This window comes from Paraburkholderia bryophila (genome assembly GCF_003269035.1).
GTDB classification, from domain to species: Bacteria; Pseudomonadota; Gammaproteobacteria; order Burkholderiales; family Burkholderiaceae; genus Paraburkholderia; species Paraburkholderia bryophila.
Map to the genome: position 1 here is coordinate 576,717 of NZ_QLTK01000001.1, position 57,671 is coordinate 634,387.

A 57,671-nucleotide genomic window follows, 5' to 3' on the forward strand; every position below is an offset into this window, starting at 1 on the left:
GACCGAGCATTTCCGGCGCCTCGGCGGGACGATCGTCCCACGTCTGCTCGCCGCGCATACTTTCGTCGACCGCGCGGCGGATCAGTTCGACCGCCTTGTCGACGTCGAACGGCTTGGCGAGATATTCGAACGCCCCGCCCTGAAACGCGGCAACCGCGCTGTCCAGATCCGAGAACGCGGTCATGATGATGACGGGCAAACCCGGCACCTTGTCGCGTACGGTCTGCAGCAATTCGAGACCGGAACCGCCCGGCATCCTGATGTCGGACACCAGCACCTGCGGACTGTCGTGATCGAGCGCCGCGGAGGCCTCGCGCACGTTCGCGAAGCTGCGGGTCGCGAAGTTTTCGCGGGCGAGCGCTTTTTCGAGCACCCAGCGAATCGATTGATCGTCGTCTACTATCCAGATCGGCTTCATATAGGTCGGTCAGAAGTCTTAAGAGCGCCCCCAAACCTGTCGCTTCGCGCCAGGCCCCCCGAGAGGGTGTGAGAAAACTTGGGGCGGCCCGGCGTTTTCTCACTAGGCGTTAGTTTTAGCAGTCGAGCGGCAGCAAAATCTGAAACTCGGTGTGGCCCGGCCGGCTATCCACCTCGATCAAACCGTCGTGCTGTTGCACGAAGGTCTGCGCGAGCGTCAAACCGAGACCGCTACCGTCCTCGCGCCCCGACACGAGCGGATAAAAAATACGGTCGCGGATGTCCTCGGGAATGCCTGGGCCGTTGTCAGTGATATGCAAGTCCAGTGCCAGCTTACATAAGCGTTTCGACACGGTGATCTTGCGGGCAATGCGGGTGCGCAATTCGATCCGCGCATCGCCTTGCGAAATCCGTTCGCGCAGCGCTTCGGCCGCATTGCGCACGATGTTCAGCAGCGCCTGGATCAGTTGTTCCTTGTCGCCGCGCAAGTCGGGCACGCTCACGTCGTAATCGCGTTCGATCGTCAGGCCGCGCGGAAACTCCGCGAGAATCACCTGGCGCACGCGCTCGCAGACTTCGTGAATATTCACGTCGCCGACGATATGCGGGTGACGGTGCGGCTCCAGCAATCGGTCGACCAGCGTCTGCAGCCGGTCCGACTCCTTGATGATGACCTGCGTGTACTCGCGCAACTCGTCGCGCTGACGCTCGCCGAGTTCGAACTCGAGCAGTTGCGCCGCGCCGCGAATGCCGCCGAGCGGGTTCTTGATTTCGTGCGCGAGATTGCGGATCAGTTGCTTGTTGACCGCCGTGAGATCGTTGATGCGCTCTTCACGATCGGTACGCAGATGCCGCTCGTTCTCGAACAGTTCGAGCAGCACATAGTCTTGCGCGCTCTCCAGAAAGCCGACGATCGCGTGCACATGCAGCGACTCGTGGCCCGGGCGTTCGAGCACGGCGTCCAGATGGGTCGCGTGAAAACGGTTGGCGGCGATCGCGGAAATGGTCGCGACCAGCTCGTCCCCGTTGGAGAAAATCTCCCCCCACGCCATCTGCGTCAGTTGCTTGCGCGAGAGTTCGAGCATCGACTCCGCGGACGGATTCGCAAACGCCACGCGCAGCGTGCGCTTTTCGAGCACCAGCACGACCGTGGGCAACGCCTCGAAGCCCGGCAACAAACCGGAGCCGACGAGTTGGACGTCGTCCGACAGCGACTGCTCGTGCCCTTTCCTTGCCTTGATCAGATTCTTGAGAACCATCTTGCAGTCTTGCCGATAGGAGATGGTGATAAAACGGGGTGTCAGTTCAATCTGTTGCTTGTTTTGCTTCTGCTACGCGTTGTTGCTTCTGCTACCTGTTGCTGCTCTAACCATGACGCTACGTGCCGGAGCCGCCCATTGCGACGAAGCCGCAAACGTTGTGCGCGCTCTAACAAAAAAGGGACGGCGCCGCCGTCCCTTCGTGACCGATCGCGAGCGTCGGGTCAAGCGCTTCGCCGGGTGACGGGCGAAGCGCCATGACCGCTTACAGCGAGTAGTACATTTCGAATTCGATCGGGTGCACCGACTGACGATAGCGTTGCAGCTCGCCCGTCTTCAGTTCGATGTACGCGTCGAGCATCGAGTCCGTGAACACGCCACCGCGCGTCAGGAATTCGCGGTCCGCGTCCAGCGCGTCGAGAGCCTGATCGAGGCCGGCACACACGGTCGGGATCTTTGCATCCTCTTCCGGCGGCAGGTCGTACAGGTTCTTGTCGGCGGCTTCGCCCGGGTGAATCTTGTTCTGCACGCCGTCCAGACCCGCCATCATCAGCGCGGAGAAGCACAGGTACGGATTCGCCATCGGATCCGGGAAACGCGTTTCGATGCGGCGGCCCTTCGGGTTCGACACGTGCGGAATGCGGATCGATGCCGAACGGTTGCGTGCCGAGTAAGCCAGCTTGACCGGTGCTTCGAAGTGCGGTACGAGGCGCTTGTACGAGTTCGTCGACGGGTTCGTGATCGCGTTCAGCGCGCGAGCATGCTTGATGATGCCGCCGATGTAGAACAGCGCGAATTCCGACAGACCTGCGTAACCGTTGCCCGCGAACAGGTTCGTGCCGTCTTTCCAGATCGACTGGTGAACGTGCATGCCCGAACCGTTATCGCCGACCACCGGCTTCGGCATGAACGTCGCCGTCTTGCCGTACGTGTGCGCGACGTTGTGGATGATGTACTTCATTTGCTGCAGCCAGTCGGCGCGTTGCACCAGCGTCGAGAACTTCGTGCCGATTTCGTTCTGGCCCTGGCCCGCGACTTCGTGGTGATGCACTTCGACCGGAATGCCGATCTGTTCGAGCAGCAGACACATTTCCGAACGGATGTCCTGGAACGTGTCGACCGGCGCGACCGGGAAATAGCCGCCCTTGGTGCCCGGACGGTGGCCGGTGTTGCCGCCTTCGAAGTCCATCGACGACGACCACGGTGCTTCTTCCGAACCGATCTTGACGAACGTGCCCGACTGGTCCGTGCCCCACTTGACCGAGTCGAAAATGAAGAATTCGGGTTCCGGACCGAAGAAGGCCGTGTCGCCCAGGCCCGTGCTCTTCAGGTACGCTTCGGCGCGCTTGGCAAGCGAACGCGGGTCGCGCTCGTAGCCCTTGCCGTCAGCCGGTTCGACCACGTCGCAGGTCAGCACGAGAGTCGATTCTTCGTAGAACGGGTCGATGAAGGCCGTGTTCGCGTCCGGGATCAGCAACATGTCCGATGCTTCGATGCCCTTCCAGCCGGCAATCGACGAACCGTCAAACGCATGGCCGCTTTCGAACTTGTCTTCATCGAATGCCGACACCGGCACCGAAACGTGTTGCTCTTTGCCGCGCGTGTCGGTGAAACGGAAGTCGACAAACTTGACGTCTTCGTCTTTGACGAGTTGAACGACGTCGGCCACGGATTTACTCATAACCTATCTCCTGATTAACGAATTCGGCGGATTCAGCCGCCGCCCAATCTAGCTGACCCGCCCCGGCACGTCCACCCCTTCAGCGGTGAGGAGGACCATAAAGAACGGCTGGAACAAATCGATCGGCACCAATAAAGCAGCTTCTGTGCCACCCATGCGCCAAGCCGGCGCAAAACCACACTGCACGCGCGTTTGCGGGGAACTGCCGCACCGCGCGATGAACCACGATGAAATCTTCAGGCCAAATCACGCACCAAATACGTGCATTCAGCGAACGACACCTGCCGACATTATTTATTTTGGTGCATGCATGTCATTTTGCACCATGAATGAGCGCGGCCGAAGCTTGTGCGCCAGCACCCACGCCGCCGGCCTCGCTGCATTCGCGCGCCCTTCGCGCCTTCCGCCTCGCGCTAGAATGGGCATTTGGTCCGAAGGAGACTTACGCTCATGGCCACGCTCGAACAGCTCTACGCTTTGGCGGACAAGCGCCGTACCGACAACCAGTTGCCCTACGCCGGCGCGGTGTTGCCCGCCGAGGCGTTCGAACTGTTGCAGCTCGATCCGCGCACGCGTCTCGTCGACGTACGCACCCGCGCCGAACTCGACTGGGTCGGCCGGCCGGTGATCGGCGACGGGCAATACGCGCACGTGGAATGGACCCGCTATCCGGGCGCGGTACCGAATCAGGAATTCCTTCAGCAGTTGAGCCAGCTGGCGACGTCCGATACGCCGGTGCTGTTTCTGTGCCGCAGCGCCGCGCGCTCGAAGCTGGCCGCGATCGCCGCCACCCAGGCCGGCTACACGAAGGCGTATGACCTGCTGGAAGGCTTCGAAGGCGACAAGGACGGCCAGGGGCATCGGAAGACGGTGTCGGGCTGGTGCTTTCGGGGCTTGCCGTGGCTCGGCGCGTGACGGCGGTGCGCAGCGCGGTCTGAGTCCGAGTGTGCCGCGCGCCGTGGCGAAGAGAACGGAGGTTATCGTCGGCGTCGAATGTGACAGGCGAATGATCTGCCGGTGCCACGGTCGCAGAGCCCTTTGCGAGCGCCATTGAAAACGGGCGCCTTAGCGCCCGAATCAGGTCAAACTTCAAACTTAAAACTTCAAACCCGCCCTTATCACTCGCGCGCTTTGGCGGCCGCCGCCACCTCGGGCTCGACGATGTCGCCGCCCAGCAGATGCACCCCTTCGCGTAGTTTGACGAACGCCGCCGCCACCGCTTCCGGCTCGCCCTTCACGCCGAGATCGATATGATGCCGCGCGTACACTCCGCCGCGCTCGGCGTCGCCGACACTCGGCAGACTGAACACCCGCACGCCCGGAAAATCGTGTTCGATCTGTTCCATCAACGGCGTCAGACGCGACTCCGGCAACTCGAACACCAGTAACGATTTCTCCGCATGCGGCATGGCGTGATGCAGATCCGCGTATTGCGTGTCGAGCACCCACTCGATCATCGGCCAGGCCATCACCGGAAAGCCCGGCACGAAGTAGTGCTGGTTGATCGAAAAACCGGGAATCTTGTTGTAGCCGTTCGGAATGATCGACGCGCCCTGCGGATACGTGCCCATATTCAACCGATGCCGGTTCTCAGGCGAATCCAGATCGAGCGGCGTCGCCGCGTTCGCCGGATACATGTCGCGAATGCGCTCCTGAATCAGCGTGGCGGCTTCCGGATGCAACGCGAGCGGCACACCGAGCGCGGCAGCTGCGCACTGCCGCGTGTGATCGTCCGGCGTGGCGCCGATGCCGCCCGTCGAGAACACGATATCGCCCGACGCGAAGGTTCGTCGCAGCGTCGCGGTAATGCGCTCGGGATCGTCGCCGATGTACTCCGCCCAGCCGAGCGACAATCCGCGCGCGCCCAGCAATTCGATGACTTTCGGCAGATGCTTGTCGACCCGTCTGCCCGACAGGATTTCATCGCCGATGATGATGACGCCAAATGCCATTGCCGCCTCTTTTGCCTGGTCAGTAATTCATCAATAAGGAACCGGCGCCGCGTGCCGCACGCCGCCGTGCTCTTCCGCGCGCATACGCTGCAACGCGCGCAAACAGTAGTAGCCGAACCATAGCGCCGAAAATACGAGGATGAACGCGTAAATCCAGATCGTCAGCGCGGTGACCACCGGAAACAGCACGATCAGCCACACCGACGACGCCCACAACAGCGTGGGCAACGAACCGAGCAGACCGCTGGCAATGCCGATCAGCAGCAGCGGCAAGCGGAAGCGCCGCACCAGCGCGCGCCGCTCCTCGCGGGTGGCATGCAGCGCGAGCGCGTCGTAACTCATCACACGATAGGTCAGCCAGCCCCACAGCAGCGGCGGAATCAGCGCGAAGAACGGCGGCACCAGCCACAGCGGCAGCGTGACGATCAGCAGCACCAGACACACCAGCGTGGTCCACAACGCCTGGCCGAGGCTACCGTACCACGTTCCGCCGCGACGCATTTCGAGGCTTGCAAACTGGCGCGCCGCCAGGAAGCGGATGACTGACGGCATCGATAGCGTGGCGATCAGCAACAGCACGGTGACGACGATCAGCGGAATCGCCATCGCGATCACCAGAAACGGCGCGACCGCCGTATGCAGCGCCGAAAAGCCGAGCCAGTCGAACAGCCGGTACAGCGTTAGCGTGAACGACCAGCTGTCGAGCCAGCCACGCGTGGCGCCGATCAGCGTCTGCCACGAGAACCACAGAATCACGCCCCAGCCGACCGTCGCCGCGAAAAATGGCATGAAGGTCAGCCAGAGCATGCGCGGGTGGAGCGCGCTTGCCAGCGCGCGCCCGAACGAGCGCAATAGATCATTCATGCGAGCCAGTGCCGGTGAACATAACGATGGAATGAGGAAAGCCGCGCGCCGCGCCCAAAGCTTTTGCCTTCGGGACGCGCGAAAACCTGAACAGGATAAACCACGTGACACGCCGACGGGGAACCGTCGGCGCAATGAAGGAGAGGCTCAAACGGGCGTGGCGTCGCTGTCCGCGCCGCGTTCGCCGCCGCGTTTCGACGCGAGGCGCCGGGCAATCCGCGCGAACGCGAGGCCGTGCTGCGCCCAGAAACCGTCGCCGTAGCGGCGGCCCTGCAGTTGATCGCTGATGCCCGTCGGCTCCATCACGCGGCTCCAGGAGACGCTGCGAAACAGCATGTCCCACCACGGAAACAGCACGCCGAAGTTGCAACCGTACTTCAGCCCTTCGTGGCCGTATCCGATTGCATGATGGCGGCGATGAAAAGTCGGGCTGACCAGCAAGCGCTCGCCGAGCCAGCCGAAGTACAGGCGGATGTTCGCGTGCTGCACGCTCTGCGCGAGATTGGTGATCGCCACCAGCACGACGAATTGCGACGGCGGCACGCCGATCACCAGTGCGATCACCGCGAAGAACGAGGCCTGCAGCAGATCGTCGAGCAGATGATTGCGGTCGTCGGACCAGAGCGACATCTGCTGCTGGCTGTGATGCACGGCGTGCAATTCCCACCACACGCCGATGCGATGCTGCCAGCGGTGGTACCAGTAACCGGCGAAATCGAGCACCAGCAGATACATCACGAACGTGACGAGCGGTTGCGTGGTGACGCCGGGCCACAGATTGTCGAACTCGAGATTCGCGATGTCGTGCAGGCGCAGCCACGCCTGTACGTTGTCGAACAAAGGCTGCAGCGCGAAGAAGAAAAACAGATTGAGAATGCCGAGCTTGGCGATCCACGTGTAGATCACGTCGACGCGCACCGCACGGCGGTCGGTCCACCGCTCGACCGGACGCAGCGCCTCCAGCGGGCGCAGCACCGCGTACATGGCCAACACTTCCAGCACGCCGACGATCACCCAGTAGAGGCTGTCGTAGGTGTCTTCGTCGTAATCCATCAGGTCGAAGCGGAACAGCAGAGGCTGCACCACGTCGACGTACAGCAACGTCTGCACGGCGGAGACGAAGCTGTCGAGGGAGGCGAAAATCAGATGGAACATGGTGCTGGCCTGTTACTTCCTGCGTCGTTGCGCGCCTCGCCGGGGAGCGCCGGGTACGAAAAACGCGTCAAGCGCCGTTCGGTGCCGTGACCGGTGCGCGATTGTAGAAATAGATACCGTGCGGCGAACGGCCCACGGCGATCGTCTGGATCAGCTTGCGGGTTGTCAGGTCGATGATACCGACGTGCTTCGCGAAGCGGAACGTCACCCACAGATAGCGTTTGTCGGCGGATAGTTCCATGTCGTCCGGTCCCGGCATCAGGCCGGTGATGTCGCCGACGTTGGTGAGCGTGTCTTCGTCGATGATGCTGATCGTGCTCGCCACCCGGTTCGACACCGCGACGTGTTTGCCGTCGGCGAGCGAGCGGAAGTTGTGCGCGCCCTTGCCAGTCTGGATGGTCTTGACGATCTTCTGGTTGCGCCAGTCGACCACCGCGACGTAATCCGAACCGGTCATGCCGATCAGCAGATACTTCTCGCCCGGCGTCATCCACAGGCCGGCCGGCACCTTGCCGACTTTCATTTTCCATTTGACGGTTTGGGTGGCCAGATCGATCGCGGCCAGCTCACCCGACACCTGCAGCGTGACGAACACCGTCTTGCTGTCGTTCGTGAACGCCATGTGGCTCGGCATGACCGCGAGCGGCAGGCGCGAGGCCAGCGTCATCTGGTTCTTCTGGCCGTCGTAGTGATAGATGTCGAGCCGGTCCAGACGCAGGCCGGTGGTGACCAGCCACTTGCGGTCAGGCGAAAAGCCGATCTGGTAAGGATCTTCGATGTTCTCCACCCAGCGCTGCACCTGGCCCGTTTTCGGGTCGACGAACATCAGATTGTTGGACACCGAATTCGCGACGATCAACGACGAATTGTCCGGCGTGGACATCAGATGGTGCGGTTCCTTGCCGGTCGGCACCGTGCCGACGACCTGGTGCGTGGCTTCGTCGATCAGGCTGAGCGTAGCCTCGCCGGAGTTGAGCACGATCACGTTGTTCGCGCGCGCCGCGGGAGAGAAAAAACCGGTTGCCGCGACCACTGCCGCGCACGCCAGGACCGTGCCGGTCAAGCCGGAGAAGGAAAAATTGCGCATGAAAACTCACTTCGGGAGAACGTTCGTCATTGTAGAACGTTTACTGTGCTGCAAGGTTGAGATGGGTCGGGCGTTGGATGGGTTGGCGGTACGGTGTGGTGTTTTCGCAGCGAGCGGCAACAAAAATAAAAACTGCTGCGCGTCGTAAATTTTAAACGTAGTACGGAGCCCTCCCGTTCAATTCTTAATTCTCACATCGAAAATCAAAATTACTCTAATTTTATCTGTACGATTTCGCGACTTATTACCCCGCACTCGCTTTATTTAATCCACAATTTAGCTCGCACCTCGAAAATAAGAAGTTCTAAAACTACGATATTTCGAACCGATTTTAATTTTCGGATTTATCCCATCACCGCGCCGCTCGAACCTTGGCCAAAATAGCGCTAGCCACGCATTGCACGCCTTCGCCGGCAGCATGCTCGGCACGTGCTCGCTCAACATAATCTGAGCCGCTGCGTGATTTTTTCCCGTATGAACTCTTACCACCCATCAAATCCTATAAACGGAGCGAGTACAGCCGAAGCGTCGATTTAATTTACAAACCCATTTTCGGAGAGCCATAAAATATGAGAAGAATGATTGAATCAGTGCGGAGTGACGCGATCGGCAAAGCAGACGGTCCGAAGCACAGCACACGCGTTAAAACCGGCTTCGTTAATCAGCGCAAACTCGCCCCAGCCCGGTTGACGCTTTGCGCCGCCGCGCTGCTCGGCGGCATGACAACCGTTCACGCCACCCCGCCCCCCACCCTCGCGGAACATTACTTCGACGTCGGCACGCTGCCCACCGGCACCGACGACGCCTCGGCGACCGGCCAGAACGCCTTGGCCGTCGGCCCGGGCGCGATGGCAAGCGCGGAGGCAGCGCTCGCGCTCGGCGAGCGCGCCACGTCGAAAGGCCGGCGCGCCGTCGCCATAGGCTACGAGGCCAGCGCGTCGGGTCTGTTCAGCGTGGCGTTCGGCAGTAACGCGAATGCCACCCGCGACCTGACGCTGTCGCTAGGCGCTTATTGGGTCGCCAGTGCGGAGGAGGCCACGGCCACCGGCTACGCCGCACGCGCCACCGGGCAGGCGGCAACGGCCGTCGGCGGCAACACCGAGGCCAACGGCTACGGCAGTGCGGCCTTCGGCGCTTATGCACTCGCCGCCGCAACCGGTGACGTCGCGTTGGGTTACGGCGCAAGCGCGAGCGCCGGCTACAGCGTCGCGATGGGCCCGTGGGCCCGGGCTTACGGCTCGCAAAGTCTCGCCTTGGGCGGCAGCGCGGTCGCCGACGGCGACTCCGCCATGGCGGTGGGCAGCCGTGCGCTTGCGGACAGTCCGGGCGCGATCGCAGTCGGCAGCGTCGCCACGTCGACGGCAACGAACGCGACCGCGATCGGCGCGGGCGCGGGCGCCACGGCCGACCAGTCGTCGGCGTTCGGCGCCGGAGCGTTCGTCTCGGAGGTGAACAGCGTGGCGCTCGGCGCCGGGGCATTCGTCTCGGAGGTCAACAGTGTGGCGCTCGGCGCCGGCTCCGTCGCGGCTCCGCTGACCGGAACGGTCTACCTGCCGGCCGGCTCGGACGCCTCGCTGATCCAGGGCATCCATCCGATCGGCCAGGTCTCGATCGGCTCCACCGGCAACGAGCGCCGCCTCACCCATGTCGCCGCCGGCGCGAACGACACCGACGCGGTCAACGTCAGTCAGTTGAGAGCGCTGGAGGCCAGGGTCGACGGTAGTTCGGCAACACTCAACGGCGCGGTGAATTACGACCGGAACGCGGACGGCACCCTCAACCGCAACGCCGTCACGATGGGTGGCGACACCGCCGCCGGCGGTACGCTGATCCATAACGTCGCGAATGGCGTAGAGGTGGGTGACGCGATCAACCTCGGCCAGTTGAATTCGGCGATCAACAGCGTCGTCAGCAATGTACTGGCGGGCGATGCCATCGCGAACCCACTCTTCAGCGCCAACGGCGACCCCGACACCGAAGGCGCGGCGGCGTCGGCAACGCACTCGGTCGCGGCCGGCGCGAACGCCCAGGCTTTCGGCGTGAGCGCGGTGGCCATCGGCGCAAGCGCGAGCGCAGGCGGCAACGGCGCCGTCGCAATCGGCTCGGGCGCGAGCGCGACCGGCAGCAACGCCGCGTCGTTCGGTTCCGGTTCGAGCGCCAGCGGCAACAACGCCGCCACACTCGGTTCCGGTTCCACCGCGAGCGGCGCGAACGCCATTGCGATCGGGGTGAACTCAAGCGCGAGTGGCAATAACGCAACCGCGCTCGGCATGTCGTCGAGTGCCGGCGCCGACAATGCCGTGGCATTGGGCCAGGGTTCGGTCGCGGATCGAGCCAACACCGTGTCGGTTGGCGCGGCGGGCCAGGAACGGCAGATTGCCAATGTCGCCGCCGGCGTGCAAGGCACGGACGCGGTCAACGTCAATCAGTTGCAACGGGTCACGAGCGGCGCGCTCGCTCAGGCGAACGACTACACCGATAACCAGATCCGCTCGGCCCGCCGCGACGCTTATGGCGGTACGGCGGCCGCGCTCGCCGTAGCGGGCTTGCCGCAAGCGGTGCTGCCGGGGCGCGGCATGATGGCGCTGGCCGGCGGCACCTACGGCGGACAATCGGCGCTGGCGATCGGCGTGTCGCAACTCTCGGCCACCGGCACGTGGGTCTACAAGGTCCAGGGCACGACCGACTCGCGTGGCCAGTTCGGCGCATCGTTAGGCGCCGGCCTGCATTGGTGAACGCCACTCACCGCTGCATCGACTCCCACACCTTGTGAAGCCGCTTCACCGAGACCGGCATCGGCGTACGCAACTCCTGGGCGAACAGCGAAATCCGCAGTTCCTCCAGCAACCAGCGAAACTCCGACAAACGCGTGTCCAAGACTCCACCGCGTTGCGCGACCGCGCGCTGGTAGTTCTGCCAGAGCGGCTGAAACTCGGCGAACTGGCGTGCGTCGCGTGTGGGGTCCGCTCGCAGCTTGTCGATACGCAACACCATGCCCTTCAGATAGCGCGGAAAATGCGCCAGTTGCGAGTACGGCGTGTCGACCACGAAGCGCTTGCCGATCAGCGCATCGAGCTGATTCTGCAGATCCGCGTGGGCGGCGGTGAACGTGCGGGCCTGCACCAGCTTCTTCGTCACCGTCGCGTATTCGGTGAGAATCAGCCCCACCAGACGCGCGATCTCCTGCGCCAGCAAGGTCAGCCGGCTACGGCCTTCGTCGCGGCGCGCGTGGAACGAAAGATCGTCGGTGGGCAGCGGATCTTGCAAACACGCGCGATCCAGCGCGGTATCGATCAATTGATCGCGCAACTCTTCCTGCGTGCCGCGCGGCATGAACTGCATCGCCATTTCGCGCAAGCCCGGCAGGTTCTTTTCGAGGTATTTGATCGGCTCCTTCAACTGCAGGCCGAACAGCCGCCGCAAACCCGCCCGATGAATCCGCGCGGCTTCTTCCGGCGAATCGAACACTTCGACGTCGCAATGCGTGCCGCGATCCACCAGCGCCGGATAGCCGAACAAGGTCTGCCCGCCGCGACGAATTTCGAGCAACTCGGGAAGCTTGCCGAAATTCCACGTGGTCAGCTTTTCGTACAGCGCGGTGCCAGCCGTGGCGCTTTGCGGCGCGCCAGCACTCGCACCCGGCCCAGCCTTGCCGCCGCGTTGCGCCACCGCACCTGCGCTAGCTGCCGCAACGGATTGCCCACCTTGCCCACCTCGTCCACCCGACTGCACAGCCGCCGCGACACTGCCGCCGCCGGCGTCCGCCAGCGCCGCACCCGCCGCGCTCGACGCGATCTTCTGAAAATGCTGCTGCGCCTGGCTGCCCAACTCCGAACGCAATTGCGCCATGTTGCGGCCCATCGCGAGCTGACGGCCGTGTTCGTCGACGACCTTGAAGTTCATGAACAGATGCGCCGGCAAGGTCTCGAGCTTGAAGTCGGCCTGCTTCATCGCGATCTGCTTCTGCTCGCGAACATCGGCGATCAGCGACTCGAGCAAGCCGCCCGCGCCGTAACGCGGCCCACCATGCCGCTCGACGAAACCCGCCGCGTACTCGGGCAATGGCACGCAGTGACGTCGCAATTTCTGCGGCAGGGACTTCAGCAACAGCTGCGCCTTCTCTTTCAGCATGCCCGGCACGAGCCACTCGCAGCGTCGCGCGTCGACCTGATTCAGCGCATACAGCGGCACGGCGAGCGTCACGCCGTCGCGCGGCGAACCCGGCTCGAAGTGATACGTCAACGCCATCTCGACGCCCGACATCGTCATCCGCTTCGGGAACAGATCGGTGGTGACGCCGGCTGCCTCGTGACGCATCAGATCGTCGCGCGACAGATACAGCAGGCGCAGTTTGTCTTCGGTCTGGCCGGCCGCTTTCAGCTCGTCGCGATACCAGCGCTCGAACGCCGCGCCGGTGTGAATGCCCTGCGGCACCGCCTGATCGTAGAAGCCGAAGATCAGCTCGTCGTCGACCAGTACGTCCTGCCGCCGCGACTTGTGTTCGAGTTGCTCGATATCGGCGAGCAGTTTGCGGTTGTGCGCGAAGAACCCGAGCTTCGTATCGAACTCGCCTTCCACCAGCGCGCCGCGAATGAACAGCTCACGCGCGCGCGCCGGGTCCTGTTTGCCGAAACTCACCCGGCGGCGGTGATAGATCGGCAGGCCGTACAGCATGGCCCGCTCGAACGCCGACACCTGCGCCGCGCGCTTTTCCCAATGCGGCTCGGACAGCGATTTCTTCAACAGATGCGCGCCGATCCGCTCGATCCACTCCGGCTCGATCTTCGCGATACAGCGCGCGTACAGCCGGCTCGTCTCGACCAGTTCGGCGGCCATCGCCCACTTGCCGGCTTTCTTCACGAGCGCCGAGCCCGGCCACAAATAAAACTTGATGCCGCGCGCGCCGAGGTAATACGGTTCGTCGTCGGCTTTCAGGCCGATGTTGCCGAGCAGGCCGGTCAACAACGCGAGATGGATCTGCTCGAAGGTGGCTTCCGCTTCGTTCAGACGCCAGCCGTGTTCACGCACCACGGTGAGCAATTGCGAGTGCACGTCGCGCCATTCGCGCAGACGCATTTGCGACAGGAAGTTCTTGCGGCATTCCTCGTGCAACTGCTTGTTCGACTTCTTGTGCGTGATGGCTTCTTCGAACCAGTTCCAGATTTTGAGCCACTGAAGGAATTCGGAGTGGTCGTCGGCGAACCGGCGATGCGCCTGGTCGGCCTGCTCCTGCGCTTCGATTGGCCGGTCGCGCGGATCCTGCACGGACAACGCGCTGGCGATGATCAACACCTCCTTCAGCGCCTGCTGATCGCGCGCGGCCAGAATCATCCGGCCCACGCGCGGATCGAGCGGCAGGCGTGCGAGCTCGCGGCCGAGCGGCGTGAGCTGGTTGTCGTCGTCGACGGCGCCGAGTTCATTGAGCAGCTGATAACCGTCGGCGACCGCGCGGCCCGGCGGCGGTTCGATGAACGGAAACGTTTCGATCGCGGTCAGGTGCAGCGATTTCATTCGCAGAATCACCGACGCCAGCGACGACCGCAGAATCTCCGGATCGGTGAAACGCACGCGCCCCTGAAAATCGCTTTCCTCGTAGAGACGAACGCAGATGCCGTCGGCAACCCGGCCGCAGCGCCCGGCCCGCTGATTCGCGGCGGCTTGCGAGATCGATTCCACCTGCAACTGCTCGACCTTGTTGCGGTACGAATAGCGTTTCACGCGCGCGAGGCCGGTGTCGACCACGTAGCGAATGCCCGGCACCGTCAGCGAGGTCTCGGCAACGTTGGTTGCCAGCACGATACGCCGCGTGTTCGAAATACGAAACACGCGTTCCTGTTCGGCGGCGGAGAGCCGCGCGAACAGCGGCAGAATTTCCGTGTGCGGCGGGTGATGTTTGCGCAGCGCCTCGGCGGCGTCGCGAATCTCGCGCTCGCCGGGCAGGAACACCAACACGTCGCCGGGGCCTTCGCGGCACAGTTCGTCGACGGCGTCGACAATCGCGTCCATCAGGTCGCGGTCGCTTTCGCGCTGGGTTTTAGGGCGCTCAGGACGCTCAGAACGCCCGCGCCCGCCGGCCGGCGAACCCGCCGCGCTCTTCGTGCCCTCCGCGGCCTTCACCGCCGGACTGTCTTCGACGACCGGCCGGTAACGCACTTCGACCGGATACAGACGGCCGCTCACTTCGATCACTGGCGCGGGTTTTTCGTCGCTGCCGAAATGGCGCGCGAAGCGATCGGCGTCGATGGTCGCCGAGGTCACGATCAGCTTCAGATCGGGACGCTTGACGAGAATTTCCTTCAGATAGCCGAGCAGAAAATCGATGTTCAGGCTGCGCTCGTGCGCTTCGTCGATGATCAGGGTGTCGTAGGCTTTGAGCAGCGGATCGGTCTGCGTTTCGGCAAGCAGAATGCCGTCGGTCATCAGTTTGACCGACGCGCCCGGCGACAGATTGTCGGTGAAACGCACCTTGTAGCCGACCACTTCGCCGAACGGCGTGCCGAGTTCCTCGGCGATCCGGCGGCCGGTGGCGGACGCAGCGATCCGGCGCGGCTGCGTATGGCCGATCAGACCGGCGCCGCCCGCGCCGAGGCCGCGCCCCAGCGCGAGGCAGATTTTCGGCAACTGGGTGGTTTTACCGGAGCCGGTTTCACCGCAAACGATCACGACCTGGTTTTCCGCGATCGCTTTGGCGATCTCGTCGCGGCGGCCGGAGACCGGCAGCGCTTCGGGGAAGGTGATCGGCGGAATCGGATTCGGTTCGACGACGCGCGGCGCGCGGGGAACACGCGGCGGATTTTTTTTCTGCGCGTGCGTCTGCGCGCCCGGTTCCGGACGACGCGTTTCGCGCGCCTTTTGTGGCGTGTTTCGGTTGGCGTCCTGCGCAGGACCGCGTCCGGCGTCGCCGGTGTTCAACTGATCGCCGGCCGGCGCCGGATTCTCGTTCGCCGCAGCGGGACTTTTGGGTACATTCGACATGGGGGCGCATTATAATCCCCGGCATGAATTCCCAAACCGACCTCGTCCCCGCGCCCGCGAGCGTTCCGGCCCCCGCCGGAACAACGGAAAACCTCGCCCAGCATGCGCAATTCGTCGACTGGATGCGCTCAGTCGCCCCTTACATCCACGCCTTCCGTAACAAGACCTTCGTCGTCGGTTTCGGCGGCGAGGTGGTGCATCAGGGGCTCCTGAATGCGCTCGTGTCCGATATCGCGCTGTTGCAGGCCATGGGCATCCAGATCGTTCTGGTGCATGGCTCGCGACCGCAGGTCGAAGAGCAGATGAGTCTGCACGGCGTGGAGTCCGAGTTTTCGCACGGCATGCGCATTACCGACGCCCGCGCACTCGAGTCCGCCAAAGAAGCGGCCGGCGAAGTGCGTCTGGATATCGAGGCGGCGATCAGCCAGGGCTTGCCGAACACGCCCATGGCGCACGCACACATCAGCGTGGTGTCGGGCAACTTCGTGACGGCGCGCCCGGTCGGCATTCTGGATGGCGTCGACTTCGCCCACACCGGCGTGGTGCGCAAGATCGACGCGGACTCGATCCGCCATTCGCTCGCGAGCCGCAAGCTGGTGCTGTTGTCGCCGCTCGGCTTCTCGCCCACCGGCGAAGCGTTCAATCTATCCATGGAAGACGTGGCCTCGGCGGCGGCCATCGCGCTGCGCGCCGACAAGATCGTGTTCCTGACCGAAACGCCGGGCCTGATGGAAGACGGCGAAGAAGGCCCCGAACTGCTGCGCGAACTGTCGCTCGACGACGCCTACAAGCTGCACGAAAGCGGCGAAGTCACCGGCGACGCGGGCTTCTACCTGAAACACTCCATTCGCGCCTGCCGCGGCGGCGTGGCGCGGGCGCACATCATCCCCTACGCGCTCGACGGCAGCCTGCTGCTCGAACTGTTCCTGCACGACGGCGTCGGCACGATGATCTCGTATGAGAACCTCGAAAGCCTGCGTGAAGCCACCCCGGACGACGTCGGCGGTATTCTCGCGCTGATCGATCCGCTCGAATCGGACGGCACGCTGGTGCGGCGCGGCCGCCATCAGATCGAACGCGACATCGACCATTTCTCGGTCATCGAGCACGATGGCGTGCTGTTCGGCTGCGCGGCACTGTATCCATACACGCAGGAGCGCATCGGCGAAATGGCCTGCCTGACGGTCGCCCCCGAAGCGCAAGGCACCGGCGACGGCGAACGGCTGTTGAAGCGTATCGAGCAACGCGCACGGGCGCGCGGCCTCACACGTATTTTCGTGCTCACCACGCGCACCGAACACTGGTTCCTCAAGCGCGGCTTCGTCAAGGCAACGGTCGACGACCTGCCTGAAGATCGTCGCCGGCTCTATAACTGGCAGCGCAAATCGCTCGTGCTGATGAAACAGCTCTGAGCAGCGCCGCGATCGAGCGACTGCCCGTCCCCACATCGATAACAGGATTCAAGGAGAAGCACAGCATGACTCGTATGGTTCAATGCGCGAAGCTCGGCAAGGAAGCCGAAGGCCTCGATTTCCCGCCGCTGCCCGGCGAACTCGGCAAGCGGATCTACGAAAGCATTTCGAAGGAAGCCTGGCAGGCGTGGTTGAAGCAGCAAACCATGCTGATCAACGAAAACCGTCTGAACATGGCGGACCCGCGCGCGCGCCAATATCTGATGAAGCAGACCGAAAAGTTCTTCTTCGGCGAAGGCGCGGATACCGCGCAAGGGTATGTGCCGCCAACGGCCGAGTAAGCCCGCAATAAGCCCCCAATAAGCCCGCAAAAATCCGCGCCGCGTGCGCGGATTTTTTTCGCCCGGAATTCTCCAGACGGTCCATTTCTGGGCCACTTTTAAGCCTCCTTTACATACCGTTTCAATTCGCTCAATCCCCCGCCCGGCAAGGGATTGAACCGATCCGCCAAGGCTCGCGCGGAGCCTTGGGTTTGCACGATCCTCTGTCATCGTGCTAACATGTGCATCGTTCCAACAGCATTTCACCTTCATTCGCGTTCTTTTCAATATAGTCTTGCGTGCGTTTTTCGCCTGTACGCAGACCTGAATCGAACAGTTTTTATACAAGAAGGCTCGTCGGTCGCTTCCCCGCCTCATGTCACTCAGTGAGCGGTGAATTCACACCGGCCTTTTTCGTTTCAAGCCTTCCAGCGGCGCGTGGGCCAGCTTCCAGCCACCCCATCGTCCTCGTGCACCTGCCCCCCTTCCACGGCCACGCAGGTGCAACAGCAAGCACAATCTAGACGAGTGTTTTTTCGCGAGATGTCTCGCGAGGCACGGGCGTTGTCGTTTTAGCGCCCATTTCGCTCCTTCGCCGGTTCCGGCGACGGGCGCGGCCTTCGCTTTGGCTCGCGAAACGGCACTTCCCCAGCACCCGTGGCGGAACGTTCATGCGCATCATGAGTTTCGTCGCAGTCATTGGAGTTTTTACCTTGACCGCTTCCAGCAACGGCTTCTGGCGACACCACAAACAAGAACAACGCCTTTCTCTGGACGACATCACCGTCGTCGACAAATCTCTCCTCAAGCGGGCCGTCGGCGCCATGGCGCTCGGCAACGCAATGGAATGGTTCGATTTCGGCGTGTACAGTTACATCGCCGTCACGCTAGGTAAGGTGTTCTTTCCGTCGGCGAGTCCGGCTGCGCAGTTGATCGCCACGTTCGGCACGTTCGCCGCGGCGTTCCTCGTGCGGCCCATCGGCGGGATGGTGTTCGGGCCGCTGGGCGACCGGATCGGCCGGCAACGCGTGCTGGCCATGACCATGATCATGATGGCGGTCGGCACTTTCGCGATCGGCCTGATTCCGAGCTACGGGTCCATCGGCATTTTCGCGCCGGTGCTCCTGCTGGTCGCGCGTCTGGTGCAAGGCTTCTCGACCGGCGGCGAATACGGCGGCGCGGCCACCTTCATCGCCGAATTCTCGACGGATAAGCGCCGCGGCTTCATGGGCAGCTTCCTCGAGTTCGGCACGCTGATCGGTTACGTGCTCGGCGCGGGCACGGTCGCCGTGCTGACCGCGACGCTCTCGCACGACGCGCTGCTCTCGTGGGGCTGGCGTGTGCCGTTCCTGATCGCGGGTCCGCTGGGTCTGGTGGGTCTGTATATCCGGATGAAGCTCGAAGAGACGCCCGCGTTCAAAAAGCAGGCCGAGCAACGCGAAGCGGAAGACAAGGCGCTGCCGAAGCAGTCGTTCGGCCAGTTGCTCGCGCAACAGTGGAAGCCGCTACTGCTGTGCGTCGGCCTCGTGCTGATTTTCAACGTCACCGATTACATGGCGCTGTCGTATCTGCCGAGCTATCTGTCGGCCACGCTGCACTTCGACGAAACGCACGGCCTGTTCCTCGTGCTGCTCGTGATGGTGCTGATGATGCCGATGACACTCGCCGCCGGTCGCCTGTCGGATGCGATCGGCCGCAAGCCGGTCATGCTGTTCGGTTGCGTGGGTCTGTTCGCGCTGTCGATCCCCGCACTGCTGCTGATCCGCATGGGCACAGTGCTGCCGGTGTTCGGCGGGCTGATGATTCTGGGCGTGCTGCTGTCGTGCTTTACCGGCGTGATGCCGTCGGCGCTGCCGGCGCTGTTTCCGACCAAAATCCGTTATGGCGCGCTGGCGATCGGCTTCAATATCTCGGTGTCGCTGTTCGGTGGCACGACGCCGCTCGTGACCGCGTGGCTGGTCAACAGTACCGGCAATCTGATGATGCCCGCGTACTACCTGATGGGCGCCTCGCTGATCGGTATCGTCTCGGTACTCGCACTGCGTGAAACGGCGCGTAAGCCGCTGCTGGGCTCGGGACCGTGCGTGGCGACGCGTGCGGAAGCGCATGCGGTGCTGCGCGGCGAGCGTGAAGCGGCGGAGATGGACGAAGGGTATGCAACGGCGGCAACGGCGCGCGCCTGATAGATAGAATGATCGATTGATCGATTTAAAATCGTACGAAACGGGTCGACAGACATGTCGGCCCGTTTTTTTTATGTCAGCAGCAAATCAAAGGTTGCGCTGGCGTGTGCGCCGTCCACCAGCACTATGCCGGCGGAAATCGGCAGCCTGAAGCGCCGTGGGCCCGCACTGCCCGGATTGACGAACAGCACGCCGTCACGCTCGCTGATCGACGGTTTGTGCGAATGGCCGGTCACCACCACGCCGATGCCCTGGCTGCGTGGGTCGGCGGGGACGTCGGCGATATCGTGAACGACGAGGATCGTCACCTGATGGACGGTTAGCGTTGCGTGCGTCGGCAACGAGGCGGCCCAGTCGCCCGTGTCGTTGTTGCCGCGCACGGCGGTGACGGGTGCGATCTGAACCAGCGCGTCGAGCACGGCCGGATTGCAGATATCGCCCGCGTGGATGATCGCCTCGCAACCCGCGAGATAGTGCAGCGCCTCCGGACGCACGAGGTTATGCGTGTCGGCGATCAACCCGATACGAGCAACCGCGGGTGCTGCGAGGTTGAGTGTGGCTGAAGACATTGTCAATTCCTGAGCACCCCTCGCCGCCCTACGCTTCCAGCACGTGTTCGATGCGCCGGTCCGGCACCAGCCACCATGCGGCGGCAAGCGCATAGAGCGTCACGGAAAGCCACGGCACGATAAACGCCAGCACGATCCCCGCGAGATAGATGACCACCGAGACCTTGCCCTTGAAGTCGTTGCCGATCGCCCTGGCAAGCGTCGAGTCCCGTCCATGCTCGCGGATCAGCACGAGCGTCAGAATGAAATACGCGATCGCCGACATGATCAGCACGATGCCGTACATCGCGGTCGGCCACGACGCCAGATGATTTTCGCCGACCCAATGCGTGACGGCCGGCAGCAGCGACAGCCAGAACAGCAGATGAAGATTCGCCCACAGCACCGCGCCATTGACCTTCTGCACGGTATGGAACAGGTGATGATGATTGTTCCAGTAGATGCCGACGTAGATGAAGCTCAGCACGTACGCGCAAAACACGGGCACCATGGGGCGCAGCGCGGCGAGATCGAAGCCGTCCGGCACCTTCAATTCAAGCACCATGATCGTGATGATGATGGCGATTACGCCATCGCTGAAGGCTTCGACGCGTCCTTTGCCCATCGCTCGGGTTCCTGAGAATGAATGCGGTTGGGCGCACAACCCGCCGGTACGTGTGCCCCGTCACCGGCGGCTCGCGCCGAGGGCGATTATCGACGATGGGGGAAGGCTTTGTCGAATGCCGCGCGGGCTTGCGGTCGGGGTGCGCCTGCGCCCTTCACGCCATTTTTTGCAGCCCATCCAGCAAGGTCGGCACCAGTTCGCTCACCGTGGGATGCACATGCATCGCAAACTGCAAAGTCGGATACGCCGCCCCGGCCGTCATGATGTCGATAAAGGTGTGAATCGCCTCGTCCCCTTCGATTCCATGAATAGCCGCACCGAGAAGCCGCTTGCTCTGCGCATCGACCAGTACCTTCATGAAGCCATCCGTCTCGCCGCGTTCGCGCGCGCGGCCCACTCGCGACATCGGCATCGTGGCGATCAGCGCCGCGCGCCCGTCCTTGCGTACCTCGGCCTCCGACATGCCCACCCGTGCCAGCGGCGGATCGACGAACACCGCATACGCCATGATGCGGGTGTCGACGCTGCGCGAATCGCCATCGATCAGATTGGCCGCGACGATCTGAAAATCGTCGTACGACGTATGGGTGAATGCGCCCCGTCCGTTGACGTCGCCGATCGCCCAGACGCCCGGCACGTTGGTGCGCAGTTGTCCGTCGACGGGAATCGTGCCGTGTTTGTCCACGGCAATGCCTGCGGCAGCGAGGCCCAGGTCGTCGGTATTCGGCTCGCGCCCGGTCGCGAACAACAAATGCGAGGCCTCCAGCGCGGGCACGTTCTGCTCGAAGCCGATACACACGTCGTTCTCGCGATGCGGATGCGGCTCTACCCGCGAAGGCTGCACGCCGAAGCGGAACTCCACGCCTTCGCGCGCGAGCACCTTGCGCACGGACTCGGCGAAGTCGGCATCCTCGCGCGTCAGCACGCGTTCGCCCCGCACGAGCACCGTCACGCGGCTGCCGAAGCGCCGGAAAATCTGCGCGAATTCGAGCGCGATATAGCTACCGCCGACAATCACCAGATGCTCCGGCAATTCCGTCAGTTCAAGCAGATTGGAGTTGGTGTAGTAGCGAATCCGCTCGAGCCCTTCGAGCGGCGGCACGACGGCCCGGGTGCCGGTGTTGATGAAGATTTGGTCGGCGCTGAGTGTGTCGATCACCGCGCCGTCCGGCCCGCTGATGGACAGCGTATGGGCGCCGGTAAAACGCGCGTGGCCCTTGAACACGGCGACGTTGTCCGTGCCGCGCAGCCATTTCTCGACCCCGTCGCGCGACTGGCCGATGATCCGGTCCTTGCGCGCCTTGACGGCCGCCAGATCGACGCTGACCGTCCCGCTCAGCTGCACGCCCAGTTCCGCGGCATGACGCGCCACATGCGCCGCGCGGGCACTGGCCACATAGGATTTGGTCGGCGTACAGCCGACGTTCACGCAGGTCCCGCCAAAGGCGCCCCGCTCGATCACCGCCGTTTTGCGACCGCTTTCACCGAGCCGTACGGCCAGCGGCGAGCCGCCTTGTCCCGTACCGATCACGACCGCGTCGAAGTGCTGTGGCATGGCAACGCTCCTGGGGCTTGAATGCAGGTCGTAGCATCTTACGCTCCGCGCCTCGGGTTGCCTGTGCTGGGTGCTCTTATGGCTCTTATGGCTCTTATGCTTTTACGCGCTCAAAGCTCGCCGTGCGCCGCCGCGCAAATCAGCCGGCGCGAGCGTTGCAACGCGGCCTGCGCACCGCGCGCCGCCACCACCCAGCCGACCTGGCCAAGGTTGAAATCCTGCGACACCATCACCTGCATGAGCGCGACCATCGGCAGAACCACCGACGGCCGGTAAAGCTGATCCCTGATCACTGCTGGCATGACAACTCCCATCGCCCGGCGCCGCTTCGACGCCACGCACCATTTACGTTTCGATGGGTGAATTCTAGGGAGACCGCGCCTGCGGATAAATACCAGGAAAGCGAAGTCAGTTGTTTGCCAGACAGAACAATCGGATTCAGCGCGGCTTCAGTGCCGCTTGAGTGCCGCTTCAGCGCGTCTGAAGCGCACCCCGCACCGCGCCTTCGATCAGGCCCAGTTGCGCATCGCCCAACCCACGGGCATACGCGCTCGCGCCGACGGGCCGGCTGTACAGATAGCCCTGCTGCTTGTCGCAATTGATCGAGCGCAGAAACGCCGCCTGTTCGACGGTCTCGACGCCTTCCGCGGTCACGTTCATACCGAGCGAATGCGCCATGGCCACCACCGCCTGCGTGATTGCGATCGAATCGCGATGATCCGGCAAACCGGCGACGAACGAACGGTCGATTTTCAGGTTATGCAGCGGAAACCGCTTCAGATACGACAGCGACGAGTAGCCGGTGCCGAAATCGTCGACGGAAATCCGCACGCCCATGCCGTTCAGCGCACTCAATATCGGCAGCACGGAGTCGCTGTCGTGCATCAGCAGCCGTTCGGTGATTTCCAGCTCCAGCGCCGCCGGATCGAGCCCCGAACGCGCGAGACAGCGTTCGATCCGCTCCAGCAGGCCGTCGTTGAACTGCCGCGGCGACAGGTTCACCGCGACGATCAACCCGGGCGCCAGCGTCCGCCGCCACTGCGCCGCCTGTTCGCACGCGCGCGCCAGCACCCACTCGCCGATCTCGGCGATCAGTCCCGAATCTTCCGCGACCGGAATGAATTCGACCGGCGAAACATTGCCCAGCTCGCCGTTGTACCAGCGCAGCAACGCTTCCGCGCCGATGGTGCGACCGTCCTGACTGTCGACGATCGGCTGGTACACGAGGCTCAGCTCGTTGCCGGCGAGCGCGCGCCGCAACGCCTGTTCGATCACGAAGCGGCGTTGCAGATGCTGATTGAGTTCGGCGGTAAAGAACTGGAAGTTATTCCGGCCGCGCTGCTTCGCGTGATACATCGCCGAGTCGGCATTGCGCATGAGTGTCGCCACATCCTGGCCGTCTTCGGGAAACAGGCTGATGCCGATCGACGCCCCCAGGTAGTACTCGGTGTCCGCCACCGCGAACGGCAGCGCGATCATGTCGAGAATGCGCCGCGCGAGCCCGATCAGATGCGCGGAGTTGTCGTACGCGCTGACCACGATCACGAACTCGTCGCCGCCAACGCGCGCGAGCGTGTCGTCGCGGCCGATACACGCCGACAGACGCCCTGCGACGCTGCACAGCAAGGCGTCGCCGGCTTCGTGACCGGCGGTGTCGTTGACCTTCTTGAAGCTGTCCAGGTCGACGAACAGCACGGCGACGCTCGCCAGTTCCGGCATGCCGGGTGCCGAGCCCGGCTTGAACAGGTCGCGCATCCGCTCGGTCAGATAGGCGCGGTTATAGAGACCGGTCAGCGAATCGCGGGTGGCGAGAAACTTGAGCTGCCGCTGCGCCTCGCGCACCGGTCCGATGTCGGTAAATGAAATCAGCACCGAGGCGGCCACGGCGTCGCCCGGCTTGAAAATCGGTACCACGTTTTCCGTGAGCCAGACGACGCTGCCGTCGATCAGTTCCAGACCGATCGTCACGCCCAGCATCGCCTTGCCGCTCGCCAGCACCCGTACGGTCGGGCGCTCGGCCTCCGTCACGACCGTGCCGTCCTCGTGATAGGCCCGCTTCATGACGGTCTGGATGCTGCGCCCGACGAGTTGCGATGTGGTGTGCAGCATGCGTTGCGCGCTCGGATTGCAGGCCAGCACCACGCCCTCGCGCGACTGCACGACGATCCCTTCCATCAGATGATCGACCACCAGGCGGTGATGCTCTTCGCTTTGTTCGAGACGCTGCACCATGGCGTCCTGATGAACGGCCAGACCGACACTGCGGCTGATATCGCGCAGTATGGTTTCTTCCTCGGCGCTCGGCCGGCGCGACGTGCGGTGATACACCGCGAACGCGCCGAGCACGACGCCGGCGTCGTTGTCGAACGGCACCGACCAGCAGGCGCGCAGGCCGAGCGGCAACGCCAGGTGCCGGTAGTCCGCCCACAGCGGATCGGTTTCGATATTGTCCACGGCGACCAGCCGCCGCTCGTACATCGCGGTGCCGCAGGAGCCCACGTGCGGGCCGATCTCGGCGCCGTCGAGCGCGGCGCTGTAGTGCGCCGGCAGCGAAGGGGCGCCGCCCACCCTGATATGAACGCCGTCGGGGTCCAGCAGCAGGATCGAGCACGACGCGCCGCCGCCGAGCAGCACTTCCGCGCGACGGCAGACTTCGTCGAGCAACTCGGGCAGTGGCGTATTGCGGGTGATCAGCCGCAATACGCTGCGCTCCGACGCCAGCATCCGCTCGGCCAGTTGCAGCCGATGGTGCGTGCTCTCAGGCTCGTTATCAGGCTTGCTCTCGGGCGTGGTTTCCGCCGCGCTACCAGATGTCGCTTCACAAGTCATATGTGCGCTCCCCCCAATCCAACATCGGCAGCTTAGTGTACGCGGCGCACCGGGGTTTACGCGAGCCTGTCGCGATTTACTCGCGACGCATAACGTTTCCTAGGATTTGTGGACCGACGGATCGGTTATCGGCGGGTGCTTGCCGCTCGGCACGCACCGCGCACGCTCATTTCAGACTGGCGATACCGGGGCCCGCGACATGCAACACTTCGTAGACCGTGCGACCGGCCGTCTCGACCGGCGCCGCCGCGGATAGCGTCAGCCGGATCAGCCGCCAGTTGGCGACGTCGAGCGCGGCAACGACCGCGACCGTGTCGTCGCGTTCGGCGATGTGGCGGTTGTCGGCCGCGTAGTCGGCGCGCAGGCGCGCGCGGTCTTCGTGCTCGCCGATCGGCTGCTCGTCGCGATACAAGGCGAGCGCCTGCCGCGCCGGTCCCTTGCGGGCGTCGAGCGGCAGCCAGACTTCGACGTCGGGGCGGCCGAAGTCGTTGATCACGTTCTGAAAGCGATCGCCCATGAAAAAGTCGGCGGTCTGGTCGGTGTCGAGCCAGAGATAAACCGATGCATAGACGTTGGCGGTTGCGCCGAAACGGCCGCGCTCGCGGGCGGCGAACACCTTGAATCCCAAGCCCTCGGTCGCGTCCCATAACGGCCCGCGCCGCGCCGCGCGCTCGCGGATGATTCCCATGTCGTAGCTGGACGGCAAGCGGTGCGAATACTGTTTGGCGAGCATGGCGGAATCCTCGTGGTGTGGACTGAGGACGCAGCTTGCGCCGCCCCAATCATTAGAACAAGATATGGCGGTTTATATCTGCGATAAAGTTTTGATATGCCCGCACTGTCCCGTCCGCTCGATCTCGACGCCATCCAGGCTTTCGTGCTGGTGGCGGACCTCGGCAGCTTCACGCGCGCCGCCAAAACCATGGATACCTCGCAGGCCGCGATCAGCCTCAAGCTGAAGCGGCTCGAAGAGCGCCTGGGTTACCGGCTGCTGGAACGCACGCCGCGCGTGGTGAGGCTGTCGCCGCGCGGCGATGCGTTCATCGGCGCGGCCCGCCAGTTGCTGCTGGCCCATGAGCAGGCGCTGGCCGGCGCCGCCGACGCGCCCGAGCGCCGCCTCAAGCTCGGCATCAGCGACCATGTGGCCGGGCCGAATCTGCCGGTGCTGCTGGGGCGGCTGGCCGCCTACGATCCGTTGCTCGTGATCGAGGTGCGGATCGGCGCGTCGCGCGACGTGCTGGCGTGGTTCGAGCGCGGCGAGGTGGACGCGGCGATCGGCCGCCGCGAAGGCGAGCGGCGCGACGGGCAGTTGCTGGCCCGGGAACGGCTCGGCTGGTTCGCGGCGCCGGGCTGGCAGCATCGCGAGGGACAGCCGCTGCGGCTCGCCACGCTCGCCGCGCCGTGCGGGATTCGCGCGATCGCCACCGGCCTGCTCGACGCGGCGGGGGTGGCGTGGACGGAGGTGTTTGTCGGCGGCGGCGTGATGGCGGTCGGTGCGGCGGTCAGCGCGGGACTGGCCGTCGCCGCGTTGGCGCATCGGGTGGCGCCGCCCGGCGCGGTGGAGGTCGGCGAGCGGTTGGGCTTGCCGGCGTTGCCGGCGTCGCAGGTGGTGCTGTACACGCGCCTAAGCGACCGGCGTTCGCAGGAGACGCTGCGGGCGGTGAGTTCGGCGTTTGTGAATGGGGCTTATTGAGGGCACTGAGTCTGACGATGTGAGGGCACCGCGTCTGACGATGAGCGACAGGTACGAATCGACGGCCCGCTGCGCAGGGGCCGTCGTCGGTGGGCTTAAGCGTGTAGAGGGTTATGTTGCGAAATCAGGCGGGCCGAGCCGTCGGATTCCGCTCGACGGCCGCGTCGCCACACCTAATGCTGGTCGGGTGGACGGCCACCACCGCCGCCGCCACCACCGTTGCCACCGCCCTGTGGCCTCCCTCCGCCACCTTGCGGAGGACCGCCCTGAGGACGGCCGCCCGCATTGCCCTGCGGCCCGCCTGGACGGCCAGCACCACTATTCCCCGGCGGCGGACCACCCGGACGGCCGCTTCCTGCATTCCCCGGCGGCGGACCACCCGGACGGCCACCCCCTGCATTCCCCGGCGGCGGACCACCCGGACGGCCACCTCCTGCATTCCCCGGCGGCGGTCCACCCGGACGACCACTCCCCGTATTCCCCGGCGGCGGACCACCCGGACGACCGCCCCCCGCATTCCCCGGCGGCGGTCCACCCGGACGACCACCCCCTGCATTCCCCGGCGGCGGACCACCCGGACGGCCACCGCCCGGCGGCCGTCCCGCACCGGGTCGCGGCGGAGGCGGCGGCGGATGATGCGCCCAGCGCGACTGCTGCCCGTACCACGGCCGGCCGCGATAATAATTGCCCCAGTACGCGCCAATCGAGAACGTCACGATCGGCAGGCCGATCACCGTGCCGTAGTTCATCACCGGCACATTGCCGCCCTGGTACGGATAACTGAGACGTCCCGCGTAGACCCAACCGCGCAGATTCGGCGCGGCGACATCGCACCATTGATAGTTGCTCAGACACCCCATCACGGTCAGCGGTACGCCGCCGGGCAACTGCGTCACGACCGGGTAATCCGATGCGGGACCGGCGCGCACATTGACCGTGCTGCTCGTATAAGCCTGCGATTGCGCGTGTGCCCCCGCGGACACGGCGAGCAAACCGGCCGCCGCATAAAGACATCGAAAACCTCGAACGAGGTGTGGTTTCATTCTGTCTCCCGTTGCCTGCTGTTTTTTCCCGCTTCCCGCTTCCCGTTTCCCGACGGCCGCGTTCCGGCTGCGGGCCTGCTAGCGCGCGGGCTAAGGACCGTGGTGTTCACACCTCGGCGTCCACTGCTTCCGGTTTTGCACGACGCATGCCTGAAAGCGTTCCGTCAACGCACGACCCTAAGCCGGTTAATCCTTCGCATGCGTCTCGACCGGCAAGATTTCGTAATCACCCATCCGAACTCACACGTTGTTCCGGCGTCCGGGTTGCATCGACTCGACCGATCATCGACGGCATGAAAAACCCATGCACTGCCGGGACCGCCATGAAGAAACTTCGCCCTTGCCTGAGCGCCGCGCTGATGCTCGTCAGTCTGTCCGCGCACGCGACCAGCTTCGACTGCAACAAGGGACGCTCGCCGACAGAGCGAATGATTTGCGACGACCCCGCGCTCTCGACGCTCGACGACACGCTAGGCCAACTGTACTGGAAAGCGCGGCGGCGAGTCGTCAACCGGCGCGCGTTTCTCAACGACAGCGACAGCAAATGGGCGTGGCGGGAAGCGAACTGCCGCGATGCGGTGTGTCTGTCGAGGTGGTACGCGACGCGTATCGAGGAACTGCAGCGCTTGAACGCGAGCTTGCAGACTGGCACGCAACCGGACTTGAAGTCGATGGCTGCGTCGGCGATGAAAATTGCACCGGCTGCCGCGAGTGCGTCGGGTGCGTCGGGTGCGTCGAGTGCCGTGACTGCGGCGATCGCTGCGAGCACCTCATCCGCGGTAACTGCGGCGGCCGCTGCCGCCTCTACGACCCCGCCGACCGCAGCGGATACCCGCCTCAACCCGTCGCTCGCGTCCGCGCCAACAACCGCAACGATGACGCGCCAATGCACCGCCGCCAATCCCGGCATCGTGGTGAACGACCAGTGTGCCACCGTGCTCAGGGAGCACGGCAGCCGATGGAAATACACGCCGCACGGCAGCGACTGGTTCTGCGGCGTCGCGACGCTCGAACCCGCCGCGCCGACGGAGGTGGCCGCAGCCGCCGCGCCATGAGAAGGCCGCTAAGGCCGCTCAAAACCGAGCCCACCGTCACTTGGGCAGCGACCCATCCACGCCTTGCACGAACCAGTTCAAGCGCAACAACTCGGGATCGCTCAACGACTTCCCGGCCGCCACCTTCACCACGCCGGACTGATCTACGATCGGCCCGGCGAACGGATCGAAGCGCCCCGCGACGATGTCGTCGCGCTTCTGGCTCAACGCCTTTTGCGCGACCGGTGAGACGGCGTCGGTATTGATATCGGCGAGGTCGATCGCTTTCTCTTTCAGCCCCCACCAGACCGGCGTGTTATTCCACGTGCCCGCCATCACCTGATCCACCAGATGCGTGTAGTACACGCCCCAGTTGCTCACGCACGCGCCGAGTTGCGCGTTCGGTCCGAACTTCTTCATGTCGGAATCCCAGCCGAACGCGTGCACCTTCTTCTGCTCGGCGGTCTGCATGGTCGCGGTCGAATCGGTGTTCTGGATCAGCACGTCGGCGCCCTGCCCGACCAGCGTTTCGGCGGCCTGTTTTTCGAGGCCCGGATCGAACCAGCTATTGATCCACACCACCTTCACCCGCGCCTTCGGATTGACCGAGCGCGCGCCCATCGTGAACGCGTCGATGTTGCGCACCACTTCGGGCACCGGCACCGAACCCACGAAGCCGAGCATGTTCGACTTCGTCGTGTAACCCGCGACGAGACCCGCGAGGTAGGCGCTCTGATAAGTGCGCACGTCATAGGTGGCGAAGTTGGCCGCTTTCTTGTAGCCGGTCGCGTGTTCGAACACGGTGTCCGGAAAATCCTTCGCGACCTTCAGTTCGAAGTCCTGGAAACCGAAGCTGGAGCCGACCACGATCTTGTTACCCTTGGACGCCAGATCGCGAAACACGCGCTCCGAATCCGCCGACTCCGGCACGTTCTCGACACGCGTCACCTTGACCTTGTCGCCGAATTTCGCCTCGACCGCCTTGACGCCCTGTTCGTGCGCATAGGTCCAGCCGGCGTCGCCCGGGTTGCCGAGGTAGACGAACGCGATGCCGAGCGGCTGCGCTGCGGCCGCGAGCGCGACCTGCGTCGCGCCGCCCGCGCCTAGCGTGAGCGTCGCAGCCAGCAGGGCACGGACGGCTCTAATGCGCAATGAATAATGGAGTGCTCGCGCCAGCTTTGTTTTCATGAATTCTCCGAAGATGGATAAAGGTGCCCCGCCGCAGCGCCCGGCATGGCTCGACATCGCCAGGCGAGGCTCCAGCATAGGGGGCCATATTCGGAGGTCAATTTCAGCGCGAAAATTTTTTTGCGGGCGTGGGGCGCGTCGATTTTTCGCGTACCGGTGAGGCAAATACGTTTGAACGACGCCCGCGTTTCGATCGGCGCGGTGTCCGGCATCGCGCTCATGGGATGGCTTAGTGGATCTTCGGCGGCCGGTCCGGATGCTGCTGATCGGGCGCATCGCCATCATCACCATCATCACCATCATCGTCACCGTCGTCACCGTCGTCACCGTCGCCCGCGCTGTCGCCGAACAACTCCGCGCACAAACCCTCGCCGGGTTCGCTCAGGCGCGCCGTGCCAGTACCTTCCTCATTGAACGTGGTCTCCACCAACCCGCCATCGGCCAGCGCCGTCAATTGCCGGCGCAGACCGCTCATCGGCACGCCGGCCTGCTTCGACAGTTTGGCGAGCGACCACGCGGCGCCCGGCGTCTCGCGATGCGCCCGCCACAATTGCGCAAGCACGGCCACCAGCACGGGATCGATTTCGTCGTCTTGCATGGTTTGTCTCCAGTCTCTGCGCCTAACCCTTCAGTCTCATAAGATGCCACTCAGCGGACTCACGCCATCTGCGTGACCAGTTCGCCCAGGGTCTTCAATGCCGCTTCCGTCTGCGGCGTCCACGGATAGCTGTAGTTCAGCCGGATGAAATGGCGGAAGTCGTTGCGCGTCGAAAACATCATCCCCGGTCCCACCGTGATGCTGCGCGCGAGCGCCGCCTGATAAAGCCGCATCGAGTCCACCCGCTCGGGCAATTCCACCCACAGCACATAGCCGCCCTGCGGCGTCGACATCCGTGTGCCGGCCGGAAAAAACCGCTGCACCAGCGCCGTCATGATGCGCGCCTGTTGCCGGTACACCCTGCGCACGTGCCGCAAATGCCGATCGTAGCCGTCATTGCGCAGATAATCCGCCACGGCGACCTGCGGCACCGACGGCGTGGTCAGCGTGTTGAGAAACTTCAGCTTCTCGACCTGCGCGCGATACCGTCCCGGCAGCGCCCAGCCGATCCGGTACGACGCGGTCAGACTCTTCGAAAACGACGCGCAATGCAGCACCAGTCCGCGCGTGTCGAAGCTCTTCAGCGTCGAAGGCCGCGTGTCGCCGAAATACAGTTCCTGATAGACGTCGTTCTCGATCACGGGAATCTCGTGCGCGCCGAGCAATGCCACGAGTTGCTGTTTGCGCGCGTCGGGCATCTGGAAACCGAGCGGATTCTGGAAGTTCGGCATCACCATGCAGGCGGCGATCTTCTGTTCGGCAATCACTCGCGCGAGCGCGTCGATGTCGATGCCGTGCACGGGATGCGTCGCCACCTCGATCGCGCGCATGCCCAGACGTTCGATCGCGTGCAGCATCGCGTAGTAGGTCGGCGACTCGACGGCCACCGTGTCGCCCGGTTTGGCAACGGCTTGCAGGCTGAGGTTGATCGCCTCGGTCGCGCCGAGCGTGACGACGATCTCGCCGGGATCGACCGGCACGCCGTTTTCGGCGTAACGCCTCGCGATCTGGCGGATCAGTTCGGGGTTGCCCGGCGGCAGATCGTCGATCAGATTCCAGCTCGCCTGACGTCGCGCGATCGCGTTCGCGTACTGATTGATGCGCCGCCACGGGAACAGCGACGGATCGGGATACGGCGAGCCGAACGGCACGGCGTCGTGGGCCCGAATGCTGCGCAGCGTGGACAGCACCAGCCGGCTCACGTCGACCGCGGCCGCCACCGGCGACGCCTGCGGCGCGGGCTGATTGGTCAGACGCTGCGGCTCGGACACCGCCGAGTCCGCCGCCCGCTCGAGCGCGGCGGCCGTCGCCACGGCGTCGCGGACGAAATAGCCCGACTGCGGCCGGGTCTCGACGATCCCCAGGCTTTCCAGTAGCGCGTACGCATGCAGCACCGTCTTGATGCTGACGCCGTGCTGCTGGCTCGCCTGTCGCACCGACGGAATCCGCTCGCCCGGCGCGAACACGCCGCGGCGGACGGCCTCCGTCATTTCCGCGGCAAGCTTTTCGTACAGTTTCAAGGACTTGGCCTCATAGAAGACTCACCGGACGCTCGCATCGGTATGGGCTGGGACGCAGTCTATGCCAAAAACCCGGCAACTGTATCCCTCTCCTTTCCAATTTTCTGTATGCTGCGCACCATTTGGAACACAGTAGGCTGACGGTATCGGCTCAAAAAGCCATGTCGAGGCCTACCCGGCGGCAAGATCATGAAGAAACCCGAAGCTCGCATCGAACCCTACACGCACCCCGCCGCCGGCTGGGGCGCGTTGAAATACGTCGCCATCAACCTGCTCAAGGAGAAGGTGGCGGGCGGCAACTACCGCACGCTGCTCAAGCAGAATCAGCCGAACGGCTTCGACTGCCCGGGCTGCGCGTGGCCGGACCGCGAGCACGCGTCCACCTTTGAATTCTGCGAAAACGGCGTGAAGGCGGTCGCCGCCGAGGCGACCAGCAAACGCGTCACGCCCGCGTTCTTCGAAGCCCACACGGTCGAGGCGCTGATGGCGCAGTCCGATTTCGAACTCGAACAGCACGGCCGCCTGACCGATCCGCTGGTGTACGACGCGCTGCGCGACCGTTACGTGCCGATCGGCTGGGACGAAGCGTTCGACCTGATCGCGCGCCATCTGAACGCGCTCGACCATCCCGACGAGGCCGCGTTCTACACCTCCGGCCGCGCCAGCAACGAAGCCGCCTTCCTGTACCAGTTGTTCGTGCGCATGTACGGCACCAACAACTTCCCCGACTGTTCGAACATGTGCCACGAAGCGACCAGCCGCGGTTTGCCGGGCACGGTCGGCATCGGCAAGGGCACCGTCACGCTCGACGATTTCGAACACGCCGACACGCTGCTGATCTTCGGCCAGAATCCGGCCACCAACCATCCGCGCATGCTCGGCGAACTGCGCGAATGCGCGAAGCGCGGCGCGACCATCGTGTCGATCAATCCGCTGAAAGAGCGCGGCCTCGAACGCTTTGCGAGCCCGCAGCATCCGGTGGAAATGCTGACCATGGGCAGCACGAAGATCAGCTCCGTGTTCATTCGCCCGAAAGTCGGCGGCGACTTCGCGCTGATCAAGGGCGTGGCCAAGCGCGTGATCGAACTCGACGACGAAGCGCAGGCCAGCGGTCTGGAGCGCGTGCTTGACCTCGACTTCCTCGCGCAACACACCGTGGGCTTCGACGTGTTCGCCGACGACCTGCGCGCTGAAAGCTGGGACACGATCGTCGCCGAAGCCGGCGTGCCGTTCGACGAAGTGTTGAAGCTCGCCGACATCTACGTGAAGGGCCGCGCCGTGATCTCGACGTGGGGCATGGGCCTCACGCAGCACAAGAATTCGGTACCGACCATTCAGCTGCTGTCGAACCTGATGATGATGCGCGGCAATATCGGCCGGCGCGGCGCGGGTCTGTGCCCGGTGCGCGGCCACTCGAACGTGCAGGGCGACCGCACGGTCGGCATCGAGGAACGGCCGACCCAGGCGTTTCTCGACCGGCTCGGCGAGGTCTACGATTTCGAGCCGCCGCGCGAGCACGGACTTGACGTCGTCAACACGATTCAGGCAATGCTCGACGGTCAGGTGAAAGTGTTCATCGGCCTGGGCGGCAACTTCTCGATCGCGACGCCGGACACGCCGCGCACGTGGGAAGCGATGCGTTCGTGCGCGTTGACCGTACACATCACCACCAAGCTGAACCGCAGCCATCTTATCCACGGCCGCGACGCGCTGATTCTGCCGACCCTCGGGCGCACCGAGATCGATCTGCAGAACGGCGTGGCGCAAGGCGTGAGCGTCGAGGACTCGATGAGCATGGTGCACATCTCGTATGGGATGAACAAACCGGCGTCGGAGAATCTGCTGTCGGAAATCGCGATCGTCGCCCGCATGGCACATGCCACGCTCGGCAGCGACAAAGTGGACTGGCTCGCGCAGACGGCGGACTACGCGCTGATCCGCGACGGCATCGCGCAGGTGATCGACGGTTTCCACGATTACAACGAGCGACTCAAGACGCCCGGCGGTTTTCACCTCGGTGTGGCGTCACGCGAGCGGATCTGGAAAACGCCGAGCGGCAAGGCGCAGTTCCTGGTGCATGCAATCGCTGTCGACACGCCGATTCACCAGGCGCGCAAACAATACGGCGAGCGTTTGATGACGTTGATGACGACGCGTTCGCACGACCAGTACAACACCACGATTTACGGTCTCGACGACCGTTATCGCGGCGTCTACGGACAACGGCGCGTGCTGTTCGCCCATAAGGACGATATCGCGATGCTCGGTTTCTCCGTCGGTCAGCGGGTCGATATCACGAGCGTGTGGGCCGATGGCATCGAGCGTCACGCGGACGGTTTCCTGCTGGTGGAGTACGACATTCCGCGCGGTTGCCTCGGCGCTTACTATCCGGAGACGAATCCGCTGGTGCCGCTCTCCTCCGTCGCCGACGGCGCGGGCACGCCGACCTCGAAGTCGATTCCGGTGCTGTTGAAGGCGTCGAGAATGACGGTGGGGGAAACGGGTGAACTGCTCGACGCGCACGAGGCCGTGGCGGCTTGAGGCTTAAAGCACCGAACGCGCGACCTGGCTCTTCGTCAGGTCGCGATGCGTCAGATACAGACGCAAATCGAATTCGATCTGGTGGTAACCCGGCTGCATGAACTCGCACAACCGGTAGAAAGCCTTGTTGTGATCGCTTTCCTTCAGATGCGCGAGTTCGTGGACCACGATCATTTTCAGAAACTCCGGCGCGGCCGCCTTGAACAGCGACGCCACGCGAATTTCCTTCTTCGCCTTCAGCTTGCCGCCCTGCACGCGGGAGATGCTGGTGTGCAGACCGAGCGCATGACGCACGACGTCGAGCTTGCTGTCGTACGTGACCTTGTCGATCTGCTCCGCGCTGCGCAGGTGTTCACGTTTCAGCTCGGCGCAGTAGGCGTATAACGCCCGGTCGGTTTGCACCTCGTGCGTGTGCGGATAACGCTCGGCGAGATACGCGCCGAGTTGCTCACCGGCGATCATCTTCTTCACCTTTTCCTGCAGCGGCGCCGGATAGCCGGTCAGGTATTTCAGATGCGACATGACGATGCGCGGCTCAGGCGGAGCGGACGTTGTCTTCGCAATCGTCCCAGTAGCGAAGCGGATCGCGATGCTCGGGGTACTGCGTGTCCAGCCAGTCGGACAGCACCTTCCACTGCGGATGATTCGGGCCGCTGCGCGTGTCCCAGAACGATTCCTTGAGGATGGCGTTATTGCGCGCGCGGTCCCGCACGACGATCCGGCAGTGTTCGTTCAGGTCGTGGAACTCGGCCTTCAGGTAGTAACGCGGCAGGATCAGCAGCGTGGCGCCCTTCACCAGCCGGCCCTCGGCGCGCACGATGCCGGCGCCCTTGATGCGCAGCACGCCGTCCACCGATTTATCCGCGATCCAGTCGACCGGCAGTCTGACGACGCACTCGTTTTTGCCGACCTTGATCCAGTCCATCCGCCACGCGCGCGTGAGTGCGTCGCGCATGGCCGCCGAATCGGCATAGCCGGGCGGCAATTCCATTTCAGCCGGCAAGGTAACCAGCAGATCGTCCGCGGGCACGAAACGGGGCGAGTCGGCGAACGGGTCGCCGAAAGGGTTCGACGGGCGGCTCGCCGCCGTGGAACCGCCGGCCGGCAATCCGCCGAAAAGGTCTTCGGCGGCGCGGCGCGCGCGCTTCGATTTTTCACTGCTCATCTGCTTCTCCGTTGAACGTCCACATGTCTTCATCAGCCGGCTTCCCGGCGGTGAATTGCGTTCCCGGCGACAGCCGACGAACCACGCCGGTTGGATCGGTGTTTTTCATCCACGAAGTCTAACCTGGGATGCGTGCCGCGCTACTTCAACCCGAGCCGCTTCGCGAGCCGGTTGAGGTTCGCGCGATCAAGGCCGAGTTCGCGCGCCGCCGCGGCCCAATTTTGCCGATGCCGCTCCAGCGTCTCGACCACGATGCTCCGCTCGAACGCCGTCACCGCGCTACGAAAATCCTTCTCCACGACCGCCGGCGCGTTTGCAGGCACGCCTTCCCGCGGTTCGGCGAACGCACCGGAAAAAGCGAAATCCGCCGCGTTCAGCGTGAGAATCCGCCGCCGCTCGCGATTGCTCGCCAGCGCCTTCAGCGCGCTACGTCCAATCAGATGTTCGAGTTCCCGCACGTTGCCCGGCCAGGGATAACGCAGTAGCGCGGCTTGCGCGTCGGCGGCAAGACGCAGACTCAGCAAGCCGAGCCGCGAGCGGTTTTCTTCGAGGAAGAAACCGGCCAGCAACAACACGTCCCGGCCGCGTTCGCGCAACGGCGGCACACGTAGCGGATAAACACTGAGCCGGTGATAAAGATCGGCACGAAAGCGGCCCGCCCTCACCTCTTCGGCGAGATCGCGATTCGTCGCGGCGATCAGGCGAACGTCGACCTTGTGCTCGTGATCCGAGCCGATGCGTTGCAACTGGCCGTTTTGCAGCACGCGCAGCAATTTAGCCTGCACGGCAAGCGGCAATTCGCCGACTTCGTCCAGAAACAGCGTACCGCCGTCGGCCAGTTCGAATTTGCCGCGCCGGTCCGACGACGCGCCGGAGAACGCCCCCCGCACGTGCCCGAACAATTCGCTTTCCACCAGCGTATCCGGCAAGGCCGCGCAGTTGAGGCTGATCATCGGCTTGCCGGCCCGCGCAGAGAGCGCGTGAATCGCGTTCGCCACCAGTTCCTTGCCGACCCCGGTCTCGCCGGTAATCAGCACGGTCAGATCGCTGCCGGCCACGACGTCGATTTCTTCGAGCAGATGCGTGTGCGACGCGCTGCTGCCGACCATCTCGCGACGGCTCTGCCCGCTCGCCTGCCGATACGCTTCGGCACGCCGCCGCTCTTCTTCGCCCGTGCGCGCCAGCGTGTCGATTCGCTCCACCACGCTGACGGTCGCCGCCGCGAGGCTCAGGAAGGCCTGCAACGAGGCCATGTCGATCGCGTCGAAACGCGCCGGGTCCAACGCGTCGAGGGTGAGAAGCCCCCACGGGCGGCCGCCGATCAGCAGCGGACAGCCGAGGCAATCGTGGACCTCGAGATGCCCCGCCATGCCCTGCACCAGGCCGTCGTAGGGGTCGGGCAAATCGGAATCGGCGGCGAAGCGGGTCGGCTCGGGCCGCGCGAGCAATTGCGCGAAACGCGGATGCTCGCTCACACGAAAGCGCCGCCCGAGCGTGTCGCTGCTCAGGCCGTCGATCGCGAGCGGCACCAGCGTGTCGCCTTCAAGGCGCAACAGCGCCGCCGCGTCGCCGGGAAACAGCGTGCGCAGGCTGCTCAACAAACGGCGAAAGCGCTCGCTGTCGGACAACTCGCGCGACAGATCCTGGATCAGCGGCGTCAGCACATCCAACACCGCCCGCGCAGTCAATCCGACTGCCGATGGAGTCTCTTTGACCAGAGTCGAATCGACCATATATGAAAATATCCCATTGATTTATTGGGATTTTACACCTGGCATGAAACATGGATAGAGAAGGCATTGGCCGCGACCCGGCCCGTTATCCACTCACCACGAGGACTGATCCATGCTTTCTCCCGAACATCGCGCCATCGTCAAAGCCACCGTGCCGCTGCTCGAAAGCGGCGGCGAAGCGCTGACCACCCACTTCTACGATCTGATGATCGAGGCGTATCCCGAGGTGCGCCCGCTGTTCAACCAGGCCAATCAGGCCAGCGGCGCGCAGCAACGCGCGCTCGCCAACGGCGTGCTGATGTACGCGCGCCACATCGACAGGCTCGACCAGCTCGGCGGTCTCGTCGGACAAGTCACCAACAAGCACGTCGCGCTGAATATCCTGCCCGAGCACTATCCGATTGTCGGCCGGTGTCTGCTGCGCTCCATCCGCGAAGTGCTCGGCGCGGAGATCGCCACCGACGCGGTGATCGAAGCCTGGGCCGCTGCTTACCAGCAACTCGCCGATCTGCTGATCGGCGTCGAGGAAACGATGTACGCCGAACGCGAGGCGGCGCCCGGCGGCTGGCGCGGCACGCGGCGGTTCCGCGTGGCTCGCAAGGTGCGCGAAAGCGACGAGATCACGTCGTTCCATCTGCGCCCCGAGGACGCCGGCGCGTTGCTCGCGTTCGAGCCGGGGCAGTACATCGGCGTGCGGCTCGTGATAGACGGCGTTGAAGTGCGCCGCAACTATTCGCTGTCGGCCATGGCCGATGGCCGCGAGTACCGCATCAGCGTGAAGCGCGAGCCCAATGGCCAGGTGTCGAATTACCTGCACGAGCAGGTCGCGGAAAACGACACGCTGGACCTGTTCGCGCCGGCCGGCGATTTCACCCTTCAGCCCGGCGACAAACCGCTCGTGCTGATCAGCGGCGGCGTCGGCATCACCCCGACACTGGCGATGCTGCAGGCCGCGCTCGGCAGCGGACGTCCGGTGCATTTCATCCATTCCGCGCGGCACGGCGGCGTTCATGCGTTCCGCGACACGATCGAGCAACTGGCCGCGCGCCATCCCCAACTGAAGCGCTTCTATTGCTACGAGCAGCGCCGCGAACAGGACGCCGACGTGCATGGGATCGGCTATCTCGACGCGGCGCGGCTCGATCGCTGGCTGCCGCGGACGCGCGACATCGACGTCTATTTTCTCGGCCCGATCGCGTTCATGAAAGCCATGAAGAAGCATCTCAAAGCGCTCGGCGTACCCGAGTCGCAAAGCCGCTACGAGTTCTTCGGCCCGGCTGCGGCGCTGGAATAGGCGAATAGTCGCGTCGTCGAATAGCAACAATCTGTTCCACAAACCTGGGGTTGCACCTGAGGCCAAAGTCGACTACATTCTTAACTACGATATCGTGAGTCGGAGTTAAGGAAATGTCACACATCAGCACAGGTGTCGAGTATGGGTTGCATTGCCTGCTCTATCTCAGCGATCCCGCTGCCGGCGTGAGCGACGCGAGCGCGAAAGATCTCGCGGAGCTTCAGGGCGTGCCGGTGGAGTACGTCGCCAAGCTGTTCACCAAGCTCTCGCGGGCCGGCATCGTTGCCGCGACCGAAGGCGTGCGAGGCGGCTTCCGGCTGGCACGGCCGGCGGCCGAGATCAGCGTGCTCGACGTCGTGAATGCGATCGACGGCAACAAGGCGCTGTTCGATTGCCGCGAAATCCGCGCGAATTGCGCGGTGTTCGGCGATAAACCGCCGGCATGGGCCACGCGTGGCGTGTGCTCGATCCATGCCGTGATGCTGGATGCCGAAAAGCGCATGACTGAATCGCTCGCCGCGCATTCGCTAGCCGATCTGGCGACACGCACGGTCCAAAAAGCGCCCGCCACCTACGGGCATCAGGTCGTCAAGTGGCTCGGGCACCGCTCGTCCACGCGCCGCAGCGAGAGCGGCCATCCTCATCGAAATTCCCATCAAGGAGAGAAGTCGTGAAAGTCCTGCACGTCGACGCGAGCGCCAAGCGCGAACGTTCCAATTCGCGCGCGTTGAGCCGCTATTTCATCGAACGCCTGCGCAGTGAAGGCGTGGCGCTCGAGATCGATTATCTGGACGTCACGGTCGATACCCCCGCGCATGTCACCGAAGCGTTTGCGATTGCCACCTACACGCCGGAGCAGGAGCGCACACCGACCATGAAGGCGACCCTGGCGGCCTCGGACGCGCTCTGCCGTCGCCTGCTCGATGCCGATGCGCTGATTTTCGCCATGCCGATGTACAACTGGTCGATGCCTTCCGCGTTCAAGGCCTATATCGACAACATCACGCGCACCGGGCTCACGTACGTCTTTGCCGAAGGCGGCCGTATCGAAGGGCAGCTTCAGCGGCAGAAAACCCTCTTCATCACGAGCCGCGGTGCGGATCTGCGCACCGCCCCGTTCTCGTCGATGGACGCACTCACACCGGCATTGAAAGCCGCGTTCGGATTTATCGGCGTGGCGAACCCCACGTTCGTCGATGCGCAGCCGCTGCAGTTCTCGGATCAGCAAGCTCGCGCCGAAGCGCTCGAACGCGCGCATCGTGAGCTGGACGCCGTCGCCGCGCAATGGGCGGATGCGCAGTCGCAAGTCGAAGCCGACGAAGCGTCGCTGACTGCGTAATCGCAGTCGAAATATTTCCCGTACTGACGTAGTGGACGATTCGTCATCCGAAGCATCGGGAAGCGTGTCGCCGTTAAATCGGTCATTGAAATTATCCAGCCAGGAAATCCGTCATGAATCTTCGTTCACTCATCACGGCGACGACGTTCGCCGTTCTTTCGGTCGCTGCCGCTTCGCAGGCCGTTGACGCCGCAGAAGCCTCGGCCCCCGCTGCATCTTCCGCCACCGCGCCGCGCGAAACCATCGCGCCCGCCTTCGTCGAACCGATCGCCAACGTGCCGGGCAAGACGATGACCGCATTGATCGTCGACTACGCGCCCGGCGGCAAGACGCCCGCGCATCGGCATGGTCAGGCGTTCGTGGTCGGCTATGTGCTGTCCGGCGCGATTCGCAGTCAGGTCGACGGGGGCGAGACGCACGTCTATCACGCCGGCGAGCACTGGACCGAAAAGCCGGGCGCGCATCACACCGTCAGCGAAAACGCGAGCGACACCGAACCCGCCAGGCTGCTCGCTATTTTCGTCGCGGACAGCAAGGACAAGGATCTGGTGACGGTGGACAAGAAGTAATCAGCCAGACGCCGTACGGCATCTGGCTGCCGGGAGGATTGTCAGCGCGTGCGTGCGCACTGGCAATCTCCGGGCGCTGCTGAACAGCCGGCGCGATTAACCGCGCGCCCGGTCGATTGCGGCGAGCGCGACTTCCCGCGCCAGATCCGCATACAGTTCGGCCCACTTGCCGAGCAGACTCGGATCGTTGATCAGGAACAGCGGATGCTCGACCCACGCGCTGACCTGCGGCCCTTTCCATGCAAGCTCGAAGATCCGTACGTCTTCATCGTCGCTCACGCCGATGTCGACCAGCTCGCGAAACGAAGCCAGATTGCTGAGCGTCACTTCCTGAACCGGGAGTCGATGAATCGCGGCCAGCGCGGCGGCGGCGCGCGCTCGCGCGTCGTCGCGGCTGTCGGCGCTCAGAAACACGACGCTTTCGTCGTGATCGTGGCTGAACACCGCGCGATACAGGGAGGTCTTGCAGAGGTGACTGAGTTCGGTACCCATGGTTGCTCGCGCTCCTGTAAGGTTTTTGTTATCCAGAGCCACCACCTGAGCGACGCTTTTTTGCGCCGCGTGCTTTTGCTGCCGACGGCGATATCGGTCGCTGCCCCAGTACACATACACGCCGCATACGGCGAGGCAAGCCAGTGCTAGAACCCCGACTCCCCCAAGTACCGCCAGATCGGTGTACGCCATGTCAGGCTCCCTTGAGTCTCGCGGCCCCTGTGCCGGCGTTGCCCTGAATCTTGCGGGCAAACCCGGATAGGAACCGGGAACGCGCGGCGTCGAACAGGTCTGCTCTCATCGTTGGCATGGCCATGATTTTTATGAGCGAGGGGACGTTAAGGCGAGTATCGGACCGGCTTCGCCGATGATCAATTGAGCACACGTCTCTATTGACCAATCGGTGCGGCTATAGGAGTCTATTGGGCTGGGCGGTTAGCCTCGCCCCGCAGCCGACAGGGATTATCCCGCTGAAAGCGCGGGCCATCAGGTTGCGACGCGGCCAGTGCAGTCCGGCGCCACTGTCTCGCATCCAACTTAAGAACCCGGCAAATAGCCGGCGGCGCTCACACGCGCCGTCGGCCCAACCAACGCCTACGACACCGTCCCCACCTTCCTCGGCTGAGTCAACATCGCAGGCTGCAAGATCTCATCGAGCTGCGTCTGACTCAAGAGCCCTTTCTCCACCACGATCTCAGCCACGCTTCGACCGGAAGCGAGCGCTTCCTGCGCGACTTCCGTCGCATGCGTGTAGCCGATATACAAGTTGAGCGCGGTCACGATTCCAATCGAGTTTTCCACGATTGCTCGCAAGCGGTCGCGATTGGCGGTGATCCCGTCCACGCATCGGGACGCCAGCGTCAAGCACCCTGCCCGCAGATGGGCCACGCTTTTGAAGAGACTGTGCGCGATGATCGGCTCGAACGCGTTGAGCTGAAGCTGTCCCGCCTCCGCCGCGAAACTCGCGGTCACGTCGTTGCCGATCACCTCGAACGCGATCTGATTGACGACTTCCGGAATCACCGGATTGACCTTGCCCGGCATGATGCTGGAGCCCGCCTGCACCGGCGGTAGATTGATTTCCCCCAACCCCGCGCGAGGACCGCTCGACAGAAGTCGCAAATCGTTGCAGGTCTTCGACAGCTTGACGGCCACCCGCTTCAGCACGCCGGACAATTGCACGAACGAACCGACGTCCTGAGTCGCCTCCACCAGATTCGGCGACGTGGTGAGCGCAATGCCCGTCACGCTGCTCAAATGAGTACAGACCAGCCCGGCGTACTGTGGATGCGTATTGATGCCCGTACCAATCGCCGTCGCGCCCAGGTTGATCTCGCAGATCAATTTCGACGCTTCTCTCAGGCGTTCTTCGTCTTCGCCGAGCATGACGGCGAAGGTGCTGAACTCCTGCCCCAACGTCATCGGCACGGCATCCTGCAGTTGCGTTCGGCCCATCTTCAGGTCGCTTCTGAATTCTTCCGCCTTGCGTTCGAACGACGCACGCAGCACGCCCATCGCATCGATCAATTGCATGATGCCCGCGTAGGTCGCGATCTTCAGCGCCGTGGGGTACACGTCGTTGGTGCTTTGACCGAGGTTGACGTCCTCGTTGGGGTGCAGAACGCTGTACTCGCCTCGCTGATGCCCGAGGTGTTCGAGCGCGAGATTGGCGATGACCTCATTGGCGTTCATGTTGGTGGAGGTTCCCGCGCCGCCCTGAATGACATCCACCACGAAGTGTTCATGCGCGACGCCGGAGCGAACCTGCCGGCACGCTTGAACGATGGCCGACATCTTGAGCTCGCTGAGTAGCCCGAGATCGTAATTCGCCAGTGCGGCTGCTTCCTTGACACTCGCCAGCGCATTGATGAGATTCGGATACACCGAAATAGGAATCCCCGTGATCGGGAAGTTCTCCAATGCGCGCAATGTGTGCACGCCGTAATAGGCCGATGCGGGCACGGCGAGGTCGCCGAGAAGATCGTGTTCGATACGTTCGTTGGCTGAGAGCATGAATTCCTCGAAAGTAAAAATGACGGCAGAGACGTGATGCGGTCGTTCAGACGTGGTGTATTTCCGCGGCAGCGGTGCTCGCCGCTGCGATGCCAGAAGCAGAAGCAGCAGCCGTGGCATAGGCAACGCATTGCCGCGCAAGCACATCGGTGGGATCCACGAGGCGCACCGTCGCGCCGTTCGTCCCCACGTAATCGGTCTGCGGAAGCAGCAGCGGCAATTCGGTGCAACCGAGAATGACCACTTCCACGCCTTGTTCGATAAGTCCATCGATCGCGGCGGCGATATCGAGCTGACACTGTCCGCTCGTGAAACCCGCCTTCACACCCTCTTCACCGTAAATCGCGTCCATGACGCGAGCCTGCAAGGCCGGCCCCGGCACAACCTGCTGCAACCCTTGCGACATCAGCGCCTTTTCGTAGACGCCGCTTTCCACCGTCCCCGAGGTCGCCAGCACGCCGACCGAACGCAGCGCTGGAAAATGCTCGCGCAGATAGCGCACCGTCACCGTCAGCATGTTGACGATCGGAATGCTCAGATAGGGTTGAATACGTTCGACGAACGCATGCGCGGTGTTACACGGAATCGCGATGAGATCCGCGTCGCCCGCTTCGAGCTTCTTGCAGGTCGCGTAAAGGGAGATGGTCGGATCGGAGCCATCGCCAATCAGACTTTCCGTGCGATCCGGAATCTGCGGGTTCTGTTCGACCAGTAGCTTGATGTGATCCTGGTCCCGTTTGGCGGGTGTATTGCGCACGATCTTGTGAATGAAGTCCACGGTCGCCGCCGGGCCCACACCGCCCACCACGCCCACCTTGAATAGCGTTTCCGGCGACGCGTACTGCCCCGACACAACATACTGTGCGTAGGCCAGATTCGAATCGAGCAGCGGCACCGGCAAGGACCCGATCTCCGCTGCAACCAGCGCGATTTCCGTTAGCCCCGGCACGATGATCGTCGCGCCCTGCGCGATCAGGTCTTCGCACGCTTCGCGTAACAGCGTCACCGGCCGGCCGTTCAGGTTGCCGCTCTTCACGCCCTGCGCGCCATACACCGCCTCGGTAACGAGATCCAGGCCGTTGCGCTGACGCGGATACACCACCTCGAATTCGGGCGACGCAAAATACTGCTCGAACAGGCCTTTGCGGCGCGTGTAGTCCGAAGCGAGGACGCCGATCCGACGCACCGACGGAAAGCGCCGCCGAACGTGACTGCGCACGGCCTCGACCATGTCGACGATCTGCAGCGGCGAATTGGCCCGCAGTTCGTCGATAAAGGTATGGCTGAGAAAACAAGGCAACACCACCGTCGTCACACCCTGCTTTTCGAAGCGGCTGATCAGATCGAAGATATACAGCTTGCGCTCCGTGGTCGCCTGCGTTCCCGCACCGGAGGTTCGGAACGGGTGCTGCTCGAAGATCACGTCGAAGTGCTCGGCGTCGCTGGTTGCGGGCGTCGATTTGACGAGCTTGAAAAATACGTCCGCGCTCGCGAGCGGTCCCAGTCCACCTACCACGCCGAACTTACGCACACTCTTTGCCGGCCCTTCGTTCATTTCGTCTCGCCTTGCCATTGCGCGTAAGCCGGTTCATCCAGGTCCGCGACCGCGACAGCCGCAGTCCCCTGTTTGAGCGCGCGTTTGCTTTCCCACTTCGCGATCACCGCCGTTGCAATGCTGTTGCCGATCACGTTGGTGGCGGTTCGGCCCATATCGAGGATCTGATCGATCGCGAGAATCAGCACGACGCCGGACGGCGGTAGATGGAACATCGGCGCGACCGCCGCGACGACCACCACCGAACCACGCGCCACGCCCGCCATGCCCTTGCTGCTCACCATCAGCACCAGCAGCATCATGATCTGGGTGCCCAGCGGCATCTCCATGCCGAAAGCCTGCGCAATGAAAATCGCCGCGAACGCCTGGTACATCATCGAACCGTCGAGGTTGAACGCGTAACCCAGCGGCAGCGTGAAGCCGACCACCTTCTTGTCGACGCCGAATTCCTCGAGCTTTTCCGTCAGGCGCGGGTACGCCGCTTCGCTACTCGCCGTCGAAAACGCGAGCATGGCGGGTTCGCGAATCGCCTTCAGCAGCGCCCAGATCGGCTTGCCGAGAAAGACATAGCCGAGCCCCACGAGCAGCGTCCACAGCAGGACGAGGCCCACGTAGAAGCTGCCGATCAGCTTGCCGTAGGTGGTCAGCACATCCAGCCCGTGCACGGTGATCGCCGAGGCCAGCGCGCCGAACACGCCGATCGGCGCAAGGCGCATCACGTAGTCGGTGAGTTTCAGCATGGCGGGCACGAGTGCGTCGACGCCGGCCACCAGCGGCGCGACCCGCGGGTCGCTCTTGATCACGCTCAGCACCACGCCGAACAGCACGGAGAACACGAGAATCTGCAGAATGTCGTTGCGGGCCATCGCGTCGACGATGCTGGTCGGAAACGCGTGCGTGACGAAATCCTTGAAGTTCAGGCCGGCGGTGTTCAGCCCGGTGCTGACGTCGGCGCTGGTCTGCACCAGATTGAGCCCCGCGCCCGGTTGAAACACGTTCGCCAGCACCAGGCCGAGCGCGAGCGACAGCAGCGACGCGCACAGGAACCATCCCACCGAGCGAAAGCCGATGCGGCGCACGTCGCTAGTGCCCGCCATGCCCGCGAGCCCGGAGACGAGCGTGGCGAACACCAGCGGCGCGATGATCATCTTCACGAGGCGAAGAAAGATGTCGGTGATGATCGAGAAGTAGCCGGCAACGGCCTTCGCTTCATCGGCATTCGCCACCGAGCGGTGACAGAGATACCCGACGACGACGCCGAGCACCATGCCGACAAAGATGTAGAGAGTGAGGCGATTCTTCATGTGAATCCGTCCAGGGGTAGCGCCGGTGAGCGAGTCGCACACCGCGCGCATGAAGGGCAGAAGCCGGGCTGTACGAGCCCGTCTCTGTGTCTGGACGGATATTAAGGAAGCTCAAAATAACGGCGATGCTAGTACTGCATGCGCCTATGCCGTTTTCGCATAACCCGTGAAAACCCTAGCACGAAGGCTGGCTATCCGCGCGAATATGCCCCCACAGCGCCTCCAGAAATTCGCTTCGATTCGACGCGTCGCGGTACACGCGCAGTTCGACTTCGAGATGCCATTCGGCGCGTCCGGCGGGAACCAGTTCGCCGGATTCGAGTTCGGCCGCGATCGAGCTTTTGGGCAGCCAGGCCACGCCCTCGCCTTCCATGACGAGTTTCTTTAACACTTCGGCCATGTCCGATTCGTAATGCAGTTGCAGCACCGGCGCCGCGCTGGCGCGGCCGAGCAGCAGTGCGAGACAACGGCCGAAGTAGCTGGTTTCCGTGTACGAGATGAGCGGCAGCGGCCGGTTCGCGGTGCCGGGCAGGCGGAACGCGGGCGCAAGGCGCTCATTGGGCCGGCACACCGGCATGAAGGTATCGACGCCGACGGTCAGATGCTGATAACGCACCGGGTCGAGATGCAGCGGCAACTCCGGGTGGTGATACGCGAACATCAGCTCGCAGTTGCCGTTCACGAGCATCAGGATGGAATCGTGCACGTTGGTCGGAATCACCCGCGCGCGCACCTCGCCCACATGCGCGGTCAGTGCTTTCAGCCAGGCGGGCAGAAAGCTCAGCGCAATGGTGTGGCCCGCTGCGATCTGCAAACCTTTGCCGGCCATTCGCTGCTCCGTGCGGATAATCGCGCGGGTGTCGAACAGCTTCTCGAGGATGTATTCGGCGGCTTCGCGAAACAGCCGGCCGGCCGGCGTAAGCGACGGCGGAAAGCTGCTGCGGTCGATCAGATCGGCCCCGACCCATTGTTCAAGCGACTGGATACGGCGGCTGAAGCCGGACTGCGTCACGCTGCGAAATTCCGCTGCCCGGGAGAAGCTTTGATATCGGGCCAGCGCGATGAAGTCTTCGATCCACTTGATTTCCATGTCCGTTCCGCGTGGGTTGCAATGACACGCCGGTTGCGCTTTAAAGGAGCCGGATTCTACGCGCGCGGACCTGTCGCCACGCGCGTCGCGATTCACCAGTCAGCGTAACCTGGCGGAATTTTTTATCGTCGCTTGTCGTACTTCTTCCAATAGCCGAAGGCCTCCTCGTGGCAGTCGATATCGAGTTCGGAGACGCGCGCCTGCATGCGTTCCTGCGCGTCCTGAACCGCGAGGTTGTAGACCACCGGCGCGATCTCCTCCAGAAAGAATCCCAGCAGCGCGCCGGCCTGGATGTTGCCGATCTCGTTCTCCATGTCCTGCCTGAAATAACGCTGGATCGACGCGATTGCTTCCTTGCGGACGTCCTTGTCCAATTCGATTGCCATAGGGTTCCTCGTCAGGCGATGGTGGTTGTCGCGCTCAGTGCCGGTTTCGGTACAAACATCAGGCCGTCGGCACGACCGCCCCCACCTGCTGATACACGGCCGTTTCGAAACCGATCAGCGTCTCGATCACCGGCATGTCGAAGAACGGCAGCAACTGCGTCATCAGCACCGCGCCGATGCCCCGGGCGCGGTCGATCCAGTAGAACGAATTGAAGACGCCCGCCCAGTCGCCGGTGCCGCTGCTGCGCATGCCCGGCAGATCGGTGAGCGTCAGGTGGAAGCCCAGCCCCCAACTCTGCGGCCACGGCGCGCCGGGCGTGTCGTTCGACAGCTCGGGCATGGCCGACTTCATCAACTCGGGCAACGTGATTTGCCCAAGATGGTTTTGCAACGCCATCCGCACCGTCTCCGGCCGAAGGATACCGGCGCCGTCGTTGAGCCATGCCTGCACGAAGCGGCTGTAGTCCTGCACGGTGCCGTATGAGCCGTGACCGGCGGCGTCCCATTCGGCGGTCGGCGGAAGATCGATCTTCGAAGGCGCGAGCGAGCCGTTCGCCTGGCGCTGCATTACGCGCAGCAATCTGCCGCGCTGATCCGCGCTCGGTTCGAAGGTCGAATCGTTCATGCCTAGCGGCTCGTACACGTGCTGCCGGATATAGCTGCCCAGCGGCTGCCCCGCCAGCTTTTCGACGACGAGCCCAAGCCAGTCGGTGTTGGTGCCGTATTCCCAGACCGTGCCGGGATCGTTGACGAGCGGCGTGGAGAAACTCTGCTTCAGTCCCGAGAGCGGCTGAGGCACGCCGGTCAACTCGTGATAGCGCATCAGCTTTTCGTTGAGGAAGAAGTAACCGAGACCGGCGGTGTGCGTCATGAGCTGGCGCACCGTGGCTTTGCTCGCGGGCGCGCGCAAACGCGGCGTATCACCGTCGAAACCCGCCAACACCTGCAAGTCGCCGAACGCCGGCAGAATCGATTCGACCGTGGCGTCGAGATCCAGCAACCCTTTCTCCACGAACTGCAGCGCTGCCGTGGTGGCCACGGCCTTCGTCATCGACGCGTTGCGGAACATCGTATGCTCGCCTGCTTCGCCGGCCGCGTGATGAAACAGCGGACCGTTACGGTCGACGACGACAGCCGCGATGCCGTGAATGCCGCCCGTCGACACCGCCTTGTCAAGCAACGTCCTGATGGCCGAACCGTCGAATCTCATGGTTGTCTCCTGTGCTCGTGGTGGGAAGCCCGTGATCGGCATAGCTGCCGGCACGGGCGTCCATTTTGCGCCAGGAAGACGAAGGTTGCTGCGCGGCATTCCCGGCATGACTTCATCCTCGCGGCTCCCTGGCTACAGAAAACACTGAATCAGCCGTTACTGCACAGATACCCTGTCGAATAAGACCCGTCTTTTACCGCGCCCCATGGAGAAAGCAACCACACATAAAGTTCTGCCATTACTGGCACTGCTCGCGTTGCTCGCCCATTTGAGTCTCGGCGGTACGGCGGCGAGCGCATCGGATGCGCCCAGCGCGCCGCTCAACGAGCGCGTCCTGACGGTGCCCGTCGACCCGTCGCCACTGGTACGGCTGAAGGTCACCGTCTATATGCCGTCGCGCGGCGGCCCCTTCCCGCTCGCGCTGATCAATCACGGTGCGTCGCACGATCCGGCGAACGCGCCGCGCATTGCCGATAACTTTATCCCCTACTACTTTCTGTCGCGCGGCTACGCGGTCGCCATGCCGATGATGCGCGGCTACGCCGGCTCCGAAGGCTACATGCGCCCACACGGCTGCGACCTCGTGGCAACCGGCATGGACGCGGCGCGAGACCTTCGCAAGGTACTCGACTACGTGAAGCAGCAACCGGGCGTGGATGCCTCGCGGATCGTCATGGTCGGCAAAAGCATGGGCGGATGGAACACGCTGGTATTCGGCGCACAAAGTCCGCCCGATATAAAAGGTCTCGTCAGCTTCGCGGGCGGCCTCAAGGAATCCGATTGCCACGAACCGGACGCCAGCCTGATCAACGGCGCCGCGCAACTCGGCGCTCACACGAAACTGCGCTCGATCTGGTTTTACGGCGACAACGATCAAACCTTCGCCACCTCGACCTGGCGCGACATGTTTCAACGCTATGCGGCAGCGGGAGCGCCCGCCGAACTCGTCGACTACGGCACCTTCCAGCAGGACGCGCATGCCATGACGGCGTCGGCGGCGGGCTTGCCTCTGTGGGTGAAGAAAGCCGATGCGTTCCTCACCGGCATCGGCCTGCCCGGCCGCGAGGTCAACCCGGAGTATCTGCCGAACCAGACGTACGCGACGAGCGCGTATGCCGATCTCGACGACGTCAGCGCGCTGCCGTATCTCGACGTGAAACAGCGGGAGACGTTGTATCGCGGTTTTCTGGCGGCACCGCTGCCGCGCGCGATCGCTATCGGCGCGACCGACGCGGTCTGGTCGTCGGGCGGTTTCGATGCGGCCGCAACGGCCATGCAGCGCTGTGCGGAACGCACGCACTATTGCCAGTTGTACGCGGTCGACAACAAGGTCGTGTGGCCGCGGCTCGCATCGGCGCCGCCGAACACGCGCTTTGCGGCGCTGACCGATGCCGCTGCGATTCCGTACCTGAACGCGCAGGGACGTAAGGCTTATGGCGCGTTCCTGACGAGTCGCCGGCCGCGCGCGTTCGCGATTGCACCCGATGGCGCGTGGGGCATGGCGTCGGGTTTGGATCCGATGAACGACGCGCTGGTTGCGTGCGCCAACGGGCATAGCGGTTGCCGGCTGTACGCAGTGGATGGGGATGTCGTGTGGGAGGGCCGGACGGCCGGCAGCGCGTCCGGGAAATAGAATCCAATGCCTCGAACCCAATGAATCGAAGGCTCTTCGAACGCGCTTCGATCGACAAAGCTAACCGGGTGGCATGGTTTCCGATGCCACCCGTCGGTTGCCGCACCTGAACGCCGCGCGACGGCCGCTGCACAAGCGGCCGACCTCGCCAGCCATCACATCGACTGTGTCTGCGAAAAGTCCGGCATGTTGAACGAGTTCATCGACAGATCGAGGTTCATCCCAGGCAGCTTCGACGTGCCGTCGGACACCATCTGATCGAGGCCGCCCTGCGCTGCCCACTGGAAGTTGCCTACGCCGGACTTGCCGTCCGCGCCGGACACGTCGTGCGTTTCGATCTGCTGGTAGACGTCCGGATTCTGCAGCATGTACGACGCCGCCGCGGATACGTCCGGCGGCGTGCCGGCGGGCGGATTATTGGCCAACTGGTAGAGCTTGTTGGGATCGAGCGACTTGATCCCGTTCTGGCTCATGTAGCTCGACAGGGTGCCCGCCGCGTCTTGCGCGCCCATCATCGCGCCTTGCGTCTCGGTCGAATTCATCGGCTCGGTCGTGCTCGCCGACGGCTCGCTGTCGAGACCGCCCTGGGCGGCCCATTCGAAATTGCCCACGCCGGAAATGCCGTCCGCGCCGGACACGTCGTGCGTTTCGATCTGCTGGTAGACATCCGGATTCTGCAACATGTACGAGGCCGCCGAGGACACCTCCGGGGGCGTGCCGGACGGCGGATCATTCGCGAGCTGATACAGCTTGTTCGGATCGAGCGACGAGATGCCGTTCTGCTTCATATAACTGGCGAGCGTGCCCGCCGCGTCCTGCCCGGTCGTGTTCTGACCGAGCGAAGACGAACTCTGCTGCAGCGCCTGATTGATCATCTGGTCGACCTGCTGCTCGAGCTGCTTGATGTTCTGATCCTCCGACGAGAACGAACTGTCGGTGCCGGGCGTGGCGAGACTGGAAACGGTGTCGTTGACGATAGCGGTCATGGCGTCCTCTGCAAGGGAAGATCGGCCGCCATCGGTGAAGCGGAGGCGAAACACACACAGCGGCGGTCCGGGGTCGTCTCATGCTAGTGGGTCACATCGTGACCATAACGCACCATCCGAAAAACGCGCTGGAAATGCGAAGCAATCATCGCGTTGTGACGCGGCGCGCATTTCAGCGGCGCGCATTTCAGCGGCGCGCATTTCAACGTCAGGCAGCGCAGCGACACTGCAGTGGAGCGCAAGCCCACGCGGGCCTCACCGCACCTGAGCGGCGCCTCGCGCGGCCTGGCCTTCGCAATAGGCGAGGTACCTGTCGTAGGCTTGCTGCGGCGGGGTTTTGGCGTAGCGTCCGTACAGACGTTCGACAAAGGTCGCCAGTTCCGCTTCCGCGTAAACCTGTCGTTCGATCGGCATCGCCGCCGCCACCGCTTGCGTCTTGCGCAATTCATCCTGTTTGCTGACGCCCGCGTCGCGGTCCTGGGCGATCAGCTTCGCGTTGTTCGCTTGCATCGCGCAGACCTGCGTCATGGCGGCCGGAGCCTGCGCTTGCGCTGGCATTTGCGCATGCACGGCCAGCGGATTCAGCGATGCAGCCGACACAGCCGACGCCAGCAGCGCCGCCGCGCACGAGCGGCCTGTCGACATCGGAAAGCGCGGGCGACGCGAGTCGCTTCGGGTTGCATCGTTCATCCAGTCCTCCCGGTGTGCACCGTGTTCGTGAGTTTCGTCAGGGAAGCCGTGCCGTGCCGTGGCGCGGCACGGATACGGCAGCGGCGGCGGCGGTGAAACGGCTGACGGACAGCACGTGATCCAGCGCCCAGACGCAGTGATACCAGCCGGTTGGAATCACCAGCAGGTCGCCGGGTTCCAGCACGACATCGACACCCTGCGCCTGGGCAAAACGCGCAAAGCGCGTCAGGTCGGGCAACGCCACATCGACACGGCACGGGCGATACGTGTTGAACGAATCGAACGCATAGAGAGCGTCTTCCTGAGCCGGCGCGTAGAGACGCACGCGTTTGCGGCCGTGAATCTGGGCGAGGAACGAGTTCGCCAGGTCGCAGTGCAGACGTGTTACCAGCGCAGCGCCACTGGCGCGGCCGAACCACAACTGCCCTGCGCCGAACCGATGCCCGGCCAGGCGTGGCAACGCAAAACGCGCTTCCCATAGCGGCGGCAGCAGACACCCTTCCGTGTAAGTCGCGGCGCCGGGGTCGGCTGCGCCATGCGCGGCGATGCCGTCGATGAAACCGGCCACGGTCTGCGGCGCGCCGTTCGACGGGTCGGGACGCAGCACCGTCGAACCTTCCTGGCGGCGCCAATCGTCGAGGGTCCACGACACTTCCGGCCAGTCGATCATGCCGCGCAGAACGAGTGGCTCCGAGGCGTCGAGCGCATCGGCCAGCGCCACGTGAAGGTCGTTGTCATTGCAACGCTCGGCGCTCACCGCGCGCACCGTCGTGAGAAAGGCTGGCGCGCGCTGCCGGGCCCGTGCGAGCGCCGCGCGGCCCGCCGCCGAAGGACGCTTGAGCAATTGCAGCCAGTACGCCGCGAGCCGCGCGGAACCGTCGATCCGCACGCCACCGAGCGCCAGCGCGGTGGCGCTGCGCGGGTCGAAACCAGTCGGGTCGTCGAGCATCGCGGTCAATAGCGCGTGGTTCAGGGTGATGCGCGCTGCGGCCGGGTGTGCGCTACCGGACGGCAGTGGTGTCGATGCCGATGCCGGCATCCGAGCCGGCATTTGCGTAGAAACCGGCACCGACCCGATCGAGCGGCCGAGCAGAAAGCGCCGTGAAACCTCGGCGCAATCGCTGACGATCAGATCCAGCGCCACCTCCTGCGGCGGCGCGACATAGTGCTCGGCAAGCCGCGCCGCCAGCAACGCGCTCAATGCCGCGTGCGCGTCACGGCTCACCATGGCTTGCGCCAGTAGACCGCCTGGCCGTCGACCCGCGTCAGCGGCGCATCGATCCCATGCACGGCGCGATACTCATCGACGGCACGCGCGCAGCCGGTCGGCAAGCCGTAATCGTCGACGATCACGAAGCCGCCCGGCGACAAACGCGGATACAGGGCGTCGAGCGCCACGCGAGTCGACTCGTACCAGTCGCCGTCGAGCCGCATCAGCGCCAGCTGCTCGATCGGCGCTGCAGGCAGCGTGTCGGCGAACCAGCCTGGCAGGAAACGCACGCGGCGGTCCAGCAGTCCGGCTTTGGCGAACGACTCGCGCACGCCGGCCAGATCGCTGCGCAGCCCGTCGACCGCACCCATCAGGTGATGCCAGATCGCCTCGCGCAGATCGGCGGCGGGGTCCGGCGCCGGCAGTCCCGCGAACGAGTCGGCCACCCACACGTTGCGGCTGCGGTCGCCGAACGCGTTCAGCGCGGCGCGCAACAGAATCGTCACGCCGCCGCGCCATACGCCGGTTTCGATGAAGTCTCCCGGCACCTGCTCGTCGATCGTCACGCGCGCCAGTTCGACCACGTTGTCGAGCAGCACGGCATCGCACATGGTCAGGCGGCGCGAGGCGTGATGCATGTGATTGAGCGCCTCGGCCATGCGCGAGGAATCGACGCCGGCGACCTCGGCAGCGGTGCGCTGCAGCGGCCCGAGCCAGTCGGCGAAGACGCGATCCGCTTCGGCTAGCCGTTCGAGACAATCGGCGGCGGTGATGGGAGCGTCGGGCGTGGCGGCGGGTGCCGGCGTGCGCGCCTCGGTGTGAATCCCGGCATCCGCCGCGCCGCCGATGTAGCGGCGGATAATCGCCAGATAGGGGTACGCCCGGTCTTCATCCGCGAGGGGCACGAGCGGCATCGGCTCGGCGTCGAGCCACGAGACGCGGGGCAAGCCAGGGGAGTTCGAAAGAGTCGATTCCATCGCGGGTTCGGGTGGCCGCTCGGGCCGTTGGTCGAAAGAGGTGCGATCACGCGGGTGTCACGCTGCGTTGAGCGCGGCCGCAAGCCTCAGTCAGTATCGGCCGCCATCCGGACCCGTCCGGCCGAAGCGCGAACCATTGCATGCCCAGGCGAACCGCCGCGCTCCACCGGCCCAATGCCGCGCTCTACCGATGACATGCCCGGCCATTGCGTGCGGTTTTCGATGCAGTCTTTCGTGTCGGCACCGACGGCACGGCACGGGATCGGGTGTGATGGCCGCATCGCTAGCCCTCTCTTTCCGCCGATGACTGGTTCACCGCCCCGCCCCACGCGATTCACGCGACTCGCGCCATTGTCGCGCCCTTCGCGGAGCTGCCTCGCGGCCGGCTGCCTGCTCGCGCTCGCCGCCTGCGCGACGACATCGACAACGCCGCCACCCACCGCCAATGAATCGCTTCCCCCCGATCTGCGCGTGGGCCAGAACGAAGTGCTCCAGGAAGTCATGACCACCCACGGCGACGAAACCTACGTCTGCCGACGCCTCAAGTCCGACGCCAGCACCGCCGGCATAGCCTCGCCGTCCAGCGCGGGCCTGCCCGGCATGGCGCGCGACGGCACGCAACTGCGGTGGGATCCGCTCGGTTCCGAAGCCTTGCTGGTCGACGCAAGCGGCCAGAGCGTCGGCACGGTCGCGCCCGGCCGTTACTTCCTCGCCTACGACGGCAGCTATGTGATCGGCAAGGTGGCCGCCGAAAGCCAGGTCGGCGCGAACGCCCTGACGTGGGTGCGTTACACCGCACGCTTCGTCGCGGCGCGCCGCCCCGGCGAGGGCCGGCTTGCCGACATCAGTTCGATCCAGCGCATCGACACCTCGGGCGGCCTGCCGCCTCTGCCCACGTGCGAACTGGAAGGCGCCCATCTGCTGGTGCCTTACGGCGCGACCTATATGTTCTATCGCGCCAAAGGGCTCGCGCCGGTCGCCTTGTCGGCGAACCAGGCCTCGCACTGACACCAGGAGTCGACCATGCAATTCGGTTTGTTCTTGACGCTGCCGGCACCCGAACCCAGGCCCGCCGCCGAGCTCTACGAACGCGCGCTCGCCATGGCCGAAGCCGCCGATACGCTCGGCTTCAGCCATCTGTGGCTCGCCGAGCATCACTTCACCAATTATTCGCACTCGTCGCGCCCGCTGATGCTGCTCTCGCATATCGCCGCGCGCACCCAGCATCTGCGTCTCGGACCGGCGATCGTGCCGGTGCCGCTGCATCATCCGCTGGTGATCGCGGAAGAGCTCGCCACGCTCGACGTGCTGAGCGGCGGCCGTGTCGAAGCCGGTCTCGGTAGCGGTTATCAGCGCTACCAGTACGAGCGTTTCCAGCTCACCAAGGGCGCCGGCGCGGCGCGCGACGACGAAGCGATCGACGTCCTCCTGAAGGCATTGCGCGAGCCCTTGTTCTCGCATCGCGGCGAGCACTTCGAGATTCCCCGCACCGGCCTCGTGCCGCAGCCGCTGCAACGCGCGATCCCGCTGTGGCTGGTGGTCAATTCGAGCCGGCGGCCATCGGTCGAGCAGGCCGTGAAACGGCGCGCGAATCTCTTCACGGGCGTGCTCGAACCGATTTCGAAATTGACCGACGTGCGGCGCCGCTATCCGGATCTCGCCGATGCGCTGGCGACGGTGCGCATCGGCACGCAGCGGCCGGTGTTCGTCGCCGAGAACGAGGCCCAGGCTCGCGAGGCCGTCGAGCATGCGCGCTGGAACGGACGCGCGACGCTGCGTCTGCGCCACGATCTCGGCGACGTGGTGGACGGCATCGTACCTGCGCAGCCGCTGCCCGACGAGCCGTCGGACGACGTGCTGCGCAACGATTTCCTGGTGATCGGCACGGCGGATGAATGCATTCATCAATTGCGCCGGATTCAAACCGGGCTCGGCTGCGACTACTTCAGCGCGAGCTTCTGGTTCGGCTCGATGCCGCACGACATGGCGATGGCATCCATGCGCCGTTTCGCGCGGGATGTGATGCCGGCGTTCGCGCGGGAAAAAGCGGCTGAGGCGCATGAGGCGTCGTTGCCGCGTCCGCAGTGGGAGTCGACGTTGGCGTGGTGAATATGGCCGTGGTGCGTTGTGCGTGCTGCGTGCTGCGTGCTGCGTGCTGCGTGCTGCGTGCTGCGTGCCGCGTGCCGCGTAGCAAGCAGGGAGCGGTGAGCGGCACCAGCGCACCACGCCCGGTTTCAAGCGGGTCGAGCGCCGGCATGCCCGGCGCTCGACCCGCCACAATCCCTCAAACTGCCGGCTGGTCCTTCGGCTTGACGGCTTCGAAGTGACCGCCCTGATCCCAGATCATCACCTCGCGCACGTTTGCAGCTTGCTGATCCGCGCCGATGTGATCCAGATGCGTTCTGCCCGCCACCTGCGTGACGCCCACCACATGCAGCGGCTGCCGGGTCCGCGGGTCGTCGTTGATCATCGCCACCAGACGCTTGCCGGCGGCGCCGGTGAACGTCATCGGTTGGCCGTTGCGAATGTGCCCTTCGTCCACCAGTTTCTGCCGGTATTCGTTCACCCGTTGCGTGTGAGGCTGGCTGTAGTCGCCAGTCGCATGTTGCACCATGGAAATGAGCAGACAGTTGTTCATGTCGCCGTTGTTTTTCACGACGCTGAAGCCGCTCTTCTCCAAACTTGCTTGCGTCGGCGCGAAATCGGTGGCGGCCATGGTCGCTTGCTGTTCGTACTCCCACTGCTTATTGCCGTAGACCGCCTTCATTTCGCCGGGTAATTTGCTCCATGGCGTGATCGCGGGCGCGCTCTGCGGCAGTGCCTTGAGCGCGCTCAACGCGGCATTGATCCGGTCGTCGTGCGCCTCGCGCTCCGGCTCCGAGGACGAAACCGGCGCGGCCGCGGAGCTCGACGATGATGCGGCGCCTGAAGCGCTCGAAGCCGGCACGGTGTTCAAATTGGGCGTGGGCGTTTGCGGCGTGGTCGACGGCGGCGGCGCATTGAGCGGCTGCGACACGCTCGCGCTGACCGACGGCTTCAGCGGCTTGGGCGTCGCCGGCGTGATCGTCGACGCCGGCAGCGGGTTCGGCGGCGCCCCACTCGCCGTAACCGACGGCCGTTTCTGCGGACTAGCCATCGGCATCGGCCTCGGTCCCGGCAAGCTACTCGACGAACCCGAAGGCAACGCCGCCATCGGCTGCATTTCGATCGCACCCGTGGCGTTAGGGTCGAGACCGGAACCGCCCGCATTTTGCAGCGGCCTGAACCCAGACGCCGGCGGGCTCACCGCCGGCGCGGGAGCCGGTTTCCCGCCGTGCAGCGTGAAGGTGCGTTTCGACTGACTGTCATAGCAAAGCACCGCGGCGACCGGCGCATCCGCATTGCCATCGCCGCCAATCCGCCGATGCGGCTGCGCGCCGGTCGCATCCACGAGTTTGACCGCCGCGCCCGGCTTGCCATAGACCTGCGCCGCGACCCGCGCGATCACGTCGGCATGCTGCGCCACGTCGACCGGCAGCAGCGGCGGCGCGCCGCCGCCCGGCGCCG

The 57,671-nt window shown here is 64.2% G+C and carries 49 protein-coding genes (2 of these 49 cut by a window edge); 15 read left to right on the forward strand and 34 right to left on the reverse strand.

Translation table 11 applies throughout. The features are described 5' to 3' along the window. From ntrC to glnA, 3 genes are all read right to left on the reverse strand, one after another. Window positions 1-418, reverse strand: partial view of a nitrogen regulation protein NR(I) gene (gene ntrC / locus BX591_RS02525; RefSeq protein WP_111929135.1) — the 5' end (the start) only. 1,097 nt of this gene lie to the left of the window's left edge; only the first 418 of its 1,515 coding nucleotides appear in the window; it begins with the start codon at window positions 416-418; its stop codon lies beyond the left edge, outside the window. 115 nt (window positions 419-533) lie between these two features. Continuing rightward, entirely contained in the window at window positions 534-1,676 is a 1,143-nt protein-coding gene (gene glnL / locus BX591_RS02530; RefSeq protein ID WP_111929136.1) for a nitrogen regulation protein NR(II), read from the reverse strand. Window positions 1,677-1,941: 265 nt separating this feature from the next. Further along, window positions 1,942-3,357, reverse strand: coding sequence for a type I glutamate--ammonia ligase (gene glnA / locus BX591_RS02535; protein WP_111929137.1), 1,416 nt, complete (start codon window positions 3,355-3,357; stop codon window positions 1,942-1,944). Between the two features lie 450 nt (window positions 3,358-3,807). On the opposite strand from glnA, the gene BX591_RS02540 reads away from it, so the two are divergent. After that, the gene (locus BX591_RS02540) at window positions 3,808-4,272 is read left to right on the forward strand and encodes a rhodanese-like domain-containing protein (RefSeq protein ID WP_111929138.1); all 465 of its coding nucleotides are present in this window, start codon (window positions 3,808-3,810) and stop codon (window positions 4,270-4,272) included. Window positions 4,273-4,475: 203 nt separating this feature from the next. On the opposite strand, the gene BX591_RS02545 is transcribed toward BX591_RS02540, so the two are convergent. From BX591_RS02545 to BX591_RS02560, 4 genes are all read right to left on the reverse strand, one after another. Continuing rightward, on the reverse strand, window positions 4,476-5,309 hold the full coding sequence (locus BX591_RS02545) for a competence/damage-inducible protein A (RefSeq protein ID WP_111929139.1): 834 nt from the start codon (window positions 5,307-5,309) through the stop codon (window positions 4,476-4,478). A 30-nt stretch (window positions 5,310-5,339) separates the two neighbouring features. Beyond that, on the reverse strand, window positions 5,340-6,173 hold the full coding sequence (locus BX591_RS02550) for an EI24 domain-containing protein (RefSeq protein ID WP_111929140.1): 834 nt from the start codon (window positions 6,171-6,173) through the stop codon (window positions 5,340-5,342). A 147-nt stretch (window positions 6,174-6,320) separates the two neighbouring features. Continuing rightward, on the reverse strand, window positions 6,321-7,328 hold the full coding sequence (locus tag BX591_RS02555) for a sterol desaturase family protein (protein ID WP_111929141.1): 1,008 nt from the start codon (window positions 7,326-7,328) through the stop codon (window positions 6,321-6,323). Window positions 7,329-7,395: 67 nt separating this feature from the next. Then, window positions 7,396-8,415 carry a YVTN family beta-propeller repeat protein gene (locus tag BX591_RS02560; RefSeq protein ID WP_111929142.1) on the reverse strand — a complete coding sequence of 340 codons (1,020 nt, stop codon included), beginning with the start codon at window positions 8,413-8,415 and terminating at the stop codon, window positions 7,396-7,398. 578 nt (window positions 8,416-8,993) lie between these two features. Here BX591_RS02560 and BX591_RS02565 point away from each other — a divergent pair. After that, a complete protein-coding gene (locus tag BX591_RS02565) occupies window positions 8,994-11,150 on the forward strand; it encodes a YadA family autotransporter adhesin (RefSeq protein ID WP_244146895.1) in 2,157 nt (718 codons plus the stop codon). A gap of 7 nt (window positions 11,151-11,157) precedes the next feature. On the opposite strand, the gene hrpA is transcribed toward BX591_RS02565, so the two are convergent. Further along, the gene (gene hrpA / locus BX591_RS02570; RefSeq protein ID WP_111929144.1) at window positions 11,158-15,390 is read right to left on the reverse strand and encodes an ATP-dependent RNA helicase HrpA; all 4,233 of its coding nucleotides are present in this window, start codon (window positions 15,388-15,390) and stop codon (window positions 11,158-11,160) included. Window positions 15,391-15,413: 23 nt separating this feature from the next. Here hrpA and argA point away from each other — a divergent pair, with 23 nt between their 5' ends. From argA to proP, 3 genes are all read left to right on the forward strand, one after another. Continuing rightward, window positions 15,414-16,802, forward strand: a complete 1,389-nt coding sequence (gene argA, locus BX591_RS02575) for an amino-acid N-acetyltransferase (RefSeq protein WP_111929145.1) — start codon at window positions 15,414-15,416, stop codon at window positions 16,800-16,802. A 65-nt stretch (window positions 16,803-16,867) separates the two neighbouring features. Beyond that, entirely contained in the window at window positions 16,868-17,143 is a 276-nt protein-coding gene (locus BX591_RS02580; RefSeq protein ID WP_035546551.1) for an oxidative damage protection protein, read from the forward strand. 659 nt (window positions 17,144-17,802) lie between these two features. Continuing rightward, a complete protein-coding gene (gene proP / locus BX591_RS02585) occupies window positions 17,803-19,305 on the forward strand; it encodes a glycine betaine/L-proline transporter ProP (RefSeq protein ID WP_244146900.1) in 1,503 nt (500 codons plus the stop codon). A 71-nt stretch (window positions 19,306-19,376) separates the two neighbouring features. Here the strand turns inward: proP and BX591_RS02590 are convergent, their stop codons facing one another. The 6 genes from BX591_RS02590 to BX591_RS02615 all read right to left on the reverse strand — a co-directional run bounded on the left by BX591_RS02590 (window position 19,377) and on the right by BX591_RS02615 (window position 25,595). Beyond that, window positions 19,377-19,874 carry a metallophosphoesterase family protein gene (locus BX591_RS02590; RefSeq protein ID WP_111929146.1) on the reverse strand — a complete coding sequence of 166 codons (498 nt, stop codon included), beginning with the start codon at window positions 19,872-19,874 and terminating at the stop codon, window positions 19,377-19,379. Window positions 19,875-19,902: 28 nt separating this feature from the next. After that, complete coding sequence (locus BX591_RS02595) at window positions 19,903-20,478, reverse strand: TMEM175 family protein (RefSeq protein ID WP_111929147.1); 576 nt, start codon at window positions 20,476-20,478, stop codon at window positions 19,903-19,905. Window positions 20,479-20,632: 154 nt separating this feature from the next. Beyond that, a complete protein-coding gene (locus tag BX591_RS02600; RefSeq protein WP_111929148.1) occupies window positions 20,633-22,033 on the reverse strand; it encodes an FAD-containing oxidoreductase in 1,401 nt (466 codons plus the stop codon). Window positions 22,034-22,143: 110 nt separating this feature from the next. After that, window positions 22,144-22,335 (reverse strand): hypothetical protein, encoded by a 192-nt coding sequence (locus BX591_RS02605; protein WP_111929149.1) that lies wholly within the window; start codon window positions 22,333-22,335, stop codon window positions 22,144-22,146. A 169-nt stretch (window positions 22,336-22,504) separates the two neighbouring features. Then, complete coding sequence (locus BX591_RS02610) at window positions 22,505-24,862, reverse strand: putative bifunctional diguanylate cyclase/phosphodiesterase (protein WP_111929150.1); 2,358 nt, start codon at window positions 24,860-24,862, stop codon at window positions 22,505-22,507. A 166-nt stretch (window positions 24,863-25,028) separates the two neighbouring features. Continuing rightward, entirely contained in the window at window positions 25,029-25,595 is a 567-nt protein-coding gene (locus tag BX591_RS02615; protein WP_111929151.1) for a DUF4865 family protein, read from the reverse strand. A 96-nt stretch (window positions 25,596-25,691) separates the two neighbouring features. On the opposite strand from BX591_RS02615, the gene BX591_RS02620 reads away from it, so the two are divergent. Then, the gene (locus BX591_RS02620) at window positions 25,692-26,555 is read left to right on the forward strand and encodes a LysR family transcriptional regulator (protein WP_111929152.1); all 864 of its coding nucleotides are present in this window, start codon (window positions 25,692-25,694) and stop codon (window positions 26,553-26,555) included. A gap of 173 nt (window positions 26,556-26,728) precedes the next feature. Here BX591_RS02620 and BX591_RS02625 read toward each other — a convergent pair whose 3' ends face one another. Beyond that, window positions 26,729-27,598, reverse strand: coding sequence for an SH3 domain-containing protein (locus tag BX591_RS02625; RefSeq protein WP_111929153.1), 870 nt, complete (start codon window positions 27,596-27,598; stop codon window positions 26,729-26,731). A gap of 323 nt (window positions 27,599-27,921) precedes the next feature. Here BX591_RS02625 and BX591_RS02630 point away from each other — a divergent pair, with 323 nt between their 5' ends. Then, window positions 27,922-28,653 (forward strand): lysozyme inhibitor LprI family protein, encoded by a 732-nt coding sequence (locus tag BX591_RS02630; RefSeq protein WP_111929154.1) that lies wholly within the window; start codon window positions 27,922-27,924, stop codon window positions 28,651-28,653. 36 nt (window positions 28,654-28,689) lie between these two features. Here BX591_RS02630 and BX591_RS02635 read toward each other — a convergent pair whose 3' ends face one another. Genes BX591_RS02635 through BX591_RS02645 form a run of 4 tightly spaced genes read right to left on the reverse strand, consistent with a single transcriptional unit; the run spans window position 28,690 to window position 31,938 of the window. Then, complete coding sequence (locus BX591_RS02635) at window positions 28,690-29,820, reverse strand: BMP family ABC transporter substrate-binding protein (protein ID WP_111929155.1); 1,131 nt, start codon at window positions 29,818-29,820, stop codon at window positions 28,690-28,692. After that, window positions 29,817-30,041, reverse strand: coding sequence for a hypothetical protein (locus tag BX591_RS35965; RefSeq protein ID WP_146749716.1), 225 nt, complete (start codon window positions 30,039-30,041; stop codon window positions 29,817-29,819). Before BX591_RS35965 ends, BX591_RS02635 begins: the two co-directional genes overlap by 4 nt. Before the next feature lie 8 nt (window positions 30,042-30,049). Next, on the reverse strand, window positions 30,050-30,418 hold the full coding sequence (locus BX591_RS02640; RefSeq protein ID WP_111929156.1) for a helix-turn-helix domain-containing protein: 369 nt from the start codon (window positions 30,416-30,418) through the stop codon (window positions 30,050-30,052). A gap of 59 nt (window positions 30,419-30,477) precedes the next feature. Further along, entirely contained in the window at window positions 30,478-31,938 is a 1,461-nt protein-coding gene (locus BX591_RS02645; RefSeq protein WP_111929157.1) for an aminotransferase-like domain-containing protein, read from the reverse strand. 189 nt (window positions 31,939-32,127) lie between these two features. Here BX591_RS02645 and BX591_RS02650 point away from each other — a divergent pair, with 189 nt between their 5' ends. Next, complete coding sequence (locus BX591_RS02650) at window positions 32,128-34,479, forward strand: FdhF/YdeP family oxidoreductase (protein WP_111929158.1); 2,352 nt, start codon at window positions 32,128-32,130, stop codon at window positions 34,477-34,479. A 3-nt stretch (window positions 34,480-34,482) separates the two neighbouring features. Here the strand turns inward: BX591_RS02650 and BX591_RS02655 are convergent, their stop codons facing one another. The 3 genes from BX591_RS02655 to norR form a co-directional block, all read right to left on the reverse strand. Further along, a complete protein-coding gene (locus tag BX591_RS02655; RefSeq protein ID WP_111929159.1) occupies window positions 34,483-35,001 on the reverse strand; it encodes a M48 metallopeptidase family protein in 519 nt (172 codons plus the stop codon). A 13-nt stretch (window positions 35,002-35,014) separates the two neighbouring features. Then, the gene (locus BX591_RS02660) at window positions 35,015-35,644 is read right to left on the reverse strand and encodes a hypothetical protein (RefSeq protein ID WP_111929160.1); all 630 of its coding nucleotides are present in this window, start codon (window positions 35,642-35,644) and stop codon (window positions 35,015-35,017) included. A gap of 140 nt (window positions 35,645-35,784) precedes the next feature. After that, window positions 35,785-37,377 carry a nitric oxide reductase transcriptional regulator NorR gene (gene norR, locus BX591_RS02665; protein ID WP_111929161.1) on the reverse strand — a complete coding sequence of 531 codons (1,593 nt, stop codon included), beginning with the start codon at window positions 37,375-37,377 and terminating at the stop codon, window positions 35,785-35,787. A 112-nt stretch (window positions 37,378-37,489) separates the two neighbouring features. Between norR and hmpA the strand changes: the two genes are divergently transcribed. From hmpA to BX591_RS02685, 4 genes are all read left to right on the forward strand, one after another. Next, entirely contained in the window at window positions 37,490-38,671 is a 1,182-nt protein-coding gene (gene hmpA / locus BX591_RS02670; protein WP_111929162.1) for an NO-inducible flavohemoprotein, read from the forward strand. Window positions 38,672-38,784: 113 nt separating this feature from the next. Beyond that, window positions 38,785-39,345: an RrF2 family transcriptional regulator gene (locus tag BX591_RS02675; protein ID WP_111929163.1), complete on the forward strand. Its 561-nt coding sequence runs from the start codon at window positions 38,785-38,787 to the stop codon at window positions 39,343-39,345. Then, complete coding sequence (locus tag BX591_RS02680) at window positions 39,342-40,010, forward strand: FMN-dependent NADH-azoreductase (RefSeq protein WP_111929164.1); 669 nt, start codon at window positions 39,342-39,344, stop codon at window positions 40,008-40,010. Before BX591_RS02675 ends, BX591_RS02680 begins: the two co-directional genes overlap by 4 nt. Window positions 40,011-40,123: 113 nt before the next feature. After that, window positions 40,124-40,579 carry a cupin domain-containing protein gene (locus BX591_RS02685; protein WP_111929165.1) on the forward strand — a complete coding sequence of 152 codons (456 nt, stop codon included), beginning with the start codon at window positions 40,124-40,126 and terminating at the stop codon, window positions 40,577-40,579. Between the two features lie 96 nt (window positions 40,580-40,675). Here BX591_RS02685 and BX591_RS02690 read toward each other — a convergent pair whose 3' ends face one another. From BX591_RS02690 to BX591_RS02720, 7 genes are all read right to left on the reverse strand, one after another. Beyond that, a complete protein-coding gene (locus BX591_RS02690) occupies window positions 40,676-41,071 on the reverse strand; it encodes a hypothetical protein (protein WP_244146894.1) in 396 nt (131 codons plus the stop codon). Between the two features lie 594 nt (window positions 41,072-41,665). Continuing rightward, the gene (aspA, locus tag BX591_RS02695; RefSeq protein ID WP_111929167.1) at window positions 41,666-43,084 is read right to left on the reverse strand and encodes an aspartate ammonia-lyase; all 1,419 of its coding nucleotides are present in this window, start codon (window positions 43,082-43,084) and stop codon (window positions 41,666-41,668) included. Between the two features lie 46 nt (window positions 43,085-43,130). Further along, entirely contained in the window at window positions 43,131-44,639 is a 1,509-nt protein-coding gene (gene cuyB / locus BX591_RS02700; protein ID WP_111929168.1) for a cysteate racemase, read from the reverse strand. After that, window positions 44,636-45,943, reverse strand: a complete 1,308-nt coding sequence (locus BX591_RS02705; protein WP_111929169.1) for a dicarboxylate/amino acid:cation symporter — start codon at window positions 45,941-45,943, stop codon at window positions 44,636-44,638. The genes cuyB and BX591_RS02705 overlap by 4 nt, the downstream gene beginning before the upstream one ends. A 175-nt stretch (window positions 45,944-46,118) precedes the next feature. After that, the gene (locus tag BX591_RS02710; protein ID WP_111929170.1) at window positions 46,119-47,033 is read right to left on the reverse strand and encodes a LysR substrate-binding domain-containing protein; all 915 of its coding nucleotides are present in this window, start codon (window positions 47,031-47,033) and stop codon (window positions 46,119-46,121) included. Between the two features lie 122 nt (window positions 47,034-47,155). Then, window positions 47,156-47,419 carry a DUF2164 domain-containing protein gene (locus BX591_RS02715; protein WP_111929171.1) on the reverse strand — a complete coding sequence of 88 codons (264 nt, stop codon included), beginning with the start codon at window positions 47,417-47,419 and terminating at the stop codon, window positions 47,156-47,158. A 58-nt stretch (window positions 47,420-47,477) separates the two neighbouring features. Beyond that, window positions 47,478-48,629, reverse strand: coding sequence for a serine hydrolase domain-containing protein (locus BX591_RS02720; protein ID WP_111929172.1), 1,152 nt, complete (start codon window positions 48,627-48,629; stop codon window positions 47,478-47,480). Between the two features lie 205 nt (window positions 48,630-48,834). Between BX591_RS02720 and BX591_RS02725 the strand changes: the two genes are divergently transcribed. Then, on the forward strand, window positions 48,835-50,262 hold the full coding sequence (locus BX591_RS02725) for an alpha/beta hydrolase family protein (RefSeq protein WP_111929173.1): 1,428 nt from the start codon (window positions 48,835-48,837) through the stop codon (window positions 50,260-50,262). A 155-nt stretch (window positions 50,263-50,417) separates the two neighbouring features. Here BX591_RS02725 and BX591_RS02730 read toward each other — a convergent pair whose 3' ends face one another. The 4 genes from BX591_RS02730 to BX591_RS02745 form a co-directional block, all read right to left on the reverse strand. Continuing rightward, window positions 50,418-51,248 (reverse strand): hypothetical protein, encoded by an 831-nt coding sequence (locus tag BX591_RS02730; protein WP_111929174.1) that lies wholly within the window; start codon window positions 51,246-51,248, stop codon window positions 50,418-50,420. Between the two features lie 255 nt (window positions 51,249-51,503). Further along, window positions 51,504-51,938, reverse strand: coding sequence for a hypothetical protein (locus tag BX591_RS02735; RefSeq protein WP_111929175.1), 435 nt, complete (start codon window positions 51,936-51,938; stop codon window positions 51,504-51,506). Between the two features lie 37 nt (window positions 51,939-51,975). Next, the gene (locus BX591_RS02740) at window positions 51,976-53,166 is read right to left on the reverse strand and encodes a cupin-like domain-containing protein (RefSeq protein WP_111929176.1); all 1,191 of its coding nucleotides are present in this window, start codon (window positions 53,164-53,166) and stop codon (window positions 51,976-51,978) included. Continuing rightward, on the reverse strand, window positions 53,160-54,125 hold the full coding sequence (locus BX591_RS02745; RefSeq protein WP_208459604.1) for a TylF/MycF/NovP-related O-methyltransferase: 966 nt from the start codon (window positions 54,123-54,125) through the stop codon (window positions 53,160-53,162). The genes BX591_RS02740 and BX591_RS02745 overlap by 7 nt, the downstream gene beginning before the upstream one ends. A gap of 471 nt (window positions 54,126-54,596) precedes the next feature. Between BX591_RS02745 and BX591_RS02750 the strand changes: the two genes are divergently transcribed. Both BX591_RS02750 and BX591_RS02755 read left to right on the forward strand, forming a co-directional pair. Then, window positions 54,597-55,133 carry a DUF3455 domain-containing protein gene (locus BX591_RS02750; RefSeq protein WP_244218693.1) on the forward strand — a complete coding sequence of 179 codons (537 nt, stop codon included), beginning with the start codon at window positions 54,597-54,599 and terminating at the stop codon, window positions 55,131-55,133. Between the two features lie 15 nt (window positions 55,134-55,148). Further along, entirely contained in the window at window positions 55,149-56,234 is a 1,086-nt protein-coding gene (locus tag BX591_RS02755; protein ID WP_111929178.1) for an LLM class flavin-dependent oxidoreductase, read from the forward strand. A 175-nt stretch (window positions 56,235-56,409) separates the two neighbouring features. Here BX591_RS02755 and BX591_RS02760 read toward each other — a convergent pair whose 3' ends face one another. Continuing rightward, window positions 56,410-57,671 carry the end of a hypothetical protein gene (locus BX591_RS02760; protein ID WP_146749717.1) on the reverse strand. It continues 2,851 nt past the right edge of the window, so 1,262 of the gene's 4,113 nt are visible here — the last part of the coding sequence; the start codon falls outside the window, past its right edge — the gene reads right to left on this strand; the stop codon is at window positions 56,410-56,412.

Excerpts from the sequence above, each read along its gene's own strand:
- glnL (WP_111929136.1), bottom strand. The coding sequence starts at position 1,676 with ATGGTTCTCAAGAATCTGATCAAGGCAAGGAAAGGGCACGAGCAGTCG.
- glnA (WP_111929137.1), bottom strand. The coding sequence starts at position 3,357 with ATGAGTAAATCCGTGGCCGACGTCGTTCAACTCGTCAAAGACGAAGAC.
- BX591_RS02540 (WP_111929138.1), top strand. The coding sequence starts at position 3,808 with ATGGCCACGCTCGAACAGCTCTACGCTTTGGCGGACAAGCGCCGTACC.
- BX591_RS02545 (WP_111929139.1), bottom strand. The coding sequence starts at position 5,309 with ATGGCATTTGGCGTCATCATCATCGGCGATGAAATCCTGTCGGGCAGA.
- BX591_RS02550 (WP_111929140.1), bottom strand. The coding sequence starts at position 6,173 with ATGAATGATCTATTGCGCTCGTTCGGGCGCGCGCTGGCAAGCGCGCTC.
- BX591_RS02555 (WP_111929141.1), bottom strand. The coding sequence starts at position 7,328 with ATGTTCCATCTGATTTTCGCCTCCCTCGACAGCTTCGTCTCCGCCGTG.
- BX591_RS02560 (WP_111929142.1), bottom strand. The coding sequence starts at position 8,415 with ATGCGCAATTTTTCCTTCTCCGGCTTGACCGGCACGGTCCTGGCGTGC.
- BX591_RS02565 (WP_244146895.1), top strand. The coding sequence starts at position 8,994 with ATGATTGAATCAGTGCGGAGTGACGCGATCGGCAAAGCAGACGGTCCG.
- hrpA (WP_111929144.1), bottom strand. The coding sequence starts at position 15,390 with ATGTCGAATGTACCCAAAAGTCCCGCTGCGGCGAACGAGAATCCGGCG.
- argA (WP_111929145.1), top strand. The coding sequence starts at position 15,414 with ATGAATTCCCAAACCGACCTCGTCCCCGCGCCCGCGAGCGTTCCGGCC.
- BX591_RS02580 (WP_035546551.1), top strand. The coding sequence starts at position 16,868 with ATGACTCGTATGGTTCAATGCGCGAAGCTCGGCAAGGAAGCCGAAGGC.
- proP (WP_244146900.1), top strand. The coding sequence starts at position 17,803 with ATGAGTTTCGTCGCAGTCATTGGAGTTTTTACCTTGACCGCTTCCAGC.
- BX591_RS02590 (WP_111929146.1), bottom strand. The coding sequence starts at position 19,874 with ATGTCTTCAGCCACACTCAACCTCGCAGCACCCGCGGTTGCTCGTATC.
- BX591_RS02595 (WP_111929147.1), bottom strand. The coding sequence starts at position 20,478 with ATGGGCAAAGGACGCGTCGAAGCCTTCAGCGATGGCGTAATCGCCATC.
- BX591_RS02600 (WP_111929148.1), bottom strand. The coding sequence starts at position 22,033 with ATGCCACAGCACTTCGACGCGGTCGTGATCGGTACGGGACAAGGCGGC.
- BX591_RS02605 (WP_111929149.1), bottom strand. The coding sequence starts at position 22,335 with ATGCCAGCAGTGATCAGGGATCAGCTTTACCGGCCGTCGGTGGTTCTG.
- BX591_RS02610 (WP_111929150.1), bottom strand. The coding sequence starts at position 24,862 with ATGACTTGTGAAGCGACATCTGGTAGCGCGGCGGAAACCACGCCCGAG.
- BX591_RS02615 (WP_111929151.1), bottom strand. The coding sequence starts at position 25,595 with ATGCTCGCCAAACAGTATTCGCACCGCTTGCCGTCCAGCTACGACATG.
- BX591_RS02620 (WP_111929152.1), top strand. The coding sequence starts at position 25,692 with ATGCCCGCACTGTCCCGTCCGCTCGATCTCGACGCCATCCAGGCTTTC.
- BX591_RS02625 (WP_111929153.1), bottom strand. The coding sequence starts at position 27,598 with ATGAAACCACACCTCGTTCGAGGTTTTCGATGTCTTTATGCGGCGGCC.
- BX591_RS02630 (WP_111929154.1), top strand. The coding sequence starts at position 27,922 with ATGAAGAAACTTCGCCCTTGCCTGAGCGCCGCGCTGATGCTCGTCAGT.
- BX591_RS02635 (WP_111929155.1), bottom strand. The coding sequence starts at position 29,820 with ATGAAAACAAAGCTGGCGCGAGCACTCCATTATTCATTGCGCATTAGA.
- BX591_RS35965 (WP_146749716.1), bottom strand. The coding sequence starts at position 30,041 with ATGAGCGCGATGCCGGACACCGCGCCGATCGAAACGCGGGCGTCGTTC.
- BX591_RS02640 (WP_111929156.1), bottom strand. The coding sequence starts at position 30,418 with ATGCAAGACGACGAAATCGATCCCGTGCTGGTGGCCGTGCTTGCGCAA.
- BX591_RS02650 (WP_111929158.1), top strand. The coding sequence starts at position 32,128 with ATGAAGAAACCCGAAGCTCGCATCGAACCCTACACGCACCCCGCCGCC.
- BX591_RS02655 (WP_111929159.1), bottom strand. The coding sequence starts at position 35,001 with ATGTCGCATCTGAAATACCTGACCGGCTATCCGGCGCCGCTGCAGGAA.
- BX591_RS02660 (WP_111929160.1), bottom strand. The coding sequence starts at position 35,644 with ATGAGCAGTGAAAAATCGAAGCGCGCGCGCCGCGCCGCCGAAGACCTT.
- norR (WP_111929161.1), bottom strand. The coding sequence starts at position 37,377 with ATGGTCGATTCGACTCTGGTCAAAGAGACTCCATCGGCAGTCGGATTG.
- hmpA (WP_111929162.1), top strand. The coding sequence starts at position 37,490 with ATGCTTTCTCCCGAACATCGCGCCATCGTCAAAGCCACCGTGCCGCTG.
- BX591_RS02675 (WP_111929163.1), top strand. The coding sequence starts at position 38,785 with ATGTCACACATCAGCACAGGTGTCGAGTATGGGTTGCATTGCCTGCTC.
- BX591_RS02685 (WP_111929165.1), top strand. The coding sequence starts at position 40,124 with ATGAATCTTCGTTCACTCATCACGGCGACGACGTTCGCCGTTCTTTCG.
- BX591_RS02690 (WP_244146894.1), bottom strand. The coding sequence starts at position 41,071 with ATGGGTACCGAACTCAGTCACCTCTGCAAGACCTCCCTGTATCGCGCG.
- aspA (WP_111929167.1), bottom strand. The coding sequence starts at position 43,084 with ATGCTCTCAGCCAACGAACGTATCGAACACGATCTTCTCGGCGACCTC.
- cuyB (WP_111929168.1), bottom strand. The coding sequence starts at position 44,639 with ATGAACGAAGGGCCGGCAAAGAGTGTGCGTAAGTTCGGCGTGGTAGGT.
- BX591_RS02705 (WP_111929169.1), bottom strand. The coding sequence starts at position 45,943 with ATGAAGAATCGCCTCACTCTCTACATCTTTGTCGGCATGGTGCTCGGC.
- BX591_RS02710 (WP_111929170.1), bottom strand. The coding sequence starts at position 47,033 with ATGGAAATCAAGTGGATCGAAGACTTCATCGCGCTGGCCCGATATCAA.
- BX591_RS02715 (WP_111929171.1), bottom strand. The coding sequence starts at position 47,419 with ATGGCAATCGAATTGGACAAGGACGTCCGCAAGGAAGCAATCGCGTCG.
- BX591_RS02720 (WP_111929172.1), bottom strand. The coding sequence starts at position 48,629 with ATGAGATTCGACGGTTCGGCCATCAGGACGTTGCTTGACAAGGCGGTG.
- BX591_RS02725 (WP_111929173.1), top strand. The coding sequence starts at position 48,835 with ATGGAGAAAGCAACCACACATAAAGTTCTGCCATTACTGGCACTGCTC.
- BX591_RS02730 (WP_111929174.1), bottom strand. The coding sequence starts at position 51,248 with ATGACCGCTATCGTCAACGACACCGTTTCCAGTCTCGCCACGCCCGGC.
- BX591_RS02735 (WP_111929175.1), bottom strand. The coding sequence starts at position 51,938 with ATGAACGATGCAACCCGAAGCGACTCGCGTCGCCCGCGCTTTCCGATG.
- BX591_RS02740 (WP_111929176.1), bottom strand. The coding sequence starts at position 53,166 with ATGGTGAGCCGTGACGCGCACGCGGCATTGAGCGCGTTGCTGGCGGCG.
- BX591_RS02745 (WP_208459604.1), bottom strand. The coding sequence starts at position 54,125 with ATGGAATCGACTCTTTCGAACTCCCCTGGCTTGCCCCGCGTCTCGTGG.
- BX591_RS02755 (WP_111929178.1), top strand. The coding sequence starts at position 55,149 with ATGCAATTCGGTTTGTTCTTGACGCTGCCGGCACCCGAACCCAGGCCC.